At 57.7% G+C, this 57,671-nt stretch carries 51 protein-coding genes and 1 pseudogene (1 of these 52 running past the window's edge); 28 read left to right on the forward strand and 24 right to left on the reverse strand.

What is annotated here, in order from left to right; genetic code table 11:
* Nucleotides 1-173: 173 nt before the first annotated feature.
* Entirely contained in the window at nucleotides 174-722 is a 549-nt protein-coding gene (locus CFII64_RS04510) for a tetratricopeptide repeat protein (protein ID WP_020289580.1), read from the forward strand.
* 35 nt (nucleotides 723-757) lie between these two features.
* Here CFII64_RS04510 and CFII64_RS04515 read toward each other — a convergent pair whose 3' ends face one another.
* Nucleotides 758-1,084, reverse strand: a complete 327-nt coding sequence (locus tag CFII64_RS04515) for a DUF1820 family protein (protein ID WP_020289581.1) — start codon at nucleotides 1,082-1,084, stop codon at nucleotides 758-760.
* Nucleotides 1,085-1,216: 132 nt separating this feature from the next.
* Here CFII64_RS04515 and miaB point away from each other — a divergent pair, with 132 nt between their 5' ends.
* The 5 genes from miaB to lnt all read left to right on the forward strand — a co-directional run bounded on the left by miaB (nucleotide 1,217) and on the right by lnt (nucleotide 6,708).
* Nucleotides 1,217-2,545, forward strand: a complete 1,329-nt coding sequence (gene miaB / locus CFII64_RS04520; RefSeq protein WP_020289582.1) for a tRNA (N6-isopentenyl adenosine(37)-C2)-methylthiotransferase MiaB — start codon at nucleotides 1,217-1,219, stop codon at nucleotides 2,543-2,545.
* A gap of 250 nt (nucleotides 2,546-2,795) precedes the next feature.
* Entirely contained in the window at nucleotides 2,796-3,818 is a 1,023-nt protein-coding gene (locus CFII64_RS04525) for a PhoH family protein (RefSeq protein ID WP_020289583.1), read from the forward strand.
* Nucleotides 3,811-4,311, forward strand: a complete 501-nt coding sequence (gene ybeY, locus CFII64_RS04530; protein WP_020289584.1) for an rRNA maturation RNase YbeY — start codon at nucleotides 3,811-3,813, stop codon at nucleotides 4,309-4,311. Before CFII64_RS04525 ends, ybeY begins: the two co-directional genes overlap by 8 nt.
* Nucleotides 4,312-4,316: 5 nt before the next feature.
* Nucleotides 4,317-5,159: an HlyC/CorC family transporter gene (locus CFII64_RS04535; RefSeq protein ID WP_020289585.1), complete on the forward strand. Its 843-nt coding sequence runs from the start codon at nucleotides 4,317-4,319 to the stop codon at nucleotides 5,157-5,159.
* Between the two features lie 28 nt (nucleotides 5,160-5,187).
* Entirely contained in the window at nucleotides 5,188-6,708 is a 1,521-nt protein-coding gene (gene lnt, locus CFII64_RS04540) for an apolipoprotein N-acyltransferase (RefSeq protein WP_020289586.1), read from the forward strand.
* Between the two features lie 104 nt (nucleotides 6,709-6,812).
* Here the strand turns inward: lnt and CFII64_RS04545 are convergent, their stop codons facing one another.
* Together CFII64_RS04545 and CFII64_RS04550 are read right to left on the reverse strand one after the other, a co-directional pair.
* Nucleotides 6,813-7,574 (reverse strand): YdcF family protein, encoded by a 762-nt coding sequence (locus tag CFII64_RS04545; protein WP_020289587.1) that lies wholly within the window; start codon nucleotides 7,572-7,574, stop codon nucleotides 6,813-6,815.
* Between the two features lie 88 nt (nucleotides 7,575-7,662).
* On the reverse strand, nucleotides 7,663-8,034 hold the full coding sequence (locus CFII64_RS04550) for a hypothetical protein (protein WP_020289588.1): 372 nt from the start codon (nucleotides 8,032-8,034) through the stop codon (nucleotides 7,663-7,665).
* 313 nt (nucleotides 8,035-8,347) lie between these two features.
* Between CFII64_RS04550 and leuS the strand changes: the two genes are divergently transcribed.
* The 5 genes from leuS to CFII64_RS04575 all read left to right on the forward strand — a co-directional run bounded on the left by leuS (nucleotide 8,348) and on the right by CFII64_RS04575 (nucleotide 14,411).
* On the forward strand, nucleotides 8,348-10,954 hold the full coding sequence (leuS, locus tag CFII64_RS04555) for a leucine--tRNA ligase (RefSeq protein WP_020289589.1): 2,607 nt from the start codon (nucleotides 8,348-8,350) through the stop codon (nucleotides 10,952-10,954).
* Between the two features lie 88 nt (nucleotides 10,955-11,042).
* Nucleotides 11,043-11,648 carry an LPS assembly lipoprotein LptE gene (gene lptE / locus CFII64_RS04560; protein ID WP_020289590.1) on the forward strand — a complete coding sequence of 202 codons (606 nt, stop codon included), beginning with the start codon at nucleotides 11,043-11,045 and terminating at the stop codon, nucleotides 11,646-11,648.
* Between the two features lie 42 nt (nucleotides 11,649-11,690).
* Nucleotides 11,691-12,728 carry a DNA polymerase III subunit delta gene (gene holA, locus CFII64_RS04565; RefSeq protein ID WP_020289591.1) on the forward strand — a complete coding sequence of 346 codons (1,038 nt, stop codon included), beginning with the start codon at nucleotides 11,691-11,693 and terminating at the stop codon, nucleotides 12,726-12,728.
* Nucleotides 12,729-12,841: 113 nt separating this feature from the next.
* Nucleotides 12,842-12,997, forward strand: a complete 156-nt coding sequence (gene arfA, locus CFII64_RS04570; RefSeq protein WP_020289592.1) for an alternative ribosome rescue factor ArfA — start codon at nucleotides 12,842-12,844, stop codon at nucleotides 12,995-12,997.
* An 85-nt stretch (nucleotides 12,998-13,082) separates the two neighbouring features.
* Complete coding sequence (locus tag CFII64_RS04575) at nucleotides 13,083-14,411, forward strand: lytic murein transglycosylase (protein ID WP_020289593.1); 1,329 nt, start codon at nucleotides 13,083-13,085, stop codon at nucleotides 14,409-14,411.
* A 204-nt stretch (nucleotides 14,412-14,615) separates the two neighbouring features.
* Here CFII64_RS04575 and lipA read toward each other — a convergent pair whose 3' ends face one another.
* From lipA to CFII64_RS04635, 12 genes are all read right to left on the reverse strand, one after another.
* Nucleotides 14,616-15,647 (reverse strand): lipoyl synthase, encoded by a 1,032-nt coding sequence (lipA, locus tag CFII64_RS04580; protein ID WP_020289594.1) that lies wholly within the window; start codon nucleotides 15,645-15,647, stop codon nucleotides 14,616-14,618.
* Between the two features lies 1 nt (nucleotide 15,648).
* A complete protein-coding gene (gene lipB / locus CFII64_RS04585) occupies nucleotides 15,649-16,296 on the reverse strand; it encodes a lipoyl(octanoyl) transferase LipB (protein WP_020289595.1) in 648 nt (215 codons plus the stop codon).
* Entirely contained in the window at nucleotides 16,296-16,571 is a 276-nt protein-coding gene (locus CFII64_RS04590; protein WP_020289596.1) for a DUF493 domain-containing protein, read from the reverse strand. The genes lipB and CFII64_RS04590 overlap by 1 nt, the downstream gene beginning before the upstream one ends.
* A gap of 92 nt (nucleotides 16,572-16,663) precedes the next feature.
* Nucleotides 16,664-17,824 (reverse strand): D-alanyl-D-alanine carboxypeptidase family protein, encoded by a 1,161-nt coding sequence (locus CFII64_RS04595; RefSeq protein ID WP_020289597.1) that lies wholly within the window; start codon nucleotides 17,822-17,824, stop codon nucleotides 16,664-16,666.
* A gap of 236 nt (nucleotides 17,825-18,060) precedes the next feature.
* Entirely contained in the window at nucleotides 18,061-19,080 is a 1,020-nt protein-coding gene (locus CFII64_RS04600; protein ID WP_020289598.1) for a septal ring lytic transglycosylase RlpA family protein, read from the reverse strand.
* Nucleotides 19,080-20,099 carry a lytic murein transglycosylase B gene (gene mltB / locus CFII64_RS04605; protein WP_371106421.1) on the reverse strand — a complete coding sequence of 340 codons (1,020 nt, stop codon included), beginning with the start codon at nucleotides 20,097-20,099 and terminating at the stop codon, nucleotides 19,080-19,082. The genes CFII64_RS04600 and mltB overlap by 1 nt, the downstream gene beginning before the upstream one ends.
* Nucleotides 20,100-20,104: 5 nt before the next feature.
* Nucleotides 20,105-21,208, reverse strand: coding sequence for a rod shape-determining protein RodA (rodA, locus tag CFII64_RS04610; protein ID WP_052026574.1), 1,104 nt, complete (start codon nucleotides 21,206-21,208; stop codon nucleotides 20,105-20,107).
* A gap of 31 nt (nucleotides 21,209-21,239) precedes the next feature.
* Nucleotides 21,240-23,141, reverse strand: coding sequence for a penicillin-binding protein 2 (gene mrdA, locus CFII64_RS04615; RefSeq protein WP_020289601.1), 1,902 nt, complete (start codon nucleotides 23,139-23,141; stop codon nucleotides 21,240-21,242).
* Between the two features lie 12 nt (nucleotides 23,142-23,153).
* Nucleotides 23,154-23,621, reverse strand: a complete 468-nt coding sequence (gene rlmH / locus CFII64_RS04620; RefSeq protein WP_020289602.1) for a 23S rRNA (pseudouridine(1915)-N(3))-methyltransferase RlmH — start codon at nucleotides 23,619-23,621, stop codon at nucleotides 23,154-23,156.
* Nucleotides 23,622-23,630: 9 nt separating this feature from the next.
* Nucleotides 23,631-24,053, reverse strand: coding sequence for a ribosome silencing factor (gene rsfS, locus CFII64_RS04625; protein WP_020289603.1), 423 nt, complete (start codon nucleotides 24,051-24,053; stop codon nucleotides 23,631-23,633).
* A 73-nt stretch (nucleotides 24,054-24,126) separates the two neighbouring features.
* Nucleotides 24,127-24,774 carry a nicotinate-nucleotide adenylyltransferase gene (gene nadD, locus CFII64_RS04630; RefSeq protein ID WP_020289604.1) on the reverse strand — a complete coding sequence of 216 codons (648 nt, stop codon included), beginning with the start codon at nucleotides 24,772-24,774 and terminating at the stop codon, nucleotides 24,127-24,129.
* 34 nt (nucleotides 24,775-24,808) lie between these two features.
* Nucleotides 24,809-26,080 (reverse strand): glutamate-5-semialdehyde dehydrogenase, encoded by a 1,272-nt coding sequence (locus CFII64_RS04635; RefSeq protein WP_020289605.1) that lies wholly within the window; start codon nucleotides 26,078-26,080, stop codon nucleotides 24,809-24,811.
* 534 nt (nucleotides 26,081-26,614) lie between these two features.
* Here CFII64_RS04635 and CFII64_RS04640 point away from each other — a divergent pair.
* Both CFII64_RS04640 and CFII64_RS04645 read left to right on the forward strand, forming a co-directional pair.
* The gene (locus CFII64_RS04640; protein ID WP_020289606.1) at nucleotides 26,615-27,286 is read left to right on the forward strand and encodes a DNA-3-methyladenine glycosylase; all 672 of its coding nucleotides are present in this window, start codon (nucleotides 26,615-26,617) and stop codon (nucleotides 27,284-27,286) included.
* Between the two features lie 3 nt (nucleotides 27,287-27,289).
* Nucleotides 27,290-28,606 (forward strand): bifunctional DedA family/phosphatase PAP2 family protein, encoded by a 1,317-nt coding sequence (locus CFII64_RS04645; protein ID WP_020289607.1) that lies wholly within the window; start codon nucleotides 27,290-27,292, stop codon nucleotides 28,604-28,606.
* Between the two features lie 18 nt (nucleotides 28,607-28,624).
* On the opposite strand, the gene CFII64_RS04650 is transcribed toward CFII64_RS04645, so the two are convergent.
* Genes CFII64_RS04650 through CFII64_RS04660 form a run of 3 tightly spaced genes read right to left on the reverse strand, consistent with a single transcriptional unit; the run spans nucleotide 28,625 to nucleotide 30,304 of the window.
* Complete coding sequence (locus CFII64_RS04650) at nucleotides 28,625-29,215, reverse strand: LON peptidase substrate-binding domain-containing protein (protein WP_020289608.1); 591 nt, start codon at nucleotides 29,213-29,215, stop codon at nucleotides 28,625-28,627.
* 13 nt (nucleotides 29,216-29,228) lie between these two features.
* Nucleotides 29,229-29,939, reverse strand: coding sequence for an LrgB family protein (locus tag CFII64_RS04655; RefSeq protein ID WP_177325398.1), 711 nt, complete (start codon nucleotides 29,937-29,939; stop codon nucleotides 29,229-29,231).
* A gap of 2 nt (nucleotides 29,940-29,941) precedes the next feature.
* Entirely contained in the window at nucleotides 29,942-30,304 is a 363-nt protein-coding gene (locus CFII64_RS04660; RefSeq protein ID WP_020289610.1) for a CidA/LrgA family protein, read from the reverse strand.
* A gap of 213 nt (nucleotides 30,305-30,517) precedes the next feature.
* Here CFII64_RS04660 and CFII64_RS04665 point away from each other — a divergent pair, with 213 nt between their 5' ends.
* The 3 genes from CFII64_RS04665 to CFII64_RS04675 all read left to right on the forward strand — a co-directional run bounded on the left by CFII64_RS04665 (nucleotide 30,518) and on the right by CFII64_RS04675 (nucleotide 33,504).
* Nucleotides 30,518-30,973, forward strand: a complete 456-nt coding sequence (locus tag CFII64_RS04665; RefSeq protein WP_020289611.1) for a MaoC family dehydratase — start codon at nucleotides 30,518-30,520, stop codon at nucleotides 30,971-30,973.
* Nucleotides 30,974-31,111: 138 nt separating this feature from the next.
* On the forward strand, nucleotides 31,112-32,836 hold the full coding sequence (locus tag CFII64_RS04670; RefSeq protein WP_020289612.1) for a C13 family peptidase: 1,725 nt from the start codon (nucleotides 31,112-31,114) through the stop codon (nucleotides 32,834-32,836).
* 26 nt (nucleotides 32,837-32,862) lie between these two features.
* Complete coding sequence (locus CFII64_RS04675) at nucleotides 32,863-33,504, forward strand: NAD(P)H-binding protein (protein WP_020289613.1); 642 nt, start codon at nucleotides 32,863-32,865, stop codon at nucleotides 33,502-33,504.
* 38 nt (nucleotides 33,505-33,542) lie between these two features.
* Here the strand turns inward: CFII64_RS04675 and CFII64_RS04680 are convergent, their stop codons facing one another.
* The 4 genes from CFII64_RS04680 to CFII64_RS04695 all read right to left on the reverse strand — a co-directional run bounded on the left by CFII64_RS04680 (nucleotide 33,543) and on the right by CFII64_RS04695 (nucleotide 37,845).
* Nucleotides 33,543-33,827 (reverse strand): YceK/YidQ family lipoprotein, encoded by a 285-nt coding sequence (locus tag CFII64_RS04680; protein ID WP_020289614.1) that lies wholly within the window; start codon nucleotides 33,825-33,827, stop codon nucleotides 33,543-33,545.
* Nucleotides 33,820-34,449, reverse strand: a complete 630-nt coding sequence (gene ubiX / locus CFII64_RS04685; RefSeq protein ID WP_020289615.1) for a flavin prenyltransferase UbiX — start codon at nucleotides 34,447-34,449, stop codon at nucleotides 33,820-33,822. The genes CFII64_RS04680 and ubiX overlap by 8 nt, the downstream gene beginning before the upstream one ends.
* The gene (gene mpl / locus CFII64_RS04690) at nucleotides 34,446-35,795 is read right to left on the reverse strand and encodes a UDP-N-acetylmuramate:L-alanyl-gamma-D-glutamyl-meso-diaminopimelate ligase (protein WP_020289616.1); all 1,350 of its coding nucleotides are present in this window, start codon (nucleotides 35,793-35,795) and stop codon (nucleotides 34,446-34,448) included. The genes ubiX and mpl overlap by 4 nt, the downstream gene beginning before the upstream one ends.
* 139 nt (nucleotides 35,796-35,934) lie before the next feature.
* The gene (locus tag CFII64_RS04695) at nucleotides 35,935-37,845 is read right to left on the reverse strand and encodes a sigma-54-dependent Fis family transcriptional regulator (RefSeq protein ID WP_020289617.1); all 1,911 of its coding nucleotides are present in this window, start codon (nucleotides 37,843-37,845) and stop codon (nucleotides 35,935-35,937) included.
* Between the two features lie 314 nt (nucleotides 37,846-38,159).
* On the opposite strand from CFII64_RS04695, the gene CFII64_RS04700 reads away from it, so the two are divergent.
* The 8 genes from CFII64_RS04700 (at nucleotide 38,160) to CFII64_RS04735 (ending at nucleotide 46,035) form a co-directional block, all read left to right on the forward strand.
* Nucleotides 38,160-39,680 (forward strand): aldehyde dehydrogenase family protein, encoded by a 1,521-nt coding sequence (locus tag CFII64_RS04700; protein ID WP_020289618.1) that lies wholly within the window; start codon nucleotides 38,160-38,162, stop codon nucleotides 39,678-39,680.
* Nucleotides 39,681-39,860: 180 nt separating this feature from the next.
* Nucleotides 39,861-40,319, forward strand: coding sequence for an N-acetyltransferase (locus tag CFII64_RS04705; RefSeq protein WP_020289619.1), 459 nt, complete (start codon nucleotides 39,861-39,863; stop codon nucleotides 40,317-40,319).
* A 308-nt stretch (nucleotides 40,320-40,627) separates the two neighbouring features.
* The gene (locus CFII64_RS04710) at nucleotides 40,628-41,275 is read left to right on the forward strand and encodes a DedA family protein (RefSeq protein ID WP_020289620.1); all 648 of its coding nucleotides are present in this window, start codon (nucleotides 40,628-40,630) and stop codon (nucleotides 41,273-41,275) included.
* A 3-nt stretch (nucleotides 41,276-41,278) separates the two neighbouring features.
* The gene (locus tag CFII64_RS04715; RefSeq protein ID WP_020289621.1) at nucleotides 41,279-42,091 is read left to right on the forward strand and encodes a zinc-dependent peptidase; all 813 of its coding nucleotides are present in this window, start codon (nucleotides 41,279-41,281) and stop codon (nucleotides 42,089-42,091) included.
* Nucleotides 42,092-42,215: 124 nt separating this feature from the next.
* Nucleotides 42,216-42,743 (forward strand): inorganic diphosphatase, encoded by a 528-nt coding sequence (gene ppa, locus CFII64_RS04720; protein ID WP_020289622.1) that lies wholly within the window; start codon nucleotides 42,216-42,218, stop codon nucleotides 42,741-42,743.
* 425 nt (nucleotides 42,744-43,168) lie between these two features.
* Nucleotides 43,169-43,885 (forward strand): helix-turn-helix transcriptional regulator, encoded by a 717-nt coding sequence (locus CFII64_RS04725; protein WP_044901167.1) that lies wholly within the window; start codon nucleotides 43,169-43,171, stop codon nucleotides 43,883-43,885.
* A 396-nt stretch (nucleotides 43,886-44,281) separates the two neighbouring features.
* On the forward strand, nucleotides 44,282-45,487 hold the full coding sequence (locus CFII64_RS04730) for a site-specific integrase (RefSeq protein ID WP_020289625.1): 1,206 nt from the start codon (nucleotides 44,282-44,284) through the stop codon (nucleotides 45,485-45,487).
* 230 nt (nucleotides 45,488-45,717) lie between these two features.
* Nucleotides 45,718-46,035 carry a hypothetical protein gene (locus CFII64_RS04735; RefSeq protein WP_020289626.1) on the forward strand — a complete coding sequence of 106 codons (318 nt, stop codon included), beginning with the start codon at nucleotides 45,718-45,720 and terminating at the stop codon, nucleotides 46,033-46,035.
* A 98-nt stretch (nucleotides 46,036-46,133) separates the two neighbouring features.
* On the opposite strand, the pseudogene CFII64_RS04740 reads toward CFII64_RS04735, so the two are convergent.
* Nucleotides 46,134-46,580: pseudogene (locus tag CFII64_RS04740) on the reverse strand (integrase); the annotation flags it as partial.
* Between the two features lie 1,095 nt (nucleotides 46,581-47,675).
* On the opposite strand from CFII64_RS04740, the gene CFII64_RS04745 reads away from it, so the two are divergent.
* The 4 genes from CFII64_RS04745 to CFII64_RS29000 all read left to right on the forward strand — a co-directional run bounded on the left by CFII64_RS04745 (nucleotide 47,676) and on the right by CFII64_RS29000 (nucleotide 56,827).
* Nucleotides 47,676-50,009: a class I SAM-dependent DNA methyltransferase gene (locus CFII64_RS04745; protein WP_020289628.1), complete on the forward strand. Its 2,334-nt coding sequence runs from the start codon at nucleotides 47,676-47,678 to the stop codon at nucleotides 50,007-50,009.
* The gene (locus CFII64_RS04750; protein ID WP_020289629.1) at nucleotides 50,009-51,352 is read left to right on the forward strand and encodes a restriction endonuclease subunit S; all 1,344 of its coding nucleotides are present in this window, start codon (nucleotides 50,009-50,011) and stop codon (nucleotides 51,350-51,352) included. Before CFII64_RS04745 ends, CFII64_RS04750 begins: the two co-directional genes overlap by 1 nt.
* On the forward strand, nucleotides 51,349-54,612 hold the full coding sequence (locus tag CFII64_RS04755) for a type I restriction endonuclease subunit R (RefSeq protein ID WP_020289630.1): 3,264 nt from the start codon (nucleotides 51,349-51,351) through the stop codon (nucleotides 54,610-54,612). Before CFII64_RS04750 ends, CFII64_RS04755 begins: the two co-directional genes overlap by 4 nt.
* A 208-nt stretch (nucleotides 54,613-54,820) precedes the next feature.
* Complete coding sequence (locus CFII64_RS29000) at nucleotides 54,821-56,827, forward strand: type I restriction-modification system subunit M (protein ID WP_020289631.1); 2,007 nt, start codon at nucleotides 54,821-54,823, stop codon at nucleotides 56,825-56,827.
* A gap of 674 nt (nucleotides 56,828-57,501) precedes the next feature.
* On the opposite strand, the gene CFII64_RS04765 is transcribed toward CFII64_RS29000, so the two are convergent.
* A protein-coding gene (locus tag CFII64_RS04765) for a pentapeptide MXKDX repeat protein (RefSeq protein WP_020289632.1) crosses the window boundary here: on the reverse strand, nucleotides 57,502-57,671 show its 3' portion. The gene runs 100 nt beyond the window's last position; the window shows 170 of its 270 coding nt (coding positions 101-270); its start codon lies off the right edge, out of view; its stop codon occupies nucleotides 57,502-57,504.

Here is a 57,671-nt window from a genome sequence, read left to right on the forward strand (position 1 = left end):
TAAAGCCGCTCCTACGGACGCTCAATCTTCAGCAAAAACAGGCATTTCAAGCCCGTGCAGCAGAAAATCCGTAAAGACTTTGTAAGGTTGGCCTCGCTTATTTCATAATGCGCAGCCAGCACGTTTAGCTGGACGGGTACGCCCGCACCTTTTTCAGAGGTAAGTCGATTCCCATGAACCGCACCGGCCGCACCCTTGCATTGGGCTGCCTGTTGCTTATTCATCCCCTGCTGGCGGACGCAGGCGGCAACTCGTTGTTAATCCCAGCGGTGGGTCGTTGCACCCTCAATACCCAGCCAGACAACCTGCCAGCAGCGCTTTCGGCGTGCAAACAGGCTGCGCAATCCGGGGATGCACAAGCACAATACGAGTTGGGTGAGTTTTACCACGACGGTAAACACGCGCCACGTGACCTGCCCCAAGCGCTCAATTACTTTGAGCAGGCCTCGTTGCAGGGCCATCCTCAGGCGCAATATCAGCTAGGCCTGATGTTCACCAAGGGTGAAGGCGTACAGGCCAATAACATTCAGGCGTATATCGTGCTGAAAATGGCCGCAGTCAACGGCTCCGAGGATGCACTGGACGCCGCCGATGAGGTGTCGGAACGCATGCAGCGCGACGAACTTGAAGTCGCCACCCAGGTGTTGGGGCAGATTTTCCGCAAATACCTGCTGGAACTGCAAACGGCTGAAGGTCGTACACCGTTTGCGCCATTGCCGTAAGCAAGCGGCACTCGTTCAACTCGATTACTGGCTGATCACTTGTCCGGCATCGGCATCGGAAACGGCATCACGTTGCTGGTGCCGCGCGCTTCGCTGATTTTCGGCGTGCCGACCCGCTCGACTTCGTCGATGCGCACAATGGCATGCATCGGTACGAAACTGCGCACCACGCCCTCGAACTGCGCCTTGAGCTTTTCTTCGCTCGGATCAACCACAACCGTCGTGCGCTCGCCGAAGACGAACTCTTCTACCTCCAGGAAACCCCACAGATCACTTTGATAGATCTGCTTGGCGTACATCTCGAACACCTGTCCCTGGTTGAGGAAAATCACCTTGTAGATTGGAGCTTCGCGTTTGGTCATAAAGGGCGGGCAAGAGTCGGGGATATAAAAGAGGGCGCGAACTATAGCATGCCCGCTGGACAGGGAATGGTAGGAACCGGCGTGCTTCATCACTATAATGCGCGGTTCTTTGAACCACCTGATGACGTACGCATGGCCAAGAAGCTTTATATCGAAACCCACGGTTGCCAGATGAACGAGTACGACAGCTCGCGCATGGTCGACCTGCTGGGCGAACATCAAGCCCTGGAAGTCACCGCCCGCGCGGAAGATGCCGACGTCATCCTGCTTAACACCTGCTCGATTCGTGAGCGTGCCCAGGATCGGGTGTATTCCCAACTGGGCCGCTGGCGCGAGCTGAAACTCGCCAACCCGGAGATGGTCATCGCCGTCGGTGGTTGCGTGGCCAGCCAGGAAGGCGCAGCGATTCGTGATCGCGCGCCCTACGTGGACGTGGTATTCGGCCCGCAAACCCTGCACCGCCTGCCGGAAATGATCGATGCCGCGCGCCTCACGCGTTTGCCGCAGGTCGACGTCTCGTTCCCGGAAATCGAAAAATTCGACCATTTGCCAGAGCCCCGCGTCGACGGCCCGAGCGCTTATGTGTCGGTGATGGAAGGCTGCAGCAAATACTGCACGTTCTGCGTGGTGCCTTATACGCGCGGCGAAGAAGTCAGCCGGCCGTTCGACGACGTCGTGGCGGAAGTGTTTCACCTGGCCGAAAACGGTGTGCGTGAAGTCACGCTGCTGGGCCAGAACGTCAATGGTTATCGCGGCACTACCCATGACGGGCGGATTGCCGATCTTGCCGACCTGATCCGTGTGGTGGCGACCATCGACGGCATCGACCGTATTCGCTACACCACGTCGCACCCGCTGGAGTTCTCCGATAGCCTGATTCTGGCCCACGCCGAAGTGCCGGAACTGGTCAAACACCTGCATTTGCCGGTGCAATCGGGTTCGGATCGGGTTCTGGCGGCGATGAAGCGCAATCACACGACGCTGGAATACAAGTCCAAGCTGCGCAAGCTCAAGGCCGCGGTACCGGGCATCAGCATCAGCTCGGACTTCATCGTCGGTTTCCCCGGCGAGACCGAAAAAGATTTCGACAACACCATGAAGCTGATCGAAGACGTTGGTTTCGACTTCTCGTTCTCGTTCATCTATAGCCCACGTCCAGGCACACCGGCCGCCGACCTGAAGGACGAAACTCCCGAAGCGTTGAAAAAAGAGCGTCTGGCCGCGCTGCAACATCGCCTCAACCAGCAAGGTTTCGAGATCAGCCGCCAGATGGTCGGCAGCACCCAGCGCATTCTGGTCACCGACTATTCGAAGAAAGACCCCGGCGAACTCCAGGGCCGCACCGAGAACAACCGGATCGTCAACTTCCGCTGCGACAACCCGAGGCTGATCGGCCAATTCGCCGACGTGCATATCGATGACGCGCAACCGCACTCGTTGCGGGGGTCGTTGCTGAATTGAAGACGCCGCCACATCCGTAGGACCGGCTTCAGCCGGGAGGGCGAGAGCGCTGACCTAAGCGCTGCTGTGAATGGACCCGCCGCCTCCCGGCTGAAGCCGGTCCTACGGGATACGCCCCAATTCAAAATGGTTGTTTGATGCTTGTTGGCGAGCCTGCGCACAACCTTTCTCAAGTCAAGGCTTTCGCACTCGCAGCGCTGGGGTTATCCTTCGTTTCACCTTAATTGCCCCAGGGCGGCTAAAAACGACCTTGAACGCACCAGTCGAACCACATCGTTTTATCCTCGAACCTTTCGAGGCTCATCGCTTCGCAAATCTGTGCGGGCAACTCGACGAGCATTTGCGCTTGATCGAACAACGCCTGGACATCGAAATCCGCAATCGCGGAAACCAGTTCGAGTTGATTGGCGAGCCTAAACACACCACTTCGGCCGAGAATCTGCTGCGCCGCCTGTACCGGGAAACCAAAGGTACCGAGCTGTCGCCGGATCTGGTTCACCTGTTCCTTCAGGAATCAGGCGTCGAATCGCTGGACAACCACCCTGCTGCCGAACCCGGCGTGGCCTTGCGTACCAAAAAAGGCATGGTTCGCCCGCGCGGCTTGAATCAGCAGCGTTACGTCAAGGAAATCCTCGGCAACGACATCAACTTCGGCATCGGCCCGGCAGGTACTGGCAAGACCTATCTTGCCGTGGCCTGTGCCGTGGACGCGCTGGAGCGGGAACAGATCCGACGCATCCTGTTGGTGCGCCCGGCGGTTGAAGCGGGCGAAAAGCTCGGCTTCCTGCCCGGCGATCTGGCACAGAAGATCGACCCGTACCTGCGCCCGCTGTATGACGCGCTCTACGAAATGCTCGGCTTCGAATACGTCGCCAAGCTGATCGAGAAGCAGGTCATCGAAGTCGCGCCACTGGCCTACATGCGTGGCCGGACGCTGAACAACAGCTTCATCATTCTCGACGAAAGCCAGAACACCACCGTCGAACAGATGAAGATGTTTCTGACCCGGATCGGCTTCGGCTCCACTGCGGTGATCACCGGTGACATCACTCAGGTCGACCTGCCCAAGGGCACCAAGTCGGGCCTGACCCATGTCATCGATGTGCTCAAGGACGTGCCGGGCATCAGCTTTACGCACTTCAAGCCCAAGGACGTCGTTCGTCATCCGCTGGTGCAGCGCATCGTCGAGGCCTACGAGCGCTTCGAAGACCGCTTCAGCGACGAGCCGCCGGCTGGCGCCAATTCCTCACGGGAATACCGCCGCGATGCTTGAGCTGGACCTGCAACTGGCAAGTGAAGCAAGCGCCCCCAGTGAAGCCCAGTTCCGCCTTTGGTGCGAAATGGGCCTGCGCCCGCGCAGCGCCGATTCCGAGCTGACCATTCGGCTGGTGGATGAAACTGAAGGCCGCGAGCTTAATCACACTTGGCGACACAAGGATTACGCAACCAACGTGCTGTCCTTCCCGGCCGATGTCCCCGACGAGATGCTGGATATCCCGCTGCTCGGCGATCTGGTCATTTGTGTGCCTGTTGTAGTGCGCGAAGCGCAGGAACAAGGCAAGGAACTGGACGCACACTGGGCGCACCTGGTGATTCATGGCTGCCTTCATCTGTTGGGTTTCGACCATATCGACGATGAAGAAGCCGAAGAAATGGAAGCACTGGAACGAACGTTGCTTGGGGAGTTGGGCTATCCCGACCCGTATGCCGACGACGAAAGCGCCGACCATCCACATCCAGAAACACCAAGCAAGGACCACGAGTAAGGGCTATGAGCGAAGACCGATCGAGCAACGGGCAAAAGTCATGGCTGGGTAAACTGACCCAGGCTTTTGCCCACGAGCCGAAAAACCGCCAGGAGCTGCTTGAGCTGCTGCGCGAAGCCCATCAAAACAAGCTGCTGGACAGCGAAGCGCTGGCCATCGTCGAAGGCGCCATTCAGGTGGCTGACCTGCAAGTGCGCGACATCATGGTGCCGCGCTCGCAGATGATCAGCATCAAGGCGACCCAGACGCCCCGCGAATTCCTGCCTGCGGTCATCGATGCCGCGCACTCGCGCTATCCGGTGATCGGCGAAAGCCACGACGACGTGCTCGGCGTGCTGCTGGCCAAGGATTTGCTGCCACTGATCCTCAGCGAAAACGGCAGCGAAGGCGATATCAAGAAATTGCTGCGCCCCGCGACCTTCGTTCCGGAATCCAAGCGGCTGAACGTGCTGCTGCGTGAATTTCGTGCCAACCACAACCACATGGCCATCGTCATCGACGAATACGGCGGCGTGGCGGGTCTGGTGACCATCGAAGACGTCCTGGAGCAGATCGTCGGCGATATCGAAGACGAACACGACGTCGAGGAAGACAGCTACATCAAACCGCTGCCCAGCGGCGACTTCCTGGTCAAGGCACTGACGCCTATCGAGAGCTTCAACGAGTTTTTCGACAGCGAGTTTTCCGATGACGAATTCGACACCGTTGGCGGTCTGGTGATGAGTGCGTTCGGGCATCTGCCCAAGCGTAACGAAATCACCGTAATCGGCGAGTATCGTTTCCGGATTCTGAACGCTGACAGCCGTCGAATTCACTTGCTGCGCCTGAGTCCGCTCTCGCGCTCGTAAAAAGCCCTGCCCGTTTTAAGGAAAGTACATGCGTTGGATCACCCGCCCCGGCTGGCCCGGTAACTTGCTGGCCGTGGTGGCTGGTGCGCTCACCACGTTCGCCCTGGCGCCGTTCGACATCTGGCCGTTGGCGCTGGTGGCGTTGGCGATGTTCTATCTGGGTTTGCGTGACCTGAGCCCTCGGCAGGCGCTGGGGCGAGGCTGGTGTTTCGGCTTTGGCCTGTTTGGCGCGGGCACCAGCTGGATCTACGTCAGCATTCATAATTTTGGCGGCGCGTCGGTATTGCTCGCCGGCTTCCTGATGCTGCTGTTTATCGCCTGCATCGCCTGGTTCTTCGCCCTGCCCGCCTGGCTTTGGGCACGCTGGATTCGCCGCAACGAAGCCCCTCTGGCCGACGCCCTCGCCTTCGCTGCCTTGTGGCTGGCGCAGGAGGCCTTTCGCGGCTGGTTCCTGACCGGCTTCCCGTGGCTGTACTCCGGTTACAGCCAACTCGATGGCCCGTTGGCAGGCCTCGCGCCCGTCGGCGGCATGTGGCTGGTGTCCTTCACGCTCGCCTTGACGGCGGCTCTGCTGTGCAATTTGTCCCGTTTGCGAGCGCGCAAGTCGTTCCTGGCCGCTGGCGTGGTGTTGCTGCTCGGCCCCTGGATCGTCGGCCTGGCGCTGAAGAATCACGCCTGGACCGAACCTTCCGGCGCGCCGCTGAAAGTCGCCGCCCTGCAAGGCAATATCGAACAAAGCATGAAATGGGACCCTGAGCAGCTGAACGCGCAATTGGCGCTGTATCGCGACATGACGTTCCGCTCGCAGCAGGCTGACTTGATCATCTGGCCGGAAACCGCCGTGCCAGTGCTCAAGGAGTCGGCGGAAGGCTACCTGGCGATGATGGGCAAGTTCGCCGCCGACCGAGGCGCGGCCTTGATTACCGGCGTGCCGATCCGACAGATCGGTGGCCATGGCGAAAAACGCTTCTACAACGGCATCACAGTAATTGGCGAAGGCGATGGCACTTACTTGAAGCAGAAACTTGTGCCGTTCGGCGAGTACGTGCCGCTGCAGGACATTCTGCGCGGGTTGATCGCCTTCTTTGACCTGCCGATGTCGGACTTCGCGCGCGGTCCGAGTGATCAGCCGATGCTGCAAGCCAAGGGCTATCAGATCGCGCCCTTCATTTGTTACGAAGTGGTGTATCCAGAGTTTGCCGCAGGTCTTTCAGCGCAGAGCGATCTGCTGCTGACCGTGAGCAATGACACCTGGTTCGGTACATCGATTGGGCCATTGCAACACCTGCAAATGGCGCAGATGCGCGCGCTTGAAGCCGGTCGCTGGATGATCCGCGCGACCAATAACGGCGTGACCGGCCTGATTGACCCGTTCGGCAGGATCACCGTGAAGATTCCGCAGTTCGAACGTGGCGTGCTGTATGGCGAAGTCGTGCCGATGCACAACCTCACGCCTTACCTGCGCTGGCGTTCCTGGCCGCTGACGATCCTGTGCATTGCGCTGATCGGCTGGGCGCTGGTGGCGAGCCGGATGTCCAGGACGGTTTGAGGCTGTAGGACCGGCTTCAGCCGGAGACCGATGGTGCAGGCGGTACAGATTTCTGTATGCACCGACCCTCCCGGCTGAAGCCGGTCCTACAAAAAATCGCGCGTTCAGCGATACAACACCCGATACGCCCACAACCCCGCCGCTTCATTGAGCAACTGCCCGTTCTGCCACACCGCCTTGCTTTCCGGCAGCCAGCCGCCGAACGGCACGGCATTGGCGCGGCCAAGAAAACCGACCGGCGCGCTGATTACAGTGAAACCGGCGTGCTCGAAACTCCAGCGCGAGCGCGGCATATGCCACGCCTGCGTCACCAGAATGATGCGCTTGATGCCCAACGGCTGAAGCACCGCCGCACTCATGGTGGCGTTTTCCCAGGTGGTGCGGCTCAAGCCTTCCTGCCAGCGCACTGCAACGCCGAAGTCGCGCTCCAGCGATTGCGCCATGATCGCCGCCTCACTCGGCGGTTCGCCATAGTGCAAGCCGCCACTGGTCAGGACCGGCAAACCCGACGCTTTCGCCAGTTGCGCCGCGTAACGCATGCGCTCCAGGGCCACGCCAGTGGGGATATCCTCACCCCAGGTCGGGTCGTTGCGTTCGCGGCCCGAGCCCAGAATCACAATGGCATCCGCCTGCTGCGCCAGATTCGCCCATTGATCGCGGGGCAATGGCACATCCTGTTCGATCCCGTGGGCGGCCCATTCGACGACAATCGGCAAACTCATCAGCCACAGGCCTCCGACGCTGATGGCAAAGCAGGCAGCGGCCAGACGCGGCCGGGAACGACGCAACCACCAGGCGAGCACCAGCAACAGCAAAAAAACGCCGGGCGGCAGCAACAGGGTTTTAAGCAGATAACGAATAGGCATCGAGCATCTCCAGAGATGCTCGAAGCCTAAGAGGATTGACGTTAAGCGACAATGCTTAAAGCAGCAGGCGCGTAGCCTGCATCAGGTTCTAGCGTTTAAAAAAATTGCTTGAACTGTAACGACTCAACTTTGCCGATGCCTTGGCGCGTTTTTGATCTTTCAGCCAGATGACCTTGGCTGAAGGTTGCGGCGTCGATACCGGCCCAGCGGGTTCCCGTGAAGCCATGAAGCTGCCCTTCAACTCGCCAGTCAACACCGTGACCGGCGCTGGTTTGCCTTTTCCAAGATACGCTTCAATAAGCTCGAATTCAGCATGACTAAGGCCGCGCAATTCCAGCTCCTGAGGGAGTTCGTTGCGCAGACGGACCGAAGTTTTCGCTATCTCCAAGGCAAGCCCAAGTCGATTAATCAAACGTTCATACAGCTCAGGGTTTGTTTCTGTGTGCTGCAACTCTGTCATCCGTTCACCTCATCGAAGATAAAACATACCCTCGACATTCAGCTTAGCGCCGCTGTCAAAACCGGCCGGTTGCCGCGACCAACGGCGGCGGCGAGGCGCTGATCGGGGCTTCTCGACGCATCAGCCACGCAAACAGCGTTTCCCTCGATAGTCGGCGCTCATGTATGCTACGGCGCTTCCTGTAATTCCACTTCCGCTCTCTTGAGCTGGAACGCACCGCGCAGGCAGTCCGTTTTGTCCGGCAGCGGTGCCGACCTGACTCGACGAAGCAACGAAGAGGTCAAGGGTCACCAATTCTTAGTAAAAAGTAGCCATGCACGAACTCTATCAGCCCCGCGAAATCGAAGCCGCCGCCCAATCCTTTTGGGACGAGCAAAAGTCTTTTGAAGTCAGTGAGCAGCCAGGCAAGGAAACATTCTATTGCCTGTCGATGTTTCCTTACCCTAGCGGCAAGCTGCATATGGGTCACGTGCGCAACTACACCATCGGTGACGTGATCGCCCGCTACCAGCGCATGCAAGGCAAAAACGTCATGCAGCCCATGGGCTGGGACGCATTCGGCATGCCGGCGGAAAACGCCGCGATGAAAAACAACGTCGCGCCGGCCAAGTGGACCTACGAAAACATCGCCTACATGAAGACCCAGCTGCGCAGCCTGGGCCTGGGCGTCGACTGGTCCCGGGAAATCACCACCTGCAAGCCGGATTACTATCGCTGGGAACAGTGGCTGTTCACGCGTCTGTTCGAAAAAGGCGTGATCTACCGCAAGAACGGCACCGTGAACTGGGACCCGGTCGATCAGACCGTCCTGGCCAACGAGCAAGTCATCGACGGTCGCGGCTGGCGTTCGGGCGCGATCATCGAAAAACGCGAAATCCCGATGTACTACTTCAAGATCACCGCTTATGCGGAGGAGCTGCTGACGGGTCTCGACGAGTTGCCGGGCTGGCCTGAACAGGTCAAGACCATGCAGCGCAACTGGATTGGCAAATCTCGGGGCATGGAAGTGCAGTTCCCGTACGACCAGGCGTCCATTGGCGAAGCCGGCGTACTGAAAGTCTTCACCACCCGTCCAGACACCCTGATGGGCGCGACCTACGTCGCCGTGGCTGCCGAGCATCCGCTGGCGACCCTCGCTTCCCGGAACAATCCCGAGCTGCAAGCCTTCATTCACGAATGCAAGAGCGGCAGCGTCGCGGAAGCTGACGTCGCGACCCAGGAGAAAAAGGGCCTGCCGACTTCGCTGTTCGTCGAACACCCGCTGACCGGTGAGAAACTCCCGGTGTGGGTCGCCAACTATGTCTTGATGCATTACGGCGACGGCGCGGTCATGGCGGTTCCTGCCCATGACGAACGTGATTTTGAATTCGCCACCAAGTACGACCTGGCGATCAAGCCTGTGGTGCGCACCAGTGCCGGCGATGAAACGCCCGCACCTTGGCAGGCCGCCTACAACGAGCATGGCCAGCTGATCAATTCCGGCGAGTTCGACGGCCTGGACTTCGCGGGCGCGTTCGATGCGATTGAAGTCGCGCTGATCAAGAAAAACCTCGGCGAATCCCGCACTCAATTCCGCCTGCGCGATTGGGGCATCAGCCGCCAACGCTATTGGGGCTGCCCGATCCCGATCGTGCATTGCGACACCTGCGGCGACGTGCCGGTCCCTGAAGACCAGCTGCCCGTCGTGCTGCCGGAAGACGTCGTACCCGACGGCGCCGGTTCGCCGTTGGCACGCATGCCTGAGTTCTACGAGTGCAGCTGCCCGAAATGCGGCGCACCGGCCAAACGCGAAACCGACACCATGGACACCTTCGTGGAGTCGTCGTGGTACTTCGCGCGTTACGCTTCGCCGCATTACGAAGGCGGCATGGTCGACCCGGCCGCAGCCAACCACTGGCTGCCGGTAGACCAGTACATCGGCGGCATCGAACACGCGATCCTGCACTTGCTCTATGCGCGCTTCTTCCACAAGTTGATGCGCGACGAGGGTTTGCTCAGCTCCAACGAGCCGTTCAAGAACCTGCTGACCCAAGGCATGGTCATCGCCGAAACCTATTACCGTCTTGAGGCCAATGGCAGCAAGACCTGGTTCAATCCGGCTGACGTCGAGCTGGAACGCGACAGCAAGGCCAAGATCATTGGCGCAAAGCTGATCAGCGACGGCCTGCCGGTGGAGATCGGCGGCACCGAGAAGATGGCCAAGTCGAAGAACAACGGCGTCGACCCGCAGTCGATGATCGATCAGTACGGCGCAGACACCTGCCGCCTGTTCATGATGTTCGCTTCGCCACCTGACATGAGCCTGGAATGGTCCGACTCCGGCGTCGAAGGTTCGCACCGCTTCCTGCGTCGCGTCTGGCGTCTGGCGCAAGCCCACGTCGCACAAGGCCTGCCGGGCGCACTGGACATCGCCACGCTGAATGACGAGCAGAAAGTCATCCGCCGCGCCATCCACCAGGCGATCAAGCAAGCGAGCCAGGATGTCGGCCAGCACCACAAATTCAACACCGCCATCGCGCAAGTGATGACCCTGATGAACGTCCTGGAAAAAGCCCCGCAGGCTTCGCCACAGGATCGCGCCTTGCTCCAGGAAGGTCTGCAGACCGTTGCCCTGCTGCTGGCGCCGATCACCCCGCACATCAGCCATCAGTTGTGGACCGAACTGGGCCACAACACGCCGATCATCGATGCGGGCTGGCCGATTCTGGACAAGACCGCGCTGGTGCAGGACAGCCTGCAACTGGTGATTCAGGTCAACGGCAAGCTGCGCGGCCACATTGAAATGCCTGCCAGCGCGACTCGTGAAGAAGTCGAAGCGGCGGCCCGGGTCAACGAAAACGTCTTGCGTTTCACCGATGGCCTGACCATCCGCAAAGTGATCGTGGTGCCCGGTAAACTGGTCAATATCGTCGCAAGCTGATGGGATCAAGCGCCCGGTATCGATCGGGCGCTGAACATATTTCCAGGGACGCACTGTCGGCCCATACGGTTTCAAGGGGAGCATCAAGATGATCAAACGCAATTTGCTGGTTATGGGCCTCGCCGTGCTGTTGAGCGCCTGTGGCTTCCAGCTGCGTGGCACCGGCAGTAACGAGATCGCGATCAAGGAACTGGATCTCAGCGCACGTAACGCTTACGGCGAAACCGTGAGCCAGCTGCGCCGTGTTCTGGAAGGCGGTGGCGTCAAGATCTACACCGGCGCGCCCTACAAACTGGTCCTGACCGACGAGCAGGAATCCCAGCGTACAGCGAGCTATTCAGGCTCCGCGCGCTCGGCTGAATACTCGCTGACCACCGTGCTCAACTATGAAATCCACGGCGAGAAAGACCGCTTGCTGACCGGCGGCAAAGTCCAGACCGACAAGACTTACGTGCATGACGGCAACAACCTGATCGGCTCCGACCAGGAAGCGGCGCAGATCCGTAACGAAATGCGTAACGAACAAGTGCAGAAGATGGTCGCAGCGCTGAGCCGTCTGTCGCCAGCTCGCCTGGACGAACTCCAGCAGAAAGCCGATGCCGTTGCCAAGGCCGAAGCCGACGCACTGGAAGCCGCACAGAAAGTCCGCGACGAAACACCGCAACAGTCGCCTATCGAAATCCCGTCGCGCTAAATGTTTGGGGCCAGCTTGCTGGCCCCAAACATCTTCTGACTTATGAAGCTGACCCCAGCCCAACTCTCCAAACACCTGCAAGGCACACTCGCGCCTGTCTATATCGTCAGCGGCGACGACCCGCTGCTGTGCCAGGAAGCTGCCGATGCGATTCGTGCTGCGGCGCGCCTGCAAGGCTTCGACGAGCGTCAGGTGTTCAGCGCCGATGCCAGTTTCGACTGGGGCACGCTGTTGCAGGCCGGTGCCAGCATGTCGCTGTTTGCCGAACGGCGCCTGCTGGAACTGCGTCTGCCTTCCGGAAAGCCCGGCGACAAGGGTGCAGCGGCGTTGATGGAGTACTGCGCACGCCCCGCCGAAGACACCTTGCTGCTGATCAGCCTGCCGAAACTCGACGGCAGCGCGCAAAAGACCAAATGGGGTAAAGCCCTGGTCGAAGGCGCGCAGACGCAATTCGTGCAGATCTGGCCGGTGGATATTGGCCAGTTGCCGCAATGGATTCGCCAACGCCTGTCTCAGGCCGGGCTTGCCGCAACTCAGGACGCGGTGGAGCTGATCGCCGCGCGGGTTGAAGGCAACTTGCTGGCGGCGGCTCAGGAAATCGAAAAGCTCAAGCTGATGGCCGAAGAAGGCCAGATCACCGTCGAAACCGTGCAGGCTGCGGTGGCTGACAGTGCGCGGTTCGACGTCTTCGGCCTGACCGACGCAGTGCTCAACGGCGAAGCCGCTCACGCCTTGCGCATGCTCGAAGGCCTGCGGGGCGAAGGCGTGGAACCACCGGTGATTCTCTGGGCCCTGTCCCGGGAACTGCGCGTGCTGGCAAACCTGGCGCTGCAATTCAGCCAGGGCGTGCCGTTGGACAAAGCTTTCAGCTCGGCCCGCCCGCCGATCTGGGACAAGCGCAAACCGTTGATGAGCAAAGCCCTGCAACGCCACTCGGCCAAACGCTGGAATGAACTGCTGATGGATGCGCAACGCATCGACGCACAAATCAAAGGCCAGGCCGCCGGCTCGCCCTGGAGCAGCCTGACCCGATTGGCGTTGCTGATGGCCGGGCAAAGGTTGGCGTTGCCGGCGGAGTGATCTGAAGCTCGTTGGATAATCGCCCGCCCTTCCATAGCACACATCTATTAGACACACGCCCTTCTCTGCCGGATGATTGCCCGCGTTCAATCCCACCCAAGAGAGCATCGGTCATGAAAAAACCAAAGCGGGCCAACAAGGCCAAATCCATCGTCGCCCAGCCATTGTTCCGCAGCCGTCAGGAACAACCCGGCAAAGGTAAGGGCAGCTACCGCCGCGAAGCCTTCCAGTCTAAAAGCTGGGAGGCTTCTTACCTTCTGGCGGCTTGAAACACGGCGACTTCCCCCCCGACGCCCCTTAGATCGGGCTGGCGTGTTAAGGTCTGCACCTATCGGTAATACCTTGGACCCAAGCATGCCCTCTTGTTTTTCCCGACGTTGGCAGTTACGCCAACTGATCGCCGCCTCAAGCCTTATCCTGTTAGTTGCCTGCGCGGAAAAACCCACCGCAGCCGACGCCACGCCTCTCCCAGTTGCCAGCACGCTGCCTGTTGCGCCTGTTGCGCCTGTCGCTCCGGTTATTGCCGTCGATGCGAACCTCGATATCCAGCCGACCATCAGTTTCAGTGACTGGCAAGCAGGCTTTCGCGCCCAGGCTTTGCAGGCGGGCATCAGGCCTGACATTTTCGACAACGCTTTCGCTGGCGTGACGCCGGACATGAGCGTGGTCAAGGCTGACCGCAGCCAGCCGGAGTTCACTCGACCGGTCTGGGAATACCTCGACGGCGCGATATCCGCCGCGCGGGTGCGTAAAGGTCAGGCATTGCTCAATCAATATGCCGATGTATTGCAGAACATCGAGACGCGTTATGGCGTGGATCGCCAGGCGCTGGTGGCGGTCTGGGGCATGGAGAGTAACTTCGGCCAGTTCCAGGGCTCGCAATCAGTGATTCGCTCATTGGCGACCCTGGCCTATGAAGGCCGTCGGCGCGGCTTCGCTCAGGATCAATTGCTGGCGGCATTGCAGATTATCCAGCATGGCGATATCAGCGCGGACCGAATGCTCGGTTCGTGGGGTGGCGCCATGGGCCAGACACAATTTATTCCGACCACCTACAACACCCACGCCGTGGACTTCGATGGCGACGGTCGCCGGGATATCTGGAACTCCCCGGCGGACGCCCTGGCCTCCACGGCGCACTACCTGCAAAGCTCAGGCTGGCAGCGCGGCCAGACCTGGGGCTATGAGGTGAAGCTGTCGTCAGGATTCGATTACGCACTGGCCGATGCCTCGACGCGCAAAAGCCTCGCCCAATGGCAGCAACTGGGCGTAAGCCTGGCCAATGGTTCGCCTTTGCCGGCCGGCACCGATCAGCAACAGGCGGCACTGCTGTTGCCTGCTGGCTATCGCGGCCCCGCGTTTCTGGTGATTGATAACTTCCGTGCCATCCTCAAGTACAACAACTCGTCGTCCTACGCTCTGGCCATCGGCTTGCTGTCCGAGCGCTTCAAAGGCGGCGGCTTCGTTCTGGGTGAATGGCCGCGCGACGACACGCCCCTGAGCCGATCTGAGCGCATCGAACTGCAAAGCCTGCTCTCGGCCAAGCAATACGACGCCGGCACGCCAGACGGGATTATCGGCGCCAACACCCGCAAGGCCATTCGCAGCGCCCAGCAATCCTACGGCTGGCCTGCTGACGGCTACCCGACGCATGAGTTGCTGGAGACGTTGCGCAAGCCTTGAAAACGTCCTGCGGGCATGTGAAGTGCTTTGGTGGGAGAGGACTCGTCCTCGAAAGGATTGCCAGACAATGAAGTGCTATCAGGCAGATTGAGGTTGGCCGGGTTGCCCCATCGAGGACAAGTCCTCTCCCACAAAGGACGGGAAAAACATAATAAAAAAGGGCCGGATATCACTATCCGGCCCTTTTTTGTTTTCGGCGTTGCCTTACGACATGGCTTTGACAGCTGTCTTGGCCTGTTCGTCGGCGTGGTACGAGGAACGTACCAACGGGCCGGACGCGACGTTCTTGAAGCCCATCTTGTAGCCTTCCTCAGCGAACCAGGCGAACACGTCCGGATGCACGAAGCGTTCGACTGGCAAGTGGCTGCGCGACGGTTGCAGGTATTGACCCAGCGTCAGCATGTCGATGTCGTGTTCGCGCATGCGCTTCATGACTTCGATGACTTCTTCGTCGGTCTCGCCCAGGCCCAGCATCAAGCCGGACTTGGTCGGCACGTGCGGCACCATTTGCTTGAAGCGCTGCAGCAGGGTCAGCGACCACTGGTAATCGGAGCCAGGGCGCGCGGCCTTGTACAGACGCGGCACGGTTTCCAGGTTGTGGTTGAACACATCCGGCGGCTCGGCAGCGGTGATTTCCAGGGCGATGTCCATGCGGCCGCGATAGTCCGGAACCAGTGTCTCCAGTTGCACGTTCGGCGACAGCTTGCGGATTTCACGGATGCAGTCGGCAAAGTGCTGGGCACCGCCGTCACGCAGGTCGTCGCGGTCCACGGAAGTGATGACCACGTACTTGAGACGCAAGTCAGCGATGGCGACAGCCAGGTTCACCGGCTCGTTGACGTCCAGCGCCTTCGGACGGCCGTGGCCGACGTCGCAGAACGGACAGCGACGGGTGCAGATGTCGCCCATGATCATGAAGGTCGCGGTGCCGCCGGAGAAGCACTCGCCCAGATTCGGGCAGGACGCTTCTTCGCAGACGCTGTGCAGTTTGTGTTTGCGCAGCAGTTGCTTGACGCGATCAACCTCGGGGGAAACCGGGATGCGCACACGAATCCAGTCAGGCTTCTTCGGCAGGTCGACGGTTGGAATGATCTTTACCGGAATCCGTGCAACCTTTTCCGCGCCGCGCAGTTTCACGCCGGCTTCGACTTTCGGGCGGGCCACACGCTCGGAAACATCAAGCGTCGGGATCAGGTTTTGCACGGGGCTCTCAGCAATGTCGGTCGCAGTAGTCATATCAATCGATTCCGCCCGTGAGGGTCGTCTGCTCAGCATAGTCGAGGTGTTTGACGAGCTGCGCGCGCAGCCGGGCACTAACCTCGGCAAATTCAATCGGGCCTGCATGATCACGTAGCTGGGTCATCGCCAGCCCCGCATATCCGCAGGGATTTATCCGTCGAAACGGTTCAAGGTCCATGTCGACGTTCAACGCCAGACCATGGAAGGAACAACCGTTGCGAATTCGCAGTCCCAGGGACGCGATTTTCGCTCCATCGACGTAAACACCCGGTGCGTCGGGTTTCGCGGCGGCCGTTACACCGTAACTGGCCAGCACTGCGATGAGGCTGCGTTCGATCCGGGAAACCAGATCACGCACGCCAAAGCCAAGGCGCCTGACGTCCAGCATCAGGTAAGCAACCAGTTGGCCGGGGCCATGATAGGTTACTTGGCCGCCACGATCGACCTGTATGACCGGAATATTGCCCGGCAGCAACAGATGCTCGGCCTTGCCGGCCTGCCCCTGGGTGAAGATCGGCGGGTGCTGGACCAGCCAGACTTCGTCCTGCACCTCTTTACCGCGTTCGTCGGTAAAGCGCTGCATGGCATGCCAGGCACGCTCGTATTCGACCAGCCCGGGATCACGAAAACCCAGGGTGCCGGTCATCAGAGCACCATGTGCACGAAACCGGTAGCGCGCAGGGCGCTATTGATATCGCGCAATTGGTCTTCGCCCGTGGCAATGATATGCAGCTGAACGGTGGTGTACTTGCCGTTGCTGCTTTGGCGCTCGGCCAGGGTCTTGATATCGAGCGTGGCGTATTTGGCCAGGATCTCGATCACCGCGTCGGTGAAGCCCACGGTGGTGTCGCCGATCACTTTGATCGGGTAGTCATCGCAGGGAAATTCGATTTTGTGCGACTTAACGTCGGAATCAGTCATGGCAGTAAAGGTCTCACAAGCCGTGACGACGGACACGCGCCCACTCAGGGTATGAGCGGGCGCGAGAAGGTCGGCATTGATTTCTTGGGATGTCAGTTGAACAAGCCGTAGAAGAACAGGCGGATGCTATCCCACACTCGACGGAAAATACCACCTTCCTCGACCGGTTCCAGCGCGATCAGGTTGGCCGTGTGAACCACCTTGTCTTCCATTTTCACTTCAACTTTACCGATCACGTCGCCCTTGGCGATTGGCGCAACCAGCTGCGGGTTCATGGTCATGCTGGCGGTGAGCTTCTTCATCTCGCCTTTGGGCATGGTCATGCTCAGATCTTCAGCCAGGCCAGCCTTGACCTGATGCTCTGCGCCTTTCCAGACTGGAGCCTGGGCCAGCTCGGTGCCTTTCTGGTAGAAGTTCTGGGTTTCGAAGAAACGGAAACCGTAAGTCAGCAACTTCTGGGTCTCAGCCGCACGGGCCTGTTCGCTGTTGGTGCCGAACACCACTGCGATCAGACGCATGCCATCGCGTACTGCCGAAGACACCATGCAATAGCCTGCTTCGTCGGTGTGACCGGTTTTCAGACCATCAACGGTCTTGTCGCGCCACAGCAGCAGGTTGCGGTTAGGCTGCTTGATGCCGTTCCAGAAGAACTCTTTCTGCGAGTAGATCGCGTAGTGAGCCGGATCTTCGTGAATGATCGCCCGGGCCAGAATCGCCATGTCGTGCGCCGAAGAGTAGTGCTCCGGGTTCGGCAGGCCAGTCGGGTTCATGAAGTGACTGTTGGTCATGCCCAGATCGGCGGCCGTCTTGTTCATCATGTCGGCGAACGCGTCTTCGCTGCCGGCGATGTGCTCAGAGAGCGCAACACTGGCGTCGTTACCCGACTGAATGATGATGCCGTGCAGCAGATCGCTGACCGTGACCTGGGTGCCGACCTTGATGAACATCCGCGAACCGCCGGTACGCCAGGCGTTCTCGCTGACGGTAACCGGATCGTTCTCGCCGATCTGACCGCGACGGATTTCCAGGGTGGCGATATAGGCCGTCATCAGTTTGGTCAGGCTCGCAGGCGCCAGACGCTGGTCGCCGTTGTTCTCGACCAGAACGTTGCCGCTGGTGGCGTCCATCAGCACATAGGCCTTGGCAGCCAGTTGCGGCGCGGCGGGTGTCATCTGTTCAACCGCCCAGGCGGCAGGCGTGATGATCAGCGGTACAAGCAGGCACAAGCGTTTTGCAAAGGTGGTGATGTTCATCCGTCTCTCGAAATTGCTAATGGGCAAACATGCCCTCACGGGCAAAGCTGATCAGGCGGTGAAAGCGAAAACACTTTTCACGACCTGCTACGCCAGGCTCTGATCCTGGCAGACAAGGTCGTCTGTTCGACAGACAAACTTGCATACAGTTGCCGCAAACGCATGCTCTGCCGGCAAATGCGCGTCTGTGGAAACCGCCAGTCGATCAGCCTCGGATCACTCCGAAACCGCACCGACTATTGATCTGATGTCACGACGCTAGGCTGACCAAGATTGGCTGACCTGACGCTGTTCTGTAATTGCTGGGCTTCACCCTGCGTGTCGATCGGTCCCATCCGCACCCGATACAGCGTTTGCTGATTGCGTGCGATCGAACTGACGAAAACCGGTGCCCGGACCATCCCGCTGAGCTTCGACCTCAGGAGTTCCGCAGCGTCCGGATTGGCGAAGGCTCCCACCTGGAGAAATAGCCCAGACGCTTGTCCGGAAGCGTTTTTTTTTGCGTCGACCTGCAACGGGACAGCCGGCGCCGCGTGCTGCTGCGGCGGTGGCGTGTATTGTTCGATGGTGCCCGCCGAAACGGTCAGCGCCGGCGGCGTGGCCTGGGCGATAACCTGCGGCTGATTCGGCAACAGCGGCGCCGGACGGCCGTTCTGGGCCAGCCACTCTTGAGGATCGATGCCTTCGACCTTGACCCTGGCCGTGCCGGATTCGGCATAACCGAGCTTCTTGGCAGCGGCATAGGACAAATCGATGATGCGGTCGGAATAGAACGGTCCGCGATCATTGACGCGCAGGATTACCGTGCGGTTGTTGTCCAGGTTGGTCACCCGGACATAGCTCGGCAGCGGCAGGGTCTTGTGCGCGGCGCTCATCCCGTACAGGTCGTACACTTCGCCGTTGGCGGTGTTCTGACCATGGAATTTGGTGCCGTACCAGGACGCCGTGCCCGAGGCGACATAGCGTCGGGAATCATTGAGCGGGAAATAGGTTTTGCCCAGCACGGTGTACGGGTTGGCTTTATAAGGCCCGTTGTGCAGGGTTGGCGTGGCGTCGGGAATGCGCGACACGTCGACATCCCACCACGGCGCGCCGTCCTTGTGCGCCCGGTTGATATCCAGACCGGGCATATTACGCACTGTGGCGCCGCCTTTTTGCGGTGAACGGCTGGTATTGGAGGAACAACTCACCACCAGCAACGCGAGCGCAGCGTAGGACAGCAACTTCAGCGGTGTGCGAATCGGCATTGCCGGCATTACTTGACGCCCCGAGCTTGAACCAATAATTCAGACAGCTGATGCACGGTCATGGCGTACATCACGCTGCGGTTATAACGCGTGATTGCATAAAAATTTTTCAGACCCAGCCAGTATTCCGGCCCCTTATCGCCCTCAAGGCGAAATGCGGTCACCGGCAGGTCATCGCGCAGCGCATCATGACTCGCCCAACCCAACGCTCGCAACTCCCCAACGTTCTTTACCGGATCAATGCCCGGACTCAATCCTTCGTCGACCCGGTCGCCGCGCACACTGGCAAGGCTGACCACCGGCTCGCCAGCGACCCAGCCATGGCGCTTGAAGTAACTGGCGACACTGCCGATGGCGTCTTCTGGATCGGTCCAGATATTGATGTGGCCGTCGCCGTCGAAATCCACGGCGTACGCGCGAAAACTGCTCGGCATGAACTGCGGCAAACCCATGGCACCGGCATACGAGCCCTTGAGCGTCAGCGGATCGACCTGCTGTTCGCGGGCCAGCAGCAGGAACTCGCGCAGCTCCTTGCGGAAGAAATCGGCACGCGGCGGATAGTCAAAGCCCAGCGTGGACAAGGCGTCGATGACCCGATAGTTGCCGGTGTTGCGCCCGAAAAACGTCTCGACGCCAATAATCGACACGATCACCTGGGCCGGAACGCCGTATTCCTGTTCGGCACGGGCCAGCGCGGCCTCGTGCTGCCGCCAGAAATCCACACCTCGCGCGATGCGCGCGTCAGTGATGAACATCGGACGATATTCCTTCCATTGCTTGACCCGTTCGGCTGGGCGGGAAATCGCGTCGAGGATCGCCTGCTTGCGCTCCACTTCACGAAACACGTCAATCAACTGCTCGCCAGCGAAGCCGTAGTCGCGAGTCATCTGCGCGACGAACTCCGCAACCTGCGGCGAGCCTTCGTAATCCCCTGCCAATGCCTCTTGAACAGATCCAAGGATACCCACCAGGCCGACCAACGGAGCATATCGAGCCCAGTTACGCACTACTTGCATGGAATTCTTCACCTTAATCAAACCTGTGCGATCCACTTACGATGTGTGTGAATCGACATCAAAACTCCAAACGCTGACAGTAGGGTCACCAGCGAAGTTCCGCCGTAACTAATGAAGGGCAGCGGCACGCCCACAACCGGCAGCAGGCCACTGACCATACCGATGTTGACGAAAACGTAAACAAAAAATGTCATTGTCAGGCTGCCCGCGAGCAATTTGCCGAACAAAGTCTGCGCTTGAGCGGTGATGACCAGACCGCGCCCGATCAGCAGCAGGTAAATCAGCAGCAGCGCGCAAATCCCCACCAGGCCGAACTCTTCGCCCAGTACCGCAATAATGAAGTCAGTGTGGCTTTCCGGCAGGAAATCCAGGTGCGACTGGGTGCCCAGCAGCCAGCCCTTGCCAAACACGCCGCCCGAACCGATGGCCGCCTTGGACTGGATGATGTTCCAGCCGGTGCCGAGCGGATCGCTTTCCGGATCGAGGAAGGTCAGGATTCGCTGCTTCTGGTAGTCGTGCATGATGAAGAACCACATCGCCACGGCGATCGGCACAGCGGCAGCGATCACGCTGATGATCCAGCGCCAGCGCAAGCCAGCCATGAACAACACGAAGGTCCCCGAGGCCAGAATCAGCAGCGAGGTGCCCAGGTCCGGCTGGCGCACGATCAGGACGAACGGAATGCCGATCAGCCCCAGGCTGAGCGCAACATGCTTGAGATGCGGCGGCAGCGTGCGTTTCGACAAATACCAGGCAATGGTCGCCGGCATGATGATCTTGAGAAATTCCGAGGGCTGGAAGCGGATCACGCCGGGGATGTTGATCCAGCGGGTCGCGCCCATGGCGTTATGACCCATCACATCCACCACCACCAGCAGCAGAACGCCCAGCACATAGAGCACCGGCACCCAGCGCGCCATGAAACGCGGCTCCAGCTGCGCGATGATGACCATCGACAACAGGCCGATGCCGAACGAACTGGCCTGCTTGATCAGCAGATCCCAGTTCTTGCCGCTGGCCGAATACAGCACGAACAGGCTGCCGGCGGCCAATGTCAGCAACAGAATCAGCAGCGGGCCGTCGATATGGATGCGCTGCAGGAAGGTGGCGCGACGGCGCATCACATCTTCGCTGGACAGGATGCGGTCGAAATTACTCTTCACGGGCACTGGCCGCAGTCTCCACGGGTAAGATTCCGGCGTACTCGGGCTTGAGTGTGCCGTCGGGATTGAGCAGCCAGGCGTCCATCACCTGACGAACCACAGGAGCTGCGACGCCGGAGCCCGACTCGCCGTTCTCGACCATGACCGCAACCACGATCTTCGGGTTGTCGGCTGGCGCGAAGCCTACGAACAAGGCGTGGTCACGATGGCGCTCCTGAACCTTGGAACGGTCATATTTTTCGCCTTGCTTGATCGCCACGACCTGCGCGGTGCCGCTTTTCCCGGCGATCCGGTACTGCGCACCAATTGCCGCCTTGCGCGCCGTACCCCGCGCGCCGTGCATGACCTGCTGCATGCCATGGTTGACCTTGGCCCAATCCGACGGATCGCGCAGCACAATGTCCGGCATCGGGTTGTCATCGACAGGCGGCTGGCCTTCGATAGATTTGGCCAGATGCGGCCGATTCCATTTGCCCTTGTTGGCCACCAGCGCAGTGGCCTGGGCCAGTTGCAACGGCGTGGCCTGCATGTAGCCCTGACCGATCCCGAGGATCAAGGTCTCGCCAGGGAACCAGGCCTGGCGGCGGGTCGCGCGCTTCCAGTCCCGGGATGGCATCAGGCCAGGAGATTCTTCGAACATGTCCAGCGACACTTTCTGGCCGATGCCGAACTTGTTCATATAGGTAGCCAGCCGGTCGATGCCGATCTTGTGCGCCAGATCGTAAAAGTAGGTGTCATTGGAGCGCATGATCGCGGTGTCCAGATCGACCCAACCATCGCCGGTGCGGTTCCAGTTGCGGTATTTGTGATCGTAATTGGGCAGCTGATAAAAGCCGGGGTCGAAGACCCGCGACGAAGCGGTCACCACGCCGGAGTCCAGCCCGGCAATAGCCACGGCGGGCTTGATGGTCGATCCCGGCGGATACAAGCCGCGCAGAATCCGGTTGAACAGCGGTCGATCAATCGAATCGCGCAGCTCGGCGTAGGCCTTGAAGCTGATGCCGGTCACGAACAGGTTCGGGTCGAAACTCGGCGCACTGACCATCGCCAGGACTTCGCCAGTAGCCGGGTCAAGCGCAACGATTGCGCCGCGCCGCCCGCCCAGCGCCGCTTCTGCGGCTTGCTGCAGTTTGATGTCGAGGCTGAGCACGATGTCCTTGCCCGGCACCGGATCGGTCCGTTTAAGAACACGCAACACGCGACCTCGGGCGTTGGTTTCGACTTCTTCGTAACCGACCTGACCGTGCAGCTCGGGTTCGTAGAAACGCTCGATGCCGGTCTTGCCAATGTGATGGGTGCCGCTGTAGGCCACTGGATCGAGGCTCTTCAGCTCTTTCTCGTTGATCCGCCCCATGTAGCCCACCGAGTGCGCAAAATGCGGACCTTCCGGATAATGCCGCACCAGCTGCGCCACCACTTCAACGCCTGGCAGGCGGAACTGGTTGACGGCCACTCTGGCAATTTGTTCTTCGGTGAGTTCGAACAGAATCGGCACTGGCTCGAACGGCCGGCGTCCTTGCTTCATGCGTTTTTCGAAGATGGAACGGTCGTCCGGCGTCAGCTCCAGCACTTCGATGATGGTATCGAGCACCTGGGACCAGTCACCGGAACGCTCGCGGGTCATGCTCAGGCTGAAGCTGGGCCGGTTATCGGCCACCACCACGCCATTGCGGTCAAAGATCAAGCCCCGGCTGGGTGGGATCGGCTGGACATGAACCCGATTGTTTTCCGACAGGGTCGAGTGATATTCGTACTGGATGACCTGCAGGAAATACAGCCGCGCCACCAACACGCAAATCAGCACAACGACAGCCACAGCGCCGACCACGACCCGGCCGCGCACCAGACGTGCGTCTTTCTCATGGTCTTTTAGGCGGATCGGCTGAGACATTAGGGCGCAGTGCTATTTGTGATAAGGGTGCCCGGACAGAACTGTCCAGGCGCGGTAGATCTGCTCGCCAATCAGGATACGCACGAGCGGATGCGGCAGCGTCAGCGGCGATAACGACCAACGCTGCTCACTGCGCGCACAGACTTCCGGCGCCAGGCCTTCGGGGCCACCTACCATCAGGTTCACCGTGCGCGCGTCGAGCCGCCAGCGATCGAGTTCCACCGCCAGTTGCTCGGTGCTCCACGGCTTGCCCTGGACTTCGAGGGTCACGATCCGCTCGCCCGGCTGCACCTTGGCCAGCATGGCCTCGCCTTCCTGACGGATGAAGCGAGCCACGTCGGCATTCTTGCCACGGGTATTGAGCGGGATTTCCACCAGATCGAGCGCCAATTCGGATGGCAGACGCTTGGCATACTCGTGCCAACCCTCTTCCACCCATTTGGGCATGCGCGAACCGACCGCGATCAGACGCAGACGCACAACGACCTCTTACTGCTGGTCTTTGTTGAGCTTGTTGAAATGCTCATGGCCGACTTCAGGGCTGTGGTGCTTGGCATCCGCCGCACGGCTTTGCTCCGCACCCTGCCACAGACGCTCAAGGTCATAGAACTGACGGGCGTTGGCGGTCATCACGTGAACGATGACGTCACCCAGGTCCAGCAGCACCCAGTCACTGTCGCCCTTGCCTTCTTCGCTCAAGGATTTCAGGCCGGCAGCCTTGACCTTGTCGCGCACGCTATCGACCAATGCGTTCAGTTGACGGTTGGAAGTACCGGTGCAGATCAGCATGTAGTCGGCGATGCTGGTTTTGTCGCGCACATCGATGGTTTGAATGTCGGTGCCTTTGACGTCTTCCAGTGCTGCGATAGCAATCTGGACGACTTCTTCACTGCTCATTTTTTGCTTTGTCATAAAAAACTCAATTTGCTCGTATGTGTGGAAACGCCAAAACGCTTATCGATCAAAGCAGTTGTGGGGCGTTCCCTCAGTTTTTCGGCGCATGGTACAGCCCGTGCGCTTCGATATAGGCCAGTACCGCGTCTGGCACCAGATAACGTACCGACTTCCCGCTGGCCAGCAGTTGGCGGATCTGGGTGGCAGACACGGATAACGGTGTCTGCCAGACGAATGTAATTTGCCCGCCCGGCCCTTTCAGGGCCTTTGGATCACTGACTGCGCGTGCCGCCAGCAGATTGCGCATGGCATCCGGCGATTCGCTGTCCGCGTCCGGGCGCTGCAGCACCACAATATGGCAGTGCTCCAACAGTTCATCCCAACGATGCCAGGTCGGTAGCCCACAAAAGGCATCCCAACCCAGCAACAGGAATAACTGGTCCTGCGCGGCCAGTTCGGCCCGCGTCGATTCCAGTGTATCAATGGTGTAGGACGGCTTGTCCCGCTTCAGTTCACGGTCATCCACCGTCAAAGGCGGCACGCCGACAACTGCGCATTCGACCATCGCCAGACGATCCTGCGCCGAGACACTCGGCGTATCACGATGGGGTGGCCGGGCGCTGGGCGTCAGGCGTAACTCATCCAGTTCAAGCAACGCGGCGACTTCCAGCGCACCGCGCAGATGGCCGATATGCACCGGGTCAAAGGTGCCACCCAGAATCCCGATGCGTTTGGGCATAAGCGCAGCGGCGTGCCGTTCAGGCTCGCTCAAGTCAGGCTGGCTCCTGTCCACGCAGCTGGCCATCACCGATCACGATGTACTTCTCGCAGGTCAGGCCTTCGAGACCGACCGGACCGCGGGCGTGCAGCTTATCAGTAGAAATGCCGATCTCGGCACCCAATCCGTATTCGAAGCCATCGGCGAAGCTGGTTGGCGCGTTGACCATCACCGAACTGGAGTCGACTTCGGCCATGAAGCGCCGCACTTGCCCCTGATGATCGGAGACGATGGCATCGCTGTGATGCGAGCCATAGTGATTGATGTGTTCGATGGCCTGATCCAGCCCGGTGACGATGCGGATCGACAGAATCGGCGCCAGATACTCGGTATTCCAGTCTTCTTCGGTCGCAACGTTCGCCTCGATCAACTCGCGGGTACGCTCGCAACCGCGCAGTTCAACGCCTTTTTCCCGGAACTGGGCAGCCATTTGCGGCAGAAACTCGGCGGCGATGGTTTGATCCACCAGCAGGGTTTCCATCGCGCCACATATCCCGTAACGATAAGTTTTGGCGTTGAACGCAATACGCTGGGCTTTGGGCAGATCGGCGTGAGCACTGACATAGACGTGGCAGATGCCGTCCAGATGCTTGATGACCGGCACCCGCGCATCACGGCTGACGCGCTCGATCAAACCTTTGCCGCCACGCGGAACAATGACGTCGACGAACTCGGGCATGGTGATCAACGCACCGACGGCGGCGCGGTCAGTGGTTTCCACGACCTGAACGACGGCAGCCGGCAAGTCGGCTTCGGCCAGGCCGCGCTGGATGCAGGCAGCAATCGCCTTGTTGGAGTGAATCGCCTCGGACCCACCGCGCAGGATGGTCGCATTGCCAGACTTCAGGCACAGGCTCGCGGCATCAATGGTCACGTTGGGCCGCGACTCATAGATGATCCCGACCACGCCCAGCGGCACGCGCATCTTGCCGACCTGAATACCGGACGGGCGAAAGCTCATGTCGCGGATTGCGCCAATCGGGTCTGGAAGGTTCGCTACCTGACGCAACCCGACGATCATGCTGTCGATCCGTGCGGGGGTCAGGGCCAAACGTTCGAGCATTGCCGGCTCAAGACCATTGGCGCGGCCGGCGGCCAGGTCCATGTCATTGGCAGCAGACAATTGAGCGCGAGCTTCATCCAGAGCAGCGGCGGTGGCCAATAGCGCGCGGTTTTTCTGCGCAGTGCTGGCACGGCCGATCACTCGCGAAGCTTCGCGGGCGGCTTGACCCAGGCGGGTCATGTAGTCAAGAACAGACTCAGTCATGGTCTCAGAGGTCTTGGCATAGAGGAAAGCGGCCGATTATAGCTGTCAAGCGCCGCTAACGACAGCAGTGACAGGCGGATGGTCGAGAACAGTGCGAAAACGGGCTTCGAGGGATCGTTTTGTGGGCGGATTGCTCTGTTGGAGGCTTGCCCGCGAATCAAGCGCCTCGGTGGGCCGGATATACGGCGTAATTGTTCATATCCCGTAGGACCGGCTTCAGCCGGGAGGCGTCAGGTACATTCACAACAGTTGCGTCGTCAGACCTTGCGCCCTCCCGGCTGAAGCCGGTCCTACGATCGCTAGGCGCTCGTTCTTCGCGAGCATGCGTTCAGTGTCGGTTGGAGCGAGGCTTGCCCGCGAAGAACGATAACGAGGCAGGTCTGGTGTACCGAGGCGCCAGATTCGCGGGCACGTGGGAACGCCGCCCGCCCGCCCCAACGGGGCCGGAAGGTATCTAACTCTGCACTATTCAGCTCCAATTAAGATTGAGGTTGCTATCATCACGGCCCACCCGCCGCCACTTCATGTATCCCCATGCCTGACGCCCTTCCCGACAGTTTTTTCCATCGCGATGCACAAGTGCTGGCCCGCGCGCTGCTGGGCAAGGTCATTCGTCACAAGGTGGGCGAGCTCTGGCTGGCGGCGCGGATTATCGAGACCGAAGCGTATTACTGCGCCGAAAAAGGCAGTCACGCGTCCCTGGGTTACACCGAGAAGCGCAAAGCGCTGTTTCTCGACGGCGGCCACATCTATATGTATTACGCCCGGGGCGGCGACTCGCTGAACTTCAGTGCCGAGGGCCCGGGCAATGCGGTGCTGATCAAATCCGCCTTCCCGTGGGTCGACGCCGTATCGGACGCCAACAGTCTGGCGCAAATGCAACTGAACAACCCGGACGCCAGCGGTGCGATCCGCCCACCCGAGCGGCTGTGTGCAGGCCAGACGCTGCTGTGCAAGGCGCTGGGCCTGAAAGTGCCGATGTGGGACGCCAAACGCTTCGATCCCGAGCAATTGCTGGTGGAAGACGTAAACCAGAACCCGCGTCAGATTATTCAAACCACGCGCCTGGGCATCCCGACCGGCCGTGACGAACACCTGCTGTACCGCTTCGTCGATGCCCAATACGCGCGTTTCTGTACACGGAACCCGCTGCGGCGCGGCCAGGTCGAAGGCCGCGACTACTTTCTAATCGATCAAGGAAACTGACCCATGGGGCCATGGCTCGATAGCATCACCGGTTGGCTGGCGGCAAACCCTTCGTGGCTGAGCGTGGCCATTTTCGTGGTGGCATTTATCGAGTGTCTGGCCATCGCCGGGATCATCGTGCCCGGCACGGTTTTGCTGTTTGCCGTCGCCGCTTTGGCGGGCAGCGGCGTGCTGCCGTTGGGTAAAGTCTTGCTGCTGGGGTTTGTCGGCGGACTACTCGGCGATGCGATTTCCTATTTCGTGGGCCGAAGGTTTCACCAGAACATCCGCCGCTTGCCGGGCCTGCGCCATCATCCCGAATGGATTGGCGGTGCCGAGACTTACTTTCAGCGCTACGGCATTGCCAGCTTGCTGGTCGGGCGTTTCATTGGACCGCTGAGGCCCATGTTGCCGATGGTGGCCGGCATGTTCGACATGCCGTTCCCGCGCTTCGCCGCAGTCAGTGTTGTCGCGGCGGCGGGATGGTCGATTGTTTATCTGCTGCCGGGCTGGGCCGCCGGTGCGGCGGTTCGTCTGCCGTTGCCGGAAGGTTTCTGGCCGCAGGCAGCTGTGGTCGGTGGCGGCATGGCCGTGCTGCTCGCCGTGGCAGTGCAAAGCAGTCTGCGCGCCAAGCGTTACGCGACCAAGGTCATTGCGCTGGTCGCCGGGATCATGTTGGGCGGCCTGTTTCTGGGCTGGCCGTACCTGACGCAGTTCGATAACGGCATCATGACGCTGGTACAGGAACATCGCAGTGCCGCAGCCGATGACTTTGTGATCGTGGTGACCGGGCTGGGCGATTTCCGCACGCAGTTTTTCGCCGCAGCCCTGTTGCTGGCCCTGCTGCTGATCACCAAGCAATGGCGTCATGCGCTATTTGCCGGGGCGACCACCTTGGGTTGCGCCATCGTCAACGGCAGCATGAAATACATTTTCGCCCGCGCCCGCCCGGAAGTGCTGCTAGAACCGCTCACCACTTACAGCATGCCCAGTGGCCACAGTTCGGCCGCGTTCGGCTTGTTCATGACGCTGGCGGTGCTGGCCGGCCGCGGGCAACCGGTGCGTTTGCGCCTGACCTGGCTGCTGCTGGGCGGCATCCCGGCGCTGTCGATTGCCATGTCACGGGTGTATCTGGGCGTGCATTGGCCGACAGACGTCCTGGCCGGGATGATGCTGGCGTTCTGCGTGTGCGCCGCCAGCCTGGCCTTCGTCCAGCGTGACACGTCGTTGAATGCCTTGCCGGTGCGGGTCTGGTGGCTGATCCTGCCGGCACTGGTCGCGTTGTTCAGCGCCTTTGCCTTGCATTCGCTGCCCCATGCGATCCTGCGCTATCAGTATTGATTCACGCAGGCTGGCAGCTCAGGCCTGCAAATCGCCCTGCATTTCATCGAGCAGATCCTGGATCGCGTCGAGACGCTCTTCCGCGTCGTCGATTTCCAGCAGCTCGATCTTGTCTTCCTCAGTGAACGGCAGCAGATACGCCAACTGATTGGCCAGCGATTGCTGGCCATTGGCGATCAGGCCCATGTTCAACGCGGCAACCATCGGATGCTCGGCCAGGGCGGCGAGCAAGGCGACCAGGTCGGCATCTTCTTCCTGCAATGGCCGCTCTTGCGGTTCGTCCAGCCATTGCACCTGGGCGATCAGCAACTGGTCGCGCTGGGTCTCGGTGCTGAGTACGCGAAAACGCCGCCCGCCCTCCACGCGAATACCCAGCAGGCCATTGTCCTGCTGCTGAAAATCGCGCACCAAGGCCTCGCAGCCGATCAGCGAATAGCCCGCTGGCGCATCGCCGACCTCTTTACCTTCGGTGATGCACACCACGCCAAAGCCTTCGCCTTGTTTCATGCAGCGGCTGATCATGTCCAGATAGCGCGCCTCGAACAATTGCAGGTCGAGCACACACCCCGGAAACAGCACAGCATTGAGTGGAAAAAGCGGCAACGTCATACAAAAGTACCCTTTAAACGACCAAAGACACCGCGAGCGGCAAGAACAACGCCGTCGCGACACCCATCAGACTCATTGCCAGCGCAGCAAACGCGCCGCACTCCTCACCTTCCTGCAACGCCGCCGAAGTACCCACCGCATGGGCCGTAAGGCCCAGCGCCATGCCTCGGGCAGCGGGGCTTTTCACACCCGCCAGAGTCAGCAGACCGGGACCGAATATTGCCCCGATCACGCCAGTAATCAACACGAACACCGCCGCCAGCGCCGCCACACCGCCAATCTGCTCGGCGACCAGCATGGCGATGGGTGAAGTAACCGACTTGGGCGCCATGGTCATCAGAATCATGTGATCGGCGCCAAACAGCCAGCCCAGCAGCACGCACAACCCGGTGGCGAAGACGCCGCCCACTACCAGCGTAGTTAAAGTCGGCCACAGCAACTGCCGAATCCTGCGCAAATTCAGAAAAAGCGGCACCGCCAGCGCGACGGTCGCTGGCCCGAGCAGAATGCTGAGGATTTCCGTGCTCTTGCGGTATTCGGCGTAGCTCAGGCCACAACTGAGCAAAACGCCAATGACCACCAGCATCGACACCAGCACCGGCTGCAAAAACACCCAGCGGGTTTTCTCGTAACCGGCCAGCACCAGCTGATAAGCGCCGAGGGTAATGGCGATGCCGAACAATGGATGATGAATCACCGACATCGCAGCGCCGTGCCAGTCCAGACTCATGTCGGCTCCCGGCGGCGTGCCTGACGCTCGATGAGTTTTTGCATCAGCCAGCCGGCGAACGTCAGGGCGATCAACAGCGACAACACCAACGAGCCAACGATGGCCCAGAAATCCTCGGCAATCGCTGCGGCGTAGACCATCACGCCCACGGCAGGCGGCACCAGCAGCAACGGCAGATAGCGCAGCAGACTGCTGGCCGCCAGGCTGATCGGTTCACTGACCTCGCCGCGCACCATGAGGTACACCAGCATCAGCACCAGCCCGATAATCGGCCCGGGCAGTATCGACAAAAACAAATGATTGAGCGCAGTGCCGAGCAATTGGAACAGCACCAGCCAGGTCAAACCCCGTAACAACATAAAAAGCTCCAGCAAATCGGCGGCGACATTATAGGCACGCAGCCATGATGGCTATGGATCGGCATTCGCAAAGCCGCACTTGGCGAACCATCCCTTGACCAATCCTCAACCCTCTGCTGATCTTGGATTTCACTTGCGAAGGCAAAATCCTACGCAAAAAGATGAAAAAGCAGTAATACAAAAAAGAAAACGACGAAGACAAGGAGAGTGCCTATGCCGTTTGTACCTGTTACCGAGCTCAAGAATTATGTCGGCAAGGAGCTGGGATATTCCGAATGGCTGACCATTGATCAGGAGCGCATCAACCTGTTCGCCGAAGCTACAGGTGATTTCCAGTTCATTCACGTGGACCCGGTCAAAGCCGCCCAGACACCATTCGGCGGGACCATCGCCCACGGATTTCTGTCGTTGTCGCTCATCCCCAAGCTGATGGAGAACCTGCTGGTGATGCCCGAAGGCTTGAAGATGGCAATCAACTACGGCCTGGACAGCGTGCGCTTCATCCAGCCGGTGAAGGTCAACTCGCGCGTTCGTCTAAAAGTTGAACTGACCGAGGTGACTGAAAAAAAACCGGGGCAGTGGCTGCTCAAAGCCACGGCCACACTGGAGATCGAGGGCCAGGAGAAGCCGGCGTTCGTCGCTGAACCCTTGTCCATGTGCTTCGTGTAACACTGTTAAATCACGAAACAGTCGTTACAGACTGTTTCGTCTCTCTTCCTGGCTGCGGCATACTCCCACCGGCTGTGCGATGGCGCCCGCTCGGGCACATTCGAAACTCGCCTGGCTTTAAATTTTTCGGGATCTTCCATGCGCGCGCTTGTTCCACTGGCTCTGTCACTCCTAATCGCTGCCTGCGGTGACGGCGAACCGCTGTCCCCTCCCGACGCACGCCTGCCCGACGGCGGACGCTATCGCGGCGATGTGGTCAACGGCTTGCTGCAAGGCCAGGGACGAATCGATTACCCCAATGGCAGCTGGTACGCCGGGCAGTTTCAGAATGGCCAGTGGCATGGCCAGGGCGAATGGCACGCGAGCAATGGCGACGTCTATAAAGGTAGCTTCGCCAATGGCCTGTTCGATGGACACGGCACACTGACCACCAGCGGCGGCAGTTATGTCGGCGGCTTCAAGCTGGGTCGGCGCGAAGGCGAAGGCACGCTCAAAGAAAAAGGCCTGACCTATCGCGGCGCATTCAAGGCTGACCAATACGACGGCCTGGGTCGCCTCGAACTCGATGATGGCAGCCAGTATCAAGGTCAGTTCTCCCGTGGCAAACCCAACGGCGAAGGCCAGCGCAGCGACGCCAGCGGCAACCAATTCAGCGGCAACTTCGTCAATGGTCAGCTGCAAGGCATCGGCAGCTTCAACAGCGCCGATGGCGATCAATACGTCGGCGGCTTCGTCAATAACCAACTCAACGGTCATGGCCGCTACGAAAACAGCGACGGCGACGTGTGGGTCGGGATGTTCAAGGACGGCGCGCTCAACGGCCGAGGTGAACTGATCGGCGCCGATGGCAGCCACTATGTTGGTGAATTCAGCGGCTGGAAATTCTCCGGGCAAGGTCGTCTGCGGCTGGTCGACGGCAGCACTTACGTGGGCGAATTTGCCGATGACACTTATCAGGGCCAGGGCATTCTGACCTCCGCGCAAGGCACGGTGCAGAGCGGTTTCTGGGTCAACAGCCAGCGCGTGCGGGACGCTCAAGGCAAGCTGCTGCCGGATTCACTGGAAGTCGGCATGCTGGCTCAAGGCCCGCTGCTGGAAAAAGCCCTGGCCGCCGTGCCCGTTTCAACACCCGCTGTAGAGCTGTTCAGCTTGGTGGTGGGCGGCGACGGCAAGCAAAGTGTGTTCATGCGTGAGGCCGACTATGTCAGCAACCTGCTGGCCTCGCGCTTCGGTGCTTACGGGCAGATAAGCCTGGTCAACCATCGCGATCACATGATTGATCGGCCATTGGCAACCCGGGAAAACATCAGCCGCGCCATGCGCACCCTCGCGCAACGCAGCGGGCCGGAAGACCTGCTGTTCATTTACCTGACCAGTCACGGCACCCAGGATCACGAACTGGTGCTGGATCAGCCGCGCATCGAACTGGCGGATCTGCCCGCCGATGAGCTGGCAGCGGTCATGGCGCCCTTGAAAAACCGCGACAAGGTCGTGGTGATTTCGGCGTGCTATTCCGGCGGTTTCATTCCGGCCTTGAAAGACGAGCGCACGATGGTGATCACCGCATCCCGAGAAGACCGGGTGTCCTTCGGCTGCTCGGAAGAAGCGGACTTCACTTATTTCGGCGACGCGCTGTTCGCCAAGGCGCTGGTCGCCACCGACGACCTGCAGCAAGCCTTCAACGCTGCAAAAGACATCGTCGCCGAGCGAGAAATCGCCGACAATTTCGACGCCTCGGAACCGCAGATCTGGGCGCCGAAAGGCGTCATTGCGCATTGGAACCTGCTGCGCAGGAGCCAGGCGGAACGTGCACTCAATACGGTATCGACTCGCAAGGAAGCGAAGACCGTCGGCAGCCACTAAGCTGTCGTCTATCAAGGGAGAATGCTATGTACTTGACGCCGCAACACATCCTGCTCGCCGGTGCGACCGGCCTCACGGGCGAACACTTGCTGGATCGCCTGCTCAATGAACCCACGGTCACCCGCGTGCTGGCCCCGACCCGCCGACCTTTGGCCGAGCACCCGCGACTGGAAAACCCGGTCGGTGAATTGCCAACCCTGCTGCCGACGTTAAGCGGTCAGGTTGATATCGCTTTCTGTTGCCTGGGCAGCACCATCAAACAGGCCGGGTCGCAGGACGCATTTCGCGCCATTGATCTGGACATGGTGGTGGCTTTCGGCAAACGCGCCCGGGAAATGGGCGCGCGGCATTTGCTGGTGATCAGCGCCATCAATGCGGACCCAGGCTCCAGCGTGTTCTACACCCGCACCAAGGGTGAGATGGAGCTGGCGCTCAAGGCGCAGGACTGGCCGCAACTGACCATCGCCCGCCCTTCGCTGCTGGTGGGCAATCGCAATGAAACGCGCCTGGCCGAACAACTCGCCGCGCCCATCGCCAAGCTGATCCCCGGCAAATACGGCGCCATCGAGGCCTGCAGCCTGGCGCGAGCGCTGTGGCGGCTAGCCCTGGAAGAACAATCCGGCGAGCGAGTCGTGGAGTCCGATGAGTTGAGGAAGTTGGGGAAGTAGTGCAAACGCACGTCTCGCTCCAACAGGTGTTCAACAGCCTACAAACCACCCGTCGCCTGAAACCCAACTCCCAACGCGGTGAGCAGCGACAACGGCAGCAGCAGGGTATCAAGCACTGCGCTGCCGGGCAGATCGAGCCCCGGATAGCTCGGCGCCTCGGCACCGAAACGGTCCATCGCGCAGCAACCGCCCTGCAGCGCATACAAATCCAGCCGCGTCCCGGCGTACACCACCGGCGCGCCGGGCTGCGCGGCGTTGAGCGTGCGGGCGGTGGCGCAACCGGTCAGCGCCAGCGCCAGCGCAATCAGCAGCAGCTTATTCATCAGCGCTCAAGTGATGCTCGCCCCAACGCGGCAGCATGTCTTGCGGGATATTCAGCAGGTTGAGGATTCTGGCGACCACGAAGTCAATCAAGTCGTCGATGGTTTGTGGCTGATGATAAAAGCCGGGCGATGCCGGAAGAATCACCGCGCCCAGGTTCGACAGCTTGAGCATGTTCTCCAGATGGATGCTGGAAAACGGCGCTTCACGGGGCACCAGAATCAGCTGCCGACGCTCCTTGAGGGTTACATCCGCAGCCCGTTCGATCAGGTTATTGCAGGCGCCGGTGGCAATCGCCGACAAAGTCCCGGTCGAGCACGGCACCACGACCATCGCAGCGGGTGAGCCCGAGCCCGAGGCCACGGGCGACATCCAGTCTTCCTTGCCATACACGCGAATCTGCCCGGCTGCCGCGCCGGTGTACTCGGTGAGGAACGCCTGCATCATGCTCGGTTTGGGCGGCAGCAAGACATCAGTCTCGGTGGCCATGACCAACTGCGCGGCCTTGGAAATCAGGAAGTGCACTTCGCGATCTTCGCGCACCAGACAATCCAGCAGGCGCAGGCCATATTGCGCGCCCGAAGCACCGGTCATGGCCACGGTGACGCGTTCCGGGCCGTTCATTGCAACGCCTCGGCCAGCTTGCCGTGCAGGCCGCCGAAGCCGCCGTTGCTCATGATCACGATGTGCGTGCCCGGCTGCGCCTGGCTTTTCACCCGGGCAATAATCCCTTCCAGCGAATCGCAAACCACGGCGGGCACCGCACACAGCGCGGCGGTACCGGCCAGATCCCAGCCCAGATTGGCCGGGGCATACCACACCACTTGATCGGCTTGCTGCACGCTTTCCGGCAGGCCGTCGCGATGGGCACCGAGCTTCATGGAGTTGGAGCGTGGCTCGATGATCGCGATCAGTGGCGCATCGCCAATTTTCTTGCGCAGGCCATCCAGGGTGGTGGCGATAGCGGTCGGATGGTGGGCGAAGTCGTCATAAATGGTGATGCCGCGCACTTCGGCGACCTTCTCCATGCGTCGCTTGACGCTTTTGAACGCGCTCAAGGCGTCAACGCCCATGGCTGGCACGACGCCAACATGGCGCGCAGCGGCCAGGGTTGCCAGGGCGTTGGCCACGTTGTGCTGGCCAGTCATGTCCCACTCGACCACGCCTTGCAGCTGGCCTTCGAAAAGCACTTCAAAGCGCGAACCGTCTTCGCTGAGCAAGCGCGCCTGCCACTGGCCGTTCTGACCGGTGGTTTGTACCGGCGTCCAGCAACCCATCTGAATGACCCGCGTCAGCGCCGGTTCAGTGGTGGGATGAATCACCAGGCCTTCACTTGGAATGGTGCGCACCAAGTGATGGAACTGCCGCTCGATGGCAGGCAGATCGGGAAAGATGTCGGCATGATCGAACTCAAGGTTATTGAGGATCGCGGTGCGCGGGCGGTAATGCACGAACTTGGAACGCTTGTCGAAAAATGCGCTGTCGTATTCGTCGGCTTCCACCACAAAAAAAGGCGTGCCACCCAGACGGGCCGACACCGCGAAATTCTGCGGTACGCCGCCAATCAGGAACCCAGGGCTCATGCCCGCGTGCTCCAGCACCCAGGCCAGCATGCTGCTGGTGGTGGTTTTGCCATGCGTGCCGGCAACCGCCAGCACCCAGCGACCTTGCAGCACGTGATCGGCGAGCCATTGCGGGCCGGACACGTAAGGCAGGCCTTTATTCAGCACGTACTCGACCGCCGGATTGCCCCGCGACAGCGCGTTGCCAATCACCACCAGATCAGGTGCGGGGTCGAGCTGCTCCGGGCCGTAACCCTGAGTCAGTTCGATGCCTTGAGCCTGCAATTGCGTGCTCATCGGCGGATAGACATTGGCGTCGGAGCCGGTGACCCGATGGCCCAACTCTTTGGCGAGCACCGCCAGCGAACCCATGAAAGTGCCGCAAATACCAAGGATATGAATATGCATGACCACCTCTTAAAACATCCGCGCAGGTTAGCTCAGGGGCGGTGAAATGGCACTTAGTGTTTGTGAAGGGCAGATTCCGATCCATTAATGAAATGCGTCCCGTTGGAGCGAGCATTTCAATTCAATGGCCATGCGTTGTTCACCGCGCAATCCCATGCTTGCGCAATTTTCGATACAACGTATTACGGCTGATCCCCAGCTGCCGGGCGCTGTGGGTCATGTGCCAGCGGTGGGACTCAAGCGTCGAGATCAACGCGCTGCGCTCGGCGTCTTCCAGCGGATGCTCAGCCACTGACAGCGCCACGACCGGCGCAGCGCCAAGACGAATGGCCGCTGGAAGATCGTCAAAACCGATCCGGTTCTCTTCACACAACGCAGCCAGCGTACGCAACACCGTGCGCAACTGCCTGACGTTACCCGGCCAGGCGAAACCCAATAACGCCTTACGCGCTTCGCCGTCTATGGTCAGGCGCTGCCCGGCAGACTCTTGAGTCAGCAGGAAATCCAGCAACTGCGACTTGTCGCTGCGCTCCCGCAAGGCCGGCAACGCCACTTCCAGCCCATTGAGCCGGTAATACAAATCCTCACGAAAGCTGCCATCGGAAACGCGCTCCAGCAAATTCCGGTGGGTCGCGCTGATAATTCGTACATCCACCGCTTGAGGTTCGCCGCCAATCGGCACCACCAGGCGATCTTCCAGCACCCGCAGCAAACGGGTTTGCAGGGCCAGCGGCATGTCGCCGATTTCATCGAGGAACAACGTCCCGCCGTCCGCCTGCTGCAGCTTGCCGCGCATGCCTTCCTTGCGCGCGCCGGTAAAGCTGCCGCCGCGATAGCCGAACAGTTCGCTTTCGATGAGGCTTTCCGGGATTGCTGCGCAGTTCAGCGCGACGAACGCCTTGCTCGAACGCAGGCTGGCCTGATGCACGGCCTTGGCGAAGGCTTCCTTCCCGGAGCCGGTTTCGCCATTGATCAACAACGGTACGTCGCGCTCGAAGACCCGCAGCGCGCGGCGAAAATCGTTCTGCAATGCCTCATCGCCCAGGCAAATGCCGCTGGGCGGGAGAGCTTGGGTCGCGGGCTGGACCACCCGTGCCGTCGGGCCCTTTGCCGTGCGGGGCAGTTGCCCACGCAAGGCGGCGAAGAATCCGCGGCCGTCGCGAGTGCGCAGCGGCCAACGGGTATGTGCCTCAGGATTGGCGCGCCCCAACAGTTCACTGAGTGAACAGTCAAAAAACATCTCCACCGGCTGGCCCAGCAGTTGACTGCGACCCAGGCCCAGCAGGTTCAAGGCACTTTGATTCAGGGCGCTGATGCGGCCTTCGCCATCGAACGCCAGCAGCCCTTCGCTGAACAGCCCGACCGATTCGGATTGCACGTGAAAGCGCAGCAACCACTGATCTTCGAAGTGATGCCGGAAATAGCTGCTCTCGATGAGTTTCGCCGACAGATTGACCAGCGCCATGGTGTGGAACTGGCTTTGCCGCGACACATCATCGCGCGCCGAGGACACGTCGAGAACAGCCAGCAAATCGCCATGAGGATCGAAAACCGGACTGGCCGAACACGTCAGGCCGGTATGACGGCCACGAAAATGTTCGTCGCGATGAATGGTCAACGGCTGGCGCTCTACTAAACAGGTGCCGATGCCATTGGTGCCTTCGCACGCCTCGCTCCAGTCAGCGCCCAGCCACAACCCGGCCCGCTCGAAAACCGTACGCTCGGCAGGCGCGGTGACGCAGTTGAGGATCACGCCGCGCGCATCGGTCAGCAGCACGGCGTGGCCGTCCGCCAACTGCTGATGCAGGCTGCTCATTTCCTGACCGGCGACGCTCAGCACTTGCTGCAAACGCTGGCGGCTTTCCAATACGCGATCATGTTCGAGCACCACCGGCGCGTTGGCGTGCGCGGGGTCGAGATGGTAATCGTCCAGGCAACGCAGCCAGGAACGGACGATGGACGGATCGCTGCCAGGGCCGCGCAATTGCGCCTCGCCTTTGGCGACCGTCAGGACTTGTTGCGCGTGCCGGGTCAGATGATTGCTGTGCACTTTTTATTGTTCTCCACTTTTGTATTTTTCATGGGAGTTACCGCCCAGCATCCTCCTGCGCGTAAGCCTTTGCAATCGCGTCGCCATCAACGTCAGCCGGACGTATCGAATCTGGCACAAAGTGTCACGCACCCCTGCGCCACGGGTGGCACAGCGCGATCCCAACACCTGCCGTTCATCCTTGCACAAGCCGCTAAATCAGTGCTTTGCACGCAGTGGCCCGCCCTTTGCTCTACGCTTTAACAAGTGCAACCGCGCGTTGTCACCCCGCTTCGTCGCAGCTCCCCCAACAACAAGAATCAGGAGATAACACCATGCGTTACGCACATCCCGGTACCGAAGGCGCTCTGGTCAACTTCAAGGAGCGTTACGGTAACTTCATCGGCGGCGAGTTCGTGGCCCCGGTCAAGGGTCAATATTTCACCAACACTTCGCCGGTCACCGGCAAGCCGATTGCTGAATTCCCGCGTTCCACTGCCGAAGACATCGAAAAAGCCCTGGATGCCGCGCATGCCGCATCCGAAGCCTGGGGCTCAACCTCCGTGCAGGCTCGCTCCCTGGCCCTGCTGAAAATCGCCGACCGCATCGAGCAAAACCTCGAAGTCCTGGCCATTACCGAAACCTGGGACAACGGCAAGGCCGTCCGCGAAACCCTGAACGCCGATATCCCGCTGGCCGTTGACCACTTCCGCTACTTCGCTGGCGTACTGCGTGCCCAGGAAGGCAGCGCCGCAGAAATCGACGGCAACACCGTCGCGTATCACATCCATGAACCGCTGGGCGTGGTCGGTCAGATCATCCCGTGGAACTTCCCGATCCTGATGGCTGCCTGGAAACTCGCGCCAGCCCTGGCTGCGGGTAACTGCGTGGTGCTCAAGCCCGCCGAACAAACGCCGCTGGGCATCACCGTGCTGATGGAACTGATCGGCGACCTGCTGCCGCCCGGTGTTCTGAACGTCGTTCAAGGCTACGGCCGCGAAGCTGGCGAAGCGCTGGCCAGCAGCAAACGGATTGCCAAGATCGCCTTCACCGGTTCGACGCCGGTTGGCTCGCACATCATGAGTCTGGCGGCCGCCAACATCATCCCGTCCACCGTGGAACTGGGCGGCAAATCGCCGAACATCTTCTTCGAAGACATCATGAGCGCCGAGCCTGAGTTCATCGACAAAGCCGCTGAAGGCATCGTGCTGGCATTCTTCAACCAGGGCGAAGTCTGCACCTGCCCATCCCGCGCACTGATTCAGGAATCCATCTATCCGCAGTTCATGGAAGTCGTGATGCAGAAGGTGCTGAAGATCAAGCGTGGCGACCCGCTGGACACCGAAACCATGGTCGGCGCCCAGGCTTCGCAGCAGCAATTCGACAAGATTCTTTCTTACCTGGAAATCGCTCAGGGCGAAGGCGCCGAGCTGCTGACGGGCGGTAAGGTCGAAAAACTGGAAGGCGACATGGCGACGGGTTACTACATCCAGCCGACCTTGCTCAAAGGCAACAACAAAATGCGGGTGTTCCAGGAAGAAATCTTCGGTCCGGTGGTCAGCGTCACGACCTTCAAGGACGAAGCCGAAGCCCTGGCCATCGCCAACGATACCGAGTTCGGCCTGGGTGCCGGTCTGTGGACTCGCGACATCAACCGCGCCTACCGCGTCGGCCGCGCAATCAAAGCCGGTCGCGTCTGGACCAACTGCTACCACCTATACCCGGCGCACGCCGCGTTCGGTGGCTACAAGAAGTCCGGCGTTGGCCGCGAAACCCACAAAGTCGCGCTTGAGCACTACCAGCAGACCAAAAACCTGCTGGTGAGCTACGACATCAACCCGTTGGGCTTCTTCTAAACCCGGCGGCTTGACCACCAATGGCCTCTTCGGAGGCCATTGGTGTTTCTGGAGCAGCATCTGCTTTACTTCAAATCATTAGATTGCGCTTTCTAAAGGCGTTAGGCAGCATCGGCTCAACACCCGATCGAACCGTTCGTCACCGTCCCGGTATTTGCCCTAAGTGAAGTTGAGGCCACCATGCGGATCATCAAAGCCACGCTGGAACATCTGGACCTGCTCTGCCCATTGTTCGTCAAATACCGCGAGTTCTACGGCGAACATCCTTTCCCGGAATCTTCACGCAGCTTCCTGGAAAAACGCCTGCGCCGTGACGAGTCAGTGATCTATCTTGCGCTGCCGGACGACGATGACAGCAAGCTGCTGGGCTTCTGCCAGCTTTATCCGAGCTACTCCTCGCTGTCCCTCAAACGTGTCTGGATCCTCAACGACATCTACGTCGCCGAGGACGCCCGTCGCCAACTGGTCGCGGACCATTTGATGAGAAGCGCGAAAAAAATGGCCAAGGAATCCCAGGCCGTGCGCATGCGGGTGTCCACCAGCAGCAACAATGAAGTCGCGCAGAAAGTCTACGAATCCATCGGCTTTCGCGAAGACAAGGAATTCAAGAACTACGTGCTGCCGATCAATGGGGATTGAGCCGATCGCACGTCAAACGCGGAACCGGCAGGAGGGGACTTGTCCCCGAAGGCGGTGGTCCATGCGACGATAGAACCCGAACATTTAGCGTTGCTTGATCTGACGCCTTCGGGGACAAGTCCCCTCCTACCGACTGCCTATGACGGCATCCTGGACAAATCCAGTCACACAAATACGCGCCGCGTTCCAGGCAGAACGTCGGTCATCGCCCCCTCACGCATTTCTCCCTCTATAATCGCGCCCTGATTACCCTCAGCAGTTTCTTCCGCACGTGACCCGGCCGTGGGTCAGCTACACAGGCGCCTTACATGGATTTCAACCCGCTCGACCTCATTCTTCACCTGGATGTCTATCTGGACCTCCTGGTCACCCACTACGGCACCTGGGTTTACGCGATCCTGTTCCTGGTGATTTTCTGCGAAACCGGCCTGGTGGTCATGCCCTTCCTGCCCGGCGACTCGCTGCTGTTCATCGCCGGCGCGGTGGCTGCCGGTGGTGGTATGGACCCGGTTCTGCTGGGCGGGCTGCTGATGTTCGCCGCGATAATCGGCGACAGCACCAACTACATCATCGGCCGCACCGCTGGCGAACGGCTGTTCAGCAATCCGAAGTCGAAGATCTTCCGCCGGGACTATCTGGAGCGCACCCACGAGTTCTACGAGCGCCATGGCGGCAAGACCGTAACGCTGGCACGCTTTCTGCCGATCATCCGCACCTTCGCCCCGTTCGTGGCCGGCGTTGGCAAAATGCATTACCCGCGCTTCCTGGGCTTCAGCGTGCTGGGCTCGGTGCTGTGGGTTGGCAGCCTGGTCACGCTCGGTTATTTCTTCGGCAACGTGCCCTTTATCAAGAAAAACCTGTCTGTGCTGGTGCTGGCAATCATCCTGCTGTCGCTGCTGCCGATGATTGTGGGCGTGGTCCGCAGCCGCATGGCCCGCTCAGCCGACGCCCGCTAGACGATGTGGTCGTTCAGCCAATGGCGTCGCCGCCGCACGCTGGCAAAAAACCCGGTCGCACCCGAGCTTTGGCTGCGGGTGCGACAACACTTGCCGATTCTCGACGGCCTGAGCGCTGAACAGGAGATTCTGCTGCGTGAGAACAGCGTGCTGTTTCTCCAGGACAAGCACATCACCACCTTGCCCGGCGTCGAGCTGAACGACGAACAGCGTCTGTTCCTTGCCGCTCAAGCCCAACTGCCGCTGCTCAATCTGGGCGATCTGAACTGGTATCAGAATTTCCACGAACTGGTGATTTACCCCGACGACTTCCGCAGCCCGCAACGCCATCGCGACGCAAGCGGCGTCGAGCACGAGTGGGACGGCGAACACAGCGGCGAAGCCTGGCAACAAGGCCCGGTGATCCTCGCATTGCCCGGTGTGTTATCCAGTGGCGACTGGGATGCCTACAATCTGGTTATTCATGAGCTGGCGCACAAACTCGACATGCTCAATGGCGACGCCAACGGTTTGCCGCCCTTGCACAGCGACATGCGGGTCAGCGACTGGGCGAGCATCATGCAAAGTGCCTATGACGATCTCAATCGGCAGCTGGATCGCCACCCGCACCTGGAACCCGCCATCGATCCTTACGCAGCGGAAAATCCCGCCGAATTCTTCGCCGTGACCAGTGAATACTTCTTCAGCGCCCCGGATTTGCTGGGCGAGGCTTACCCGGCAGTCTACGAACAACTCAAGGCGTTCTACCGCCAGGATCCGCTTGCCCGCCTGATTTCGCTGCAGCGTGATGAACCTTCGTACAAGACTCAACACTAAAGGGCTACACGCCTAAAGGCGCAAGGCCACGCATGGCATCACCAACAGAATATGCCTATAATCCGGCCCACTTTTTGGCGTAATCAGCCAAAGCCGTCTGGTCAATCAAAGGGGGCACTGCCCAATGAGCTACAGCAAGATTCCGGCTGGTAAAGACCTGCCGAACGACATCTACGTCGCGATCGAAATTCCGGCCAACCACGCGCCGATCAAATACGAAATCGACAAAGAAACCGATTGCCTGTTCGTTGACCGCTTCATGGCCACGCCGATGTTCTACCCGGCCAACTACGGCTTCATTCCGAACACTCTGGCTGACGACGGCGATCCCCTCGACGTCCTGGTTGTGACGCCTTATCCGGTTTCCCCAGGCTCGGTAATCCGCGCACGCCCAGTGGGTATCCTGCACATGACCGATGACGGCGGCGGCGATGCCAAAGTTATCGCAGTGCCACACGACAAACTGTCTCAGCTGTATGTCGACGTGAAGGAATACACCGATCTGCCAGCATTGCTGCTTGAGCAAATCAAACACTTCTTCGAGAACTACAAAGACCTCGAAAAAGGCAAGTGGGTCAAAATCGAAGGTTGGGGTGACGCAGAAGCCGCCCGTACCGAGATCATGAAATCGGTAGCCGCCTACAAAGGCTGATAACCCGTTTCAGCGTTTGCGGGGTGTCTGGCGACAGACATCCCGCGAGCAACGTTTAAAACCTCGCAATGCCCTCCTCTCCTGGCACCAAACCGCCTTCCTTCACGGCAAAAGCCTACCTGTTCAATGATGCAGCAGACTTTCCGATGCCTGACATTGGACTCGCCGTGGAAACAATCAATTTTCAGATAAACATCCATCAGCGCCGCACGCTTTTCGATTAAACAATAAACATCACGGCATATCCTTTAGCGCCGTGCTAAATATCCGGAACATTGTTTACCTGCAACATGGTAATTACAGAATATGCCTACATTGCCCGGCCTGTTTTGTAGTCAGATCAATACAGTCCGTAATGGAAACACTGCACATTTGAACGCTTCGTTCATTTAAACAAGTTCACGAGATACGTAAAATCCATCGCCATGAATACATCAGGTGATCGACTACGCGCCCTCTTGCGGGAGTGCCATCTCTCTGCCACGGACTTCGCCGCCAACCGGAAGGTCACGCCTCAACATGTGAACAACTGGTTCAAACGGGGCATCCCCATGGCGCGCCTGGAAGAGGTGGCTGAACTACTGACCGTCAGCGCTCGCTGGCTACGCACGGGCGAAGGCTCCAAACATCCGAGTGAGCCCGCCAATGAACACAACGGCGGCGATCCACCGCTGACGCTTCACCCAGGACGAAGCCTGTCGCGTGGGGACATAGAACTGCCGATATTGAAAGAACAGGAATCGGAAACGATCATTGTCCAGGCCCCGGGAAAGACAATTCGCCTGCCGCTGCACGTGCTGCAAAGCATGAACATCCACCCCGACAACGCCATCTGCATCGCCATGATCGGCAACAGCATGGCCGAGAAGATCCAGGACGGCTCCCTGATCGGCGTCGACCGCGCCCAGACCCGCGTCATCGACGGCGAAATGTACGCCCTCGAACACAGCGGCATGCTGCGCGTGAAATACCTCTACCGCCTACCCGGCGGCGGCCTGCGCCTGCGCAGCCACAACCACAGCGAATACCCGGACGAACTCTTCACGGCAGAACAAATCGGGCAACAACAGATACGCATCCTGGGCTGGATCTTCTGGTGGTCAACCCTGAACGTCCGCCGCCACGGTCCGCCCTTCCGCTGAACGGCGGGCTCGAAGTGGGTTACAGGACATTTCAATGCTGGGCAACCGGGATGAACATCAGTATCCTCTGCGCCCATCTTCAAGCCCAAAGGCACACCCCGCCTGAAGGCTTGGCAACGCGAAACCGCGAAGCCACTCCCTATTAGCGCCCACCCGCTGAGCGCAACTGTTAAAGGCGAGTGCGGTTTGCCAAAAACAAACCAAGCTCGTCCTTGAGAAGCCGGCCACAAGCCGGCTTTTTAATGCCTTTTTGAAAGCCACCCTCATCTATTGAAAATCGCGACAGCCTTGCTAGATCAAGGGTTTCAACCTATTTTTGTTCCTGTGACTTCCGTTTTGATCCGAGGCGTTCCACGCGTAAGTGGGGGAACAAGTGGGGGAACAGAGGGCGAAAAAATGGGCAAACTGACCGCCAATCAAATCAAAAATTTGGTTGAGGCTGGGACATACGAAGACGGTGAAGGGCTTCGACTTTTGGTGAAACCCTCAGGACGAAAAACCTGGGTACTCCGCTTTCAATTGAACGGCAAACGCAGGGAGATGGGTCTGGGGAGCTACCCTCAGCTCGACCTGAAAAAAGCCCGCGCAGCCGCCTATGAAAATAAAGTCCAGATTCTCAATGGCACTGACCCACTCGCGAAACGACAGGCTGAACAAGCCGCTCAGCGGGAGGCCGCACGCCGGGAGCTGGCGCAGCTGATTACCTTCGAGAAGCTCGCCGCTGACTACCGAGACGCCCATGGATCAAGCTGGTCGGAAAAATGGCGCAAGGGCTGGCTGAGGAAACTCGAGCTCTATGCTTTTCCTACTATAGGGAGGCTGTCAGCTGACCAGGTCGAGACCAAGCATCTGATCAAGGTACTTCAGCCACTATGGTCAAGCAAAACGCGGACGGCTGACGAAGTACGTGGGCAAATCGAACAGATCCTCGATGCTGCTAAAGCCCGAGGCCTTCGGACAGGCGAGAATCCGGCTCGCTGGCGCGGTCATCTGGAAAATCTGCTCAGTCGCCACGAGAAGAAAAAAGCTCGCAAACGCCAGCACCATCCTGCATTGAAATGGCAGGACCTACCGAAGCTTATGGATATATTGCACAAGGATCCCAGCCACGTTTCAGTCGCGGCTCAATTGTTGATCCTAACTGGCGCCCGTTCGCATATGGTCCGATTCGCACGCTGGGACGAATTCGACCTTGAGACTGGTCGCTGGTCTTTACCCGACGAACGAATGAAAACGCGCCAGGCTTTCGCGATCCCGCTCGCACCCGAGGTCATCTCAATGTTGAAGGGTCTTCCCAAGTTCGCCCGCGAGAGCCCTTACGTGTTTCCGGGGCGCGGCCGCAGCGGCGTGATGCATGCCAACGGGATTCGTAACCTCCTGCATGGGCTCGGCTATGAAAGCATCACTCGCCACGGGTTTCGTTCAACCTTCCGCGACTGGGCAGGCGAGCAGACCAGCATTCCCAGAGAAATTTGTGAACTAGCGCTGGCTCATGATGAGCGCGGGGAGACCGAAAGCGCGTATTCCCGTTCTGACTTTTTCGATAAGCGTCGTGAGCTGATGGAGCTGTGGGCGCGGTACGCCACCTCCGAGAAGACTTAATGCAGGCCAGAAGGCTCAGAGTGAGCAGGATTGTGGACTGCTGCATAACGTAGATTGGATGAGGGTAGACAGTGCGTGACGGCAATCGTAAATGCACGCTGCGCGCGATAAACAATGCAGTCACCGAAGCATTTTGTAACAAGCCCAAGCGTCAGCCCACTTGAAAATTGGATCCAGTGCCATCAGTTCAATACTACCCCAATTCGCGGGCATACCTCGGCGCATTGCAAATGACCACCTCAAACACGCTAATCAAGATCAAACCCAGCAATCTCTACTACACCGACTATAGCGAAACGGCTGTGAAAGGGGACGATCCAAAAAAGACTGTCGAAGATGCTGACCGTTTCAGCAGAAAAGAAAAATATGAGGTGGTCGACATGATCAACTCAATTGGCTGGAAAGATAACAACAACACGCTCAAAAGCCTCCTGATCGTGGAATGGATGATTCATGAAAAGCTTCCGGGTACAACGCAGGGACGCGCTAAAGTTCAAGCTTGGATTCATGCTAATTACGCAGCCTTGTCGAAGGACTATCCCCGTTAATACCAATATGCTGAATTCCCTCAGTTCATTTTTTGATCTGGGGGATTTAGATGGTATGGACCAACGCTTCAGCGTGACTCCGAAAAACAGCGTAAGCCGCAGAGCACCTCGACGATCCGCTTAACCTGTTCACGATCCTGGCCTTGCGGGGATGCTGTGCGGACGATTGTGCGCTGCAGTCCTAAAGCCTTGCTCAGACTCGACACCTTCACAGACTGATCACCGCGAAGCGCGGCGAGGGTTCGGTTTACGCTGGATAGCCGGTTTTGTGCGGTCGCGATGGCCAAGGAACCTTGTTCAACTTGGTTTCGGAGATGGCCGGCGTAATCCAGTAACGCCTGCCGATCAATTAACCGAGCATCGTTAAACCCCGGCCCTTCCTCCGACCGACACCAGCGTACAAACGCCTGCCAGCAATCACTGTGTGCTTTGACCGTGCCGTAATGCCCGCCGCCAAATAGATCGCGCAATGCCTGCGGCCCGGCATAGCTCAGTTGCCGACCATAGCCAAAATTGCGCCCATCCCGCCTACCTACCAATGCCATGATCAAACTCCTCTCGAAGCCACAACTTTTAAAACTTTCCCCACGTCATCCCGCCAAAAATGTTGAGTGTTATCAGGGATCAAGGCCCCTGCGACCTGTGAGGGTTGTCCACTAACGCGGGACTGACGGCTCTTTACGACCGGGAGCATGGGCATCTCATGATCTGGCCTCCTGAACACCGATACCGGTGGGCGGGTAGAGGCTGCGCTGGCTGACGAAACCGGCGCCGCGAGATCCTGAGTCGGGTGAAGGCAGTGATGCGATGACCGGGGCATGCCTGACTGTCAGTCAGGTGCAGTCCATTCCCTGGGCTGGGGCACCATCATCTGCATCGCTGTTGCTGGTGACTTCGGTGTTTGTCACGCCGATTGTCACGAGGAGGAATGCCGCAACGCCTTGTACGAGTTGGGCTGCAGCAGCGGTAGGAGCGCCCGTCTCTTTCCGGAAGAAAGAGACGGGCGCAGGTTGGCACAGTGAAATGGACAAGCGGATAGGTTGCTGCAGGGCAGCTGGGGGATGTATTTGCCGCAATGGCAATGATCTGAAGTAGGCATCCATCACTCGGTGAGTGACCGTGCGAGCCGCCGGACGCTAATCGCACTTTGGGAGAACCACCACGGTGTGGCGTAGCCTTAAAGGTTCTGGCTACCTGGGTTGCTGTCAACGACAGCACGTGCCTGATCTTTTCTACGCCTATGGATAATTCGGGTCAAGGCTCGAATTTTCGGGGATTCTGCGGCTGTGGATGAAATTATCCACCAGTGGAAATCAGTGGTTTTCCACAGACCGTTGCGCGTGCTTTAGATTCTTTAATTGAGGTCCATCCAAGCTGGGCGGCTTTGCAGCCCCGCTTGGGTGGACCCGCGTGGAAGAGCGGACAACGGTGATCTCACAGGCTTTCCCACGTTTGGATGCGCCACGGCTATTTTTTGGGCGGTGATCGTCACCTCCCCGCCCCCATGACCTAATGAGAGGAAATATCCAACGCAGGCCATCACCGCTCGCTGTCGTTGCAGCATAATGCGCCCCAGTTATATTCATCACCGAGCTGCGAAGTGGTTCAGCAGCTTCCGAGCAATACAAGGACTTCAGAAAATGTCGCAAGCCTCCAACAATCTGGCCGCTTTCATCTGGTCATTGGCCGATTTACTCCGTGGGGATTTCAAGCAAAGCCAGTACGGTCGGATCATTCTGCCATTTACCTTGCTGCGTCGCCTGGAGTGTGTGTTGGAGCCGACCAAGGCAGCGGTGCTGATTCAGCATGAAAAACTCCTGCTACTCAATCACTCCGAAGAAGCCCAAGAAAAACTGCTGCTAAGAGCTAGCGGTGGGCTTTCGTTTTTCAACACCTCAAAAATGGATCTCTCCAAACTCGGTGAAGCGGGCATCAAAGCCAACCTCGAATCCTATCTGCTGGGCTTCTCCAAGGACGCCCGCGAAATTTTCGAACACTTCAAATTTAGCGAATTCATCGGTCAGCTTAACGATGCCAATCTGCTCTACAAGATCGTGCTACGGATTCGTAAGACTGACCTAAGCCCCGCTGCGGTCTCCAACCACGACATGGGGCTCGTGTTTGAAGAACTGATCCGTCGTTTTGCGGAAAGCTCGAATGAAACCGCCGGGGAGCACTTTACTCCACGCGATATCGTGCGCCTCACCACCTCCCTTGTGTTTATGGAGGACGATGATGCGTTGACTAAGCCCGGTATCATTCGCACCATTTACGACCCAACGGCGGGCACCGGCGGCTTTCTCTCATCGGGCATGGAATACGTGCATGAACTCAACCCACACGCGGTGATGCGTGCCTATGGTCAAGAGCTCAACCCCGAGAGTTATGCCATCTGCAAAGCTGACATGCTGATCAAAGGGCAGGACATCAGTAACATCAAGCTCGGCAACACGTTGTCGAACGACCAGCTATACGCCACTGAATTTGACTACATGCTCTCCAACCCGCCCTTTGGCGTGGATTGGAAAAAAATTGAGCAAGAGATCAGTGACGAGCACATGCAAAAAGGTTTCAGTGGCCGTTTTGGCGCAGGTTTGCCACGGGTCAGCGATGGCTCCTTGTTGTTCCTAATGCACCTGCTCAGCAAGCTACGCGACGGTTCTCAAGGTGGCGGGCGGATTGGCATCATCCTCAATGGCTCGCCGTTGTTTACCGGTGGCGCCGGCTCTGGCGAATCGGAAATCCGCCGCTACATTCTCGAAGCCGATTTGCTCGAAGCCATCGTCGCGCTGCCCACCGACATGTTCTACAACACAGGCATTTCGACCTATGTCTGGGTTCTGTCGAACAAGAAAGCCCAGGAGCGTAAGGGCAAGGTACAGCTGATCAATGGCGTGAACCTTTACGGAAAAATGCGCAAATCCCTCGGTTCCAAGCGCAATGAAATGGACGAAAGCGATATCGCCACGGTGATCCGTACCTTCGGCAGCTTTGCCGCCGTCGATGCCTACGAGCTGGATAAACAAGCCGCACAAAAAAGCAATCGCGGCCGCCTAGCTGCGAACCCGAAAGCCGGGACTGCCAAGACCTTCGCCAGCAAGATCTTCAACAGCTATGAGTTCGGCTATCGCCGCATCAGCATTGAGCGTCCGTTGCGCCTGTCTTACCAGTTCAATGACGAGCGAGTGGCTACCTGTCGCTTCGCCCCCGGCGCCCTAAACAGCGCTATGCGTTGGGTCTACCAAGAATTCAGCGCAGTAGAAGACGAAACCTGGAGCGACGGCGACAATTGCAAGCGTTACGGGGACCTAAGCGCCCATGAAGACGCCATTCGCCGCTACTGCAAGCTGCACTACGCCGATTTGAAAGAGAAGCACATCAAAGACCTGCTAAGCAGAACAACCTGGATGGATCAAAAGCGGCTGCTGCTCAAGGCGCAACAACTGCAGGCCAGCATTGGCACCGCCCAGCATGACGACTTCAACATCTTTGACGACGCCCTCAAAATTGCCAGCAAGCAACAAGGCATTACCCTGGACGCCAAAGACAAAAAACAGATTGCTGATGCCATGAGTTGGAAGAACCCCGGCGCCGCCAAGGTCATCAGGAAACTTCATAACACCAAAGCTAATCCACTGTACGGCTTGTTTGCAGTCGACGGCAAGGTGGTGGAATACCAAGCCGACAGTGAACTGCGCGACAACGAGAACGTCGCGCTCGATCCGAGCCAGAGCGTTAACGCCGTTAATGAAGCCTACTTCCTGAAAGAAGTACAGCCGCACGTATCGGATGCCTGGATAGATGCCGGCAAGAAAGACGCGAAGGATCAGCAAGTCGGCATAGTCGGTTATGAAATTCCCTTTAGCCGGCATTTCTATCAGTATCAACCTCCGCGAGGTTTGCTCGAAATTGATGCCGATCTGGATTCTGTATCCGCCGAAATTATGGAGTTGCTGCAAGAGGTGCACTCATAATGGTATTGCAATATAAGCCGTATACTGAATATATAGATTCAGGGATTGATTGGTTTGGAAGTGTACCGAAGAGTTGGACTCTGACGCGTCTTAAATTCGAAGCAACAGTAAACATGGGGCAATCGCCAAGTTCTGAAGACTGTAATCAGGATGGCATCGGCTTACCTTTCCTTCAAGGCAATGCTGAGTTTGGGCTTATAAATCCCTCTCCTAAGCAATACTGTGAAACCCCAAGAAAAATTGCCCATACAGGACAGTTGTTGTTTTCTGTTCGTGCTCCTGTGGGGGCGTTGAATGTCGCTGACCAAATATATGGGATTGGTCGTGGCTTGTGCGCTATTGAGGGCGCGAGGAATCTTCTTAATAGTTTTTTGTGGTGGCTTATTCCCATTATCAGATCTGAACTGGATGCTGTTTCAACAGGCAGTACATTCGAGGCTGTTAGCGCAGAGCAAGTAGAAAACGTTTCCTTTTACAATCCTTCACTTTCTGAACAATTTAACATCTCCAGATTTCTTGATCACGAAATCGCTAAAATCGATACCCTGATTGTAAAACAACAACAGCTCATCCTACTGCTGAAAGAAAAACGTCAGGCTGTGATTAACCATGCCGTCACCAAAGGCTCGAACCCCAATGCCGAGATGCGCGATTCGGGAGTTGATTGGTTGGGAAAAATACCGGTGGATTGGGATGTTGTTTCTTTGAAACACTTAGTATCAGCCCCTATAATTGATGGCCCCCATACATCTCCAACCCGTCAAGAAGATGGAATACCATTTATTTCTGCCGAGGCAATATCAGCTGGATTTATAAATTTCGAAAAAAAATGGGGATACATATCAAAAGAAGACCATCAGTTGTACTCCAAGCGATACGCCCCCCAAAGGGGCGATATTTTAATGGTAAAGCTAGGAGCAACTACAGGCACAGTGGCAATGGTAGAGACAGATGAGGCGTTTAACATCTGGGTTCCTTTGGCCACAATTAGAACCAGAGCGGACATACCATCAAAGTTTATTTTCTATTTACTTCAGTCATCTAGCGTTCGCGATGCAATACAACTCTCTTGGACATTTGGAACTCAGCAAACGTTAGGCTTGGGAACCATTGCCAATCTACGCACTCCATTACCTCCTCGTGAAGAATGCGAAAAAATAATTAAATTAATTGAGAAAAAAAACCCTATATTTGATCAGCTAATAAATAAAAGCGAGCACTCTCTTTTACTTCTGAAAGAACGTCGTGCAGCCCTGATCTCCGCCGCCGTCACCGGCAAAATTGATGTTAGAAACTGGGTTGCACCAGAGGAAACACAATCCAACAAGGAAGTAGCTGCATGAGTACACTGGTTGGGAAGGCCAACGAATTGACGTTTCAGAACGACATGCTCAAGCACCTAGTCGCCAGTGGCTGGCTGTTAGGACAGGCTGAACACTACAACCGAGAGTTGGCCTTGTACCCTGAAGATTTGCTGGCGTTCGTGCAAGACACCCAGCCTGAGCAATGGCAGAAGTTCTGCGCGCTGTACCCAAGCCACCCCGAGAAGCACTTTCTCGAGCGGGTCGCCAGCCAATTGAATAAAACCGACGTCAACGCCGCCAGCAAAGACATGCGCACGTTCGGCACGCTGGGCGTGTTGCGCCATGAACTGCGTCACCGCGGCACCCGCTTCAGCCTGTGCCAGTTCAAACCAGAACACGGGCTAAACCCCGATACATTGGCACGTTATGCCAAGAACCGCTGCCGCGTCGTGCCTGAGCTTGTGTATTCACCCTGGGCCACTCAGGAGCACTTTCAACAAACGGGCAGCAAATCCCAAGCCTGGCGTATTGATCTGGTGTTGTTCGTCAATGGCTTACCGGTGGCCACGCTGGAGCTGAAATCAGAATTCAAGCAGGCTGTGCAAAAAGCAATTAAGCAGTATAAAACCACGCGTTTTGCCACCGACCCGGTGACCAAGAAGCCCGAGCCACTGCTGACCTTCAAGCGTGGTGCACTGGTGCATTTTGCCGTGAGCCAGTACGAGGTCTATATGGCCACGCGGCTGGAAGGCGCGGAGACCTTCTTCCTGCCATTCAACAAGGGCACCTCGGTCGGCGGGGCCGGTAACGATGTGCCAGCAGACATCAACCAGTACGCCACCGATTATCTTTGGAACGAGGTGCTGCTGCCCGGCAATCTGCTGTCGATTCTCGGGCACTTTGTGCATCTGCAAATTGAAGAGAAAGAAGATTGGGAAGGTCGTAAATACAAAAAAGAAAGCCTGATTTTTCCGCGTTACCATCAGTGGGATGTGGTGAATAAACTGGTCACGGCGGCCCGCACCGAAGGCCCCGGCCATAAATACCTAATCCAGCACAGCGCCGGTTCCGGCAAGTCCAACTCGATTGCCTGGATCGCGCATCAGCTGTCGGCACTTTACGACGCGCAGGGCTACAAGCAATTCAACTCAGTGATTGTGGTGACGGATCGCACCGTGCTGGATGATCAGCTGCAAGACACCATCAACCAGTTTGAACACGTCGACGGCGCGGTTGGCCGCATCAATAATCAGGAAGGCGACGGCTCGAAATCAGAGAAGCTGGCGGCGGCGCTGGAGAACTCTCAGCCAATTATTATTGTCACTATTCAGACCTTCCCTTACGTGCTGCGTGCCATCGAGAATAGCGTGAGCCTAAAAGAACGCAGCTACGCGATCATTGCCGACGAAGCCCACTCCTCGCAAACCGGCTCTACAGCGCGGCAGCTGAAAGAAGTGCTGATGATTGAGGCGAAGGCTGATGGTGAGGACGAACTTAGCACCGAGGACATTCTCGATGCCGCCGTGGCTTCACGCCGCGTGTCGAAAAACCTCAGTTACTTTGCCTTCACCGCTACGCCGAAAACCAAGACGCTGGAGCTGTTTGGCCGTTTGCCTAAGCCCACGGAGCAGCCCTCTAAAACTAATAAGCCCGCGGCCTACCACGTATACAGCATGCGTCAGGCTATTGAAGAGGGCTTTATTCTCGATGTGCTGAAGAATTACACCAACTACAAAGTGGCTTACAACCTAGCGCAAAAAATCGACAAGGCTGATCAGGAAGTCGAAAGCAAGAAGGCCAAGGTCAAGCTCAACCAGTGGGTGCGCCTGCACGAATACAACATCGCGCAAAAGGTGCAGGTGATTCTTGAGCACTTTCGCAACAACGTGATGGGCCTGTTGGGCGGCCAAGCCAAAGCCATGGTGGTCACCAGCTCGCGCAAAGAGGCCGTGCGCTACAAGCTGTGTTTCGACAAATACATCGTCGATAAGGGCTACCAAAAAATCCATGCAATGGTGGCATTCTCTGGTGAGGTGGAATTCACCAACAAAGATCCAAACGCGGTCGCGCTACTCGGTAACAAATACACCGAGAGCAATATGAACCCCAACCTCAAAGGCCGCGACATGCGCAAAGCCTTTGATAGCGATGATTATCAGGTGATGATTGTTGCCAACAAATTTCAGACCGGCTTTGACCAACCCAAGCTCTGCGCCATGTACGTGGACAAAAAACTCGGCGGCGTCGAATGCGTGCAAACCCTGTCGCGCTTGAACCGTACGTATCCCGGCAAGGCAGACGTTGGCACGTTCATCCTGGACTTCTTCAACGAGCCGCAAGACATTCTCGACTCGTTCCAGCCGTACTTTCAGACGGCAGAGTTGGCAGATGTTTCCGATCCAGACCTGATCTTCGATTTGTTTGAGAAGCTCAACGCGGCGGGCATTTACAAGTCCAGCGAGGTTGACCAGTTCTCCGTGGCCTTTTTTATCAAAAACAAAAGCAATGCGGCGATTGCCAACATTTGCAAGCCTGCGGTCGAGCGCTGGACGAAACGCTACAAGTTGGCCGTTGACGCCTATGCACACTCGAAAGACATATTTGAGCGAATCAAAAAGACTCAGGATGCAGTGTTGATCGCCAATGCTGAAAATGACCTGAAGGAATGCAAGCAAGCCAAGGACGCTCTGGACGTCTTCAAAAAGGATTTGGGCACCTTTGTGCGCTTCTATGAGTTCATGTCGCAAATCGTCGATTACGATGATAAGCAGCTGGAAAAGCTCAGTCTGTACGCACGCAATTTAAGCCCAATGCTGCGTGAAGCCGCTGTGGATGAGGATGATATTGACCTCACTGGTGTCGTGCTCAGCCATTACCGCGTTTCGAAAATACGCCAGCAAGACCTGAAGCTGAAAGAAGACTCGCCCGACTATAAGCTCGTGCCAGGTGAGGGACTCGGATCAGCGGCAGCGAAAGACAAAAAAGAAGAACTGCTTTCGCAGATATTGGAACGACTCAACGAGCTGTTTGTGACGGACCAATTGACTGAAAAAGACATGGTCAATTACGCCTACACCATCCGTGACAAGGTCAGTGAAAACCAATTGGTTATGCAACAACTGGCAAACAATAGTCCCGAACAAGCATTGCTTGGCAACTTCGCCAATGCAGTTGATGACGCGATTATGGACAGTGGCGATGCCCACCAGAACCAGATGATGCAGCTGCTATCCGATCCCGCTAAGGCCAGTAAATTTGCCAGAGTGGTTTTCGATTTACTTAAGCTGGCAGATCAATGATCAAACGTCCCACTACTCCACCAAAGACTACAAAAAAGTGGCGCAACACTTTGACATGAAAACTTACTACATCGGCCGTAGAATTTATTGTCTATCCTACTTTTCTAGACGCAAATTGAGCAACCGACAAACTATAAGCACAGCAAAAATACTAATTTGAGCAAAGCCCGACAGGGCTGAACTCTAATATTTTATTAGGAATCAACCTATGCCAGACGAAGAGCATTTTTCTGAATTACTATCAAAGACCATAAAATCTTTACAGCGCGGGATAGACGTATTACGCGGAACCGTGTTTTCCGATAGATTTACAAGCATTCTACTTCCAATACTTTTATTCAAAAGGATTTCCGATGTATTTTCCGAGAAGTCCTCGCCCCACATTTTGGAAACAATCATAAGATCAAATTCTTTCCGCATTCCAAAAGGGTGTTCCTGGCACGATTTAATTAGTGAAAGCTTCGACCTAAATCGAACTTTAGAAAAAATCTTCGCCTCGATTGAAAGTGAAAATCCTGAACTACAGGGTATATTAATCAACGAATACAGCCACCATTCAATCGATGACAGAAATTTTCGGGAGGTACTTAATGCTTTCGACTGCATTCCACTTGGAATGACTCAAGCATCCAACGAGCAGATGGGGGAAATATTTACAAGAGCACTAGAATTTCTTGCACGAAGTAACGGCAAGAGAGGCGGTGAATATGTAACCCCTACATCAGTCGCAACACTGATAGCAAAGCTAGCGACACAAGATAAAAATGAAGTCATTAATGTTTACGACCCTGCATGCGGTTCGGCAGGTTTGCTTTTAGCAGTCGCAAATCAAAAGCTTGTTCTCCACGAATTGGCCGGACAAGACATAAATACAACCACTCTTATCCTAGCGCGCATGAACATGATAATGCACGGCAAGGACCTTAGCCGCGTTAATCTTCAGCTCGGCAACACACTGGAAGATCCTAAGCATATAAACAAACGCTTTGACGTAGTAGTTTCCGTCCCTCCATTTGGTGCAAGCTGGAATCCAGACCACTCATACAGCAGCAGAAATCTAATTAGCACTTATGGTCCCGAGCCAACTCGCTCGAAGGCTGACCTTGGGTTTGTTCAGCATATGCTGCACCAGCTGGACAACGAAGGCGTAATGGTCGTCGCTCTGCCTCATGGTGTGCTATTCCGCGGAAACATTGAACAACGCATCCGAAAACATCTAATCCAAGAACTGAATTGCCTTGATGCGATCATAGGCATTCCACCAAACCTATTCTATGGCACTGCCATTCCCGCTTGCATTCTAGTCTTCAAGAAGCAACGCAAGCACCTCGACAACATATTATTTATCGATGCTAGCGATGAGTACGGAAAAGAGCGCTGGCATAACTATCTTCGCGAACAAGACCTAGACAAAATCTTAGCCGCCGTTTCTGAGCGCAAGAGCGTCGAACTGTATTCTGAAGTAGTTTCAATTGAAAAAATTCGCAAAAATAACTTCAATCTTAATTTACAACTATATATTGACGAATATCGAAAAGAAACCATTCACAGCTTTGTTGAATTCCACAATTTAATTGAGAAACACCAAGGCAAAAATATAGTATTCCGTGGCGTAAAAGACTCTAGATTTGAAATAACCCCTTCCATAGGCCGCTTACCAATAGACAGTACAAAAATCGAAGAGTCCGAGGAAGCCATATTCAAACAATTCAAGGAGCAGGCCCTACCTCATTTAAATTTTACACCGCGAAATGACTGGGAATGGTTAGCACTAGCCCAACATCATGGTTTGCCAACGCGACTCCTAGACTGGACAACCAACCCACTAATTGCCCTATACTTTTCAGTTGAAGAAGACTGCAAGTCTGACTCAGCGGTATACATTTATGTAGATAATCAGCCACCAGTTGATTTAGCGCTGAGCGAGTATCAGAACCCGTTGCTTTTTCCGAGCGACCAACCGGTCCTTCGCTATACACCTGCCCACTTGACACCTAGAATAATTGCACAAAGCGGACTATTTACTGTCCATCAAAACGTCACACAAGGCTTTACATCCGAACAAATTCATAAAATCGTTATTCCGAATGCAATAAGAAAAAAGCTAAAACAACAACTCTATCGTTACGGGATTCATCGGGCGACCATTTACCCAGGGCTGGATGGAACTAGTGCTCACATAAAGTGGCTCAACTGTCAGAACGATGAACAGTAGGAAGTTTAGTGAAGTTTGCTGATGGAGCATGAGGTTACAGCTATTACGACTGCTGACAATTCCGCCATTAGACCGTGTTTCAACAGCGAGTGAGGGTCGAAGCTGAGGGTAACCTGGCCTGCAGGCTACTGACCAAATTGGCCGCGACCCCGTCGTTGAACCAGCTAAGCTGACCTTGGATTCGGGTCATGAGAAATCAACTACAAAATGCCTATCTAGCATCTGACCTCCCTACTGTAATAGAGAACTTGCGAAATAAATTCAAGGGAAAAGTTTTTCCGCCGGCCAATCAGTGCAAACTGAGGGAAACCAACGAGCAAAAAGCTCCAAAAAAGCCAGTTTTTGCTGGAAAAAATTGCAAAAAGTGGGGGAACAAGTGGGGGAACCGAGAACTTATTAAAAATACTAACTTGTTTATTTTCATATACCTACGTAGATAAAAAGCCAACCACAAGCCGGCTTTTTAATGCCTGGAGGAAAGTGGGGATATAACCTGCCCATCACAAACTTGACACAGATAGCCGACCGGTTATTTGCGGTGAGAGCTCAAGAGGGGCATGTATCCAATACCGATGCCTGACTTCACGTCAGAGCCAAGCTGGGGTGCGCCTGAGTATTGCCTGGCTTGCTTGATCAGTTCAGGCGCGATCCCGCATGGACGGCGATGACAGCAATTACTGCGACATTTCACCTTTTTTCATTGCATCTTTAGACGTCGCATCTTTCTTCATCGCATCTTTGGACATGTTGTCTTTAGACATACTGTCTTTGGACATCGAATCGTTCTTCTTCATCGAGTCTTTCTTCATCGCGTCCTTGGACATGCCGTCTTTGGACATCGAGT

Source organism: Pseudomonas sp. CFII64, from assembly GCF_000416235.1.
Lineage (GTDB): Bacteria > Pseudomonadota > Gammaproteobacteria > Pseudomonadales > Pseudomonadaceae > Aquipseudomonas.

Coding starts and splice junctions, on each gene's coding strand:
- CFII64_RS04745 (WP_020289628.1), top strand. CDS start 47,676: ATGTCGCAAGCCTCCAACAATCTGGCCGCTTTCATCTGGTCATTGGCC.
- CFII64_RS04645 (WP_020289607.1), top strand. CDS start 27,290: ATGGGGCCATGGCTCGATAGCATCACCGGTTGGCTGGCGGCAAACCCT.
- CFII64_RS04705 (WP_020289619.1), top strand. CDS start 39,861: ATGCGGATCATCAAAGCCACGCTGGAACATCTGGACCTGCTCTGCCCA.
- CFII64_RS04550 (WP_020289588.1), bottom strand. CDS start 8,034: ATGACAGAGTTGCAGCACACAGAAACAAACCCTGAGCTGTATGAACGT.
- lnt (WP_020289586.1), top strand. CDS start 5,188: ATGCGTTGGATCACCCGCCCCGGCTGGCCCGGTAACTTGCTGGCCGTG.
- lipA (WP_020289594.1), bottom strand. CDS start 15,647: ATGACTACTGCGACCGACATTGCTGAGAGCCCCGTGCAAAACCTGATC.
- CFII64_RS04700 (WP_020289618.1), top strand. CDS start 38,160: ATGCGTTACGCACATCCCGGTACCGAAGGCGCTCTGGTCAACTTCAAG.
- rodA (WP_052026574.1), bottom strand. CDS start 21,208: ATGCGCCGTCGCGCCACCTTCCTGCAGCGCATCCATATCGACGGCCCG.
- lptE (WP_020289590.1), top strand. CDS start 11,043: ATGATCAAACGCAATTTGCTGGTTATGGGCCTCGCCGTGCTGTTGAGC.
- holA (WP_020289591.1), top strand. CDS start 11,691: ATGAAGCTGACCCCAGCCCAACTCTCCAAACACCTGCAAGGCACACTC.
- CFII64_RS04590 (WP_020289596.1), bottom strand. CDS start 16,571: ATGACTGATTCCGACGTTAAGTCGCACAAAATCGAATTTCCCTGCGAT.
- CFII64_RS04755 (WP_020289630.1), top strand. CDS start 51,349: ATGAGTACACTGGTTGGGAAGGCCAACGAATTGACGTTTCAGAACGAC.
- CFII64_RS04750 (WP_020289629.1), top strand. CDS start 50,009: ATGGTATTGCAATATAAGCCGTATACTGAATATATAGATTCAGGGATT.
- CFII64_RS04730 (WP_020289625.1), top strand. CDS start 44,282: ATGGGCAAACTGACCGCCAATCAAATCAAAAATTTGGTTGAGGCTGGG.
- CFII64_RS04665 (WP_020289611.1), top strand. CDS start 30,518: ATGCCGTTTGTACCTGTTACCGAGCTCAAGAATTATGTCGGCAAGGAG.
- CFII64_RS04675 (WP_020289613.1), top strand. CDS start 32,863: ATGTACTTGACGCCGCAACACATCCTGCTCGCCGGTGCGACCGGCCTC.
- CFII64_RS04545 (WP_020289587.1), bottom strand. CDS start 7,574: ATGCCTATTCGTTATCTGCTTAAAACCCTGTTGCTGCCGCCCGGCGTT.
- CFII64_RS04595 (WP_020289597.1), bottom strand. CDS start 17,824: ATGAACATCACCACCTTTGCAAAACGCTTGTGCCTGCTTGTACCGCTG.
- mrdA (WP_020289601.1), bottom strand. CDS start 23,141: ATGTCTCAGCCGATCCGCCTAAAAGACCATGAGAAAGACGCACGTCTG.
- CFII64_RS04680 (WP_020289614.1), bottom strand. CDS start 33,827: ATGAATAAGCTGCTGCTGATTGCGCTGGCGCTGGCGCTGACCGGTTGC.
- CFII64_RS04515 (WP_020289581.1), bottom strand. CDS start 1,084: ATGACCAAACGCGAAGCTCCAATCTACAAGGTGATTTTCCTCAACCAG.
- ppa (WP_020289622.1), top strand. CDS start 42,216: ATGAGCTACAGCAAGATTCCGGCTGGTAAAGACCTGCCGAACGACATC.
- nadD (WP_020289604.1), bottom strand. CDS start 24,774: ATGCCCAAACGCATCGGGATTCTGGGTGGCACCTTTGACCCGGTGCAT.
- CFII64_RS04635 (WP_020289605.1), bottom strand. CDS start 26,080: ATGACTGAGTCTGTTCTTGACTACATGACCCGCCTGGGTCAAGCCGCC.
- CFII64_RS29000 (WP_020289631.1), top strand. CDS start 54,821: ATGCCAGACGAAGAGCATTTTTCTGAATTACTATCAAAGACCATAAAA.
- lipB (WP_020289595.1), bottom strand. CDS start 16,296: ATGACCGGCACCCTGGGTTTTCGTGATCCCGGGCTGGTCGAATACGAG.
- CFII64_RS04600 (WP_020289598.1), bottom strand. CDS start 19,080: ATGCCGGCAATGCCGATTCGCACACCGCTGAAGTTGCTGTCCTACGCT.
- mpl (WP_020289616.1), bottom strand. CDS start 35,795: ATGCATATTCATATCCTTGGTATTTGCGGCACTTTCATGGGTTCGCTG.
- rsfS (WP_020289603.1), bottom strand. CDS start 24,053: ATGACAAAGCAAAAAATGAGCAGTGAAGAAGTCGTCCAGATTGCTATC.
- leuS (WP_020289589.1), top strand. CDS start 8,348: ATGCACGAACTCTATCAGCCCCGCGAAATCGAAGCCGCCGCCCAATCC.
- CFII64_RS04725 (WP_044901167.1), top strand. CDS start 43,169: ATGAATACATCAGGTGATCGACTACGCGCCCTCTTGCGGGAGTGCCAT.
- CFII64_RS04510 (WP_020289580.1), top strand. CDS start 174: ATGAACCGCACCGGCCGCACCCTTGCATTGGGCTGCCTGTTGCTTATT.
- CFII64_RS04710 (WP_020289620.1), top strand. CDS start 40,628: ATGGATTTCAACCCGCTCGACCTCATTCTTCACCTGGATGTCTATCTG.
- CFII64_RS04660 (WP_020289610.1), bottom strand. CDS start 30,304: ATGTTGTTACGGGGTTTGACCTGGCTGGTGCTGTTCCAATTGCTCGGC.
- arfA (WP_020289592.1), top strand. CDS start 12,842: ATGAAAAAACCAAAGCGGGCCAACAAGGCCAAATCCATCGTCGCCCAG.
- CFII64_RS04575 (WP_020289593.1), top strand. CDS start 13,083: ATGCCCTCTTGTTTTTCCCGACGTTGGCAGTTACGCCAACTGATCGCC.
- CFII64_RS04670 (WP_020289612.1), top strand. CDS start 31,112: ATGCGCGCGCTTGTTCCACTGGCTCTGTCACTCCTAATCGCTGCCTGC.
- CFII64_RS04715 (WP_020289621.1), top strand. CDS start 41,279: ATGTGGTCGTTCAGCCAATGGCGTCGCCGCCGCACGCTGGCAAAAAAC.
- CFII64_RS04735 (WP_020289626.1), top strand. CDS start 45,718: ATGACCACCTCAAACACGCTAATCAAGATCAAACCCAGCAATCTCTAC.
- ybeY (WP_020289584.1), top strand. CDS start 3,811: ATGCTTGAGCTGGACCTGCAACTGGCAAGTGAAGCAAGCGCCCCCAGT.
- ubiX (WP_020289615.1), bottom strand. CDS start 34,449: ATGAACGGCCCGGAACGCGTCACCGTGGCCATGACCGGTGCTTCGGGC.
- CFII64_RS04640 (WP_020289606.1), top strand. CDS start 26,615: ATGCCTGACGCCCTTCCCGACAGTTTTTTCCATCGCGATGCACAAGTG.
- CFII64_RS04535 (WP_020289585.1), top strand. CDS start 4,317: ATGAGCGAAGACCGATCGAGCAACGGGCAAAAGTCATGGCTGGGTAAA.
- miaB (WP_020289582.1), top strand. CDS start 1,217: ATGGCCAAGAAGCTTTATATCGAAACCCACGGTTGCCAGATGAACGAG.
- CFII64_RS04650 (WP_020289608.1), bottom strand. CDS start 29,215: ATGACGTTGCCGCTTTTTCCACTCAATGCTGTGCTGTTTCCGGGGTGT.